This window comes from Sphingorhabdus sp. Alg239-R122 (assembly GCF_900537065.1).
In the GTDB taxonomy this organism is placed as follows: Bacteria; Pseudomonadota; Alphaproteobacteria; order Sphingomonadales; family Sphingomonadaceae; genus Alg239-R122.
Genome location: NZ_UNRC01000001.1, coordinates 113606 through 171276, shown reverse-complemented (window position 1 = coordinate 171276; position 57671 = coordinate 113606). Strand labels below are relative to the sequence as shown.

54 protein-coding genes and 2 tRNA genes (2 of these 56 running past the window's edge) are annotated in these 57671 nt (G+C 52.3%); 30 read left to right on the top strand and 26 right to left on the bottom strand.

Annotation, left to right across the window (positions count from 1 at the left end; genetic code table 11):
* The 3 genes from G6Q15_RS00855 to pgi all read right to left on the bottom strand — a co-directional run.
* On the bottom strand, positions 1 to 617 hold the 5' portion of the coding sequence (locus G6Q15_RS00855) for an aldehyde reductase (RefSeq protein ID WP_164114584.1). 400 nt of this gene lie to the left of the window's left edge; only the first 617 of its 1017 coding nucleotides appear in the window; it begins with the start codon at positions 615 to 617; the stop codon falls past the left edge of the window.
* Between the two features lie 70 nt (positions 618 to 687).
* Positions 688 to 2037 carry a glutathione-disulfide reductase gene (gene gorA, locus G6Q15_RS00850; protein WP_164114583.1) on the bottom strand — a complete coding sequence of 450 codons (1350 nt, stop codon included), beginning with the start codon at positions 2035 to 2037 and terminating at the stop codon, positions 688 to 690.
* Between the two features lie 30 nt (positions 2038 to 2067).
* Entirely contained in the window at positions 2068 to 3579 is a 1512-nt protein-coding gene (gene pgi / locus G6Q15_RS00845; RefSeq protein ID WP_164114581.1) for a glucose-6-phosphate isomerase, read from the bottom strand.
* Between the two features lie 176 nt (positions 3580 to 3755).
* On the opposite strand from pgi, the gene lepB reads away from it, so the two are divergent.
* From lepB to era, 3 genes are read left to right on the top strand one after another with little or no spacing between them, the layout of a single operon-like run.
* A complete protein-coding gene (gene lepB, locus G6Q15_RS00840) occupies positions 3756 to 4598 on the top strand; it encodes a signal peptidase I (RefSeq protein WP_275897578.1) in 843 nt (280 codons plus the stop codon).
* Positions 4553 to 5266, top strand: coding sequence for a ribonuclease III (gene rnc / locus G6Q15_RS00835; protein ID WP_164114579.1), 714 nt, complete (start codon positions 4553 to 4555; stop codon positions 5264 to 5266). Before lepB ends, rnc begins: the two co-directional genes overlap by 46 nt.
* On the top strand, positions 5263 to 6168 hold the full coding sequence (gene era, locus G6Q15_RS00830; protein ID WP_164114577.1) for a GTPase Era: 906 nt from the start codon (positions 5263 to 5265) through the stop codon (positions 6166 to 6168). Before rnc ends, era begins: the two co-directional genes overlap by 4 nt.
* Before the next feature lie 49 nt (positions 6169 to 6217).
* Here the strand turns inward: era and topA are convergent, their stop codons facing one another.
* The 3 genes from topA to plsY form a co-directional block, all read right to left on the bottom strand.
* Complete coding sequence (gene topA / locus G6Q15_RS00825; RefSeq protein WP_164114575.1) at positions 6218 to 8794, bottom strand: type I DNA topoisomerase; 2577 nt, start codon at positions 8792 to 8794, stop codon at positions 6218 to 6220.
* A gap of 166 nt (positions 8795 to 8960) precedes the next feature.
* On the bottom strand, positions 8961 to 10058 hold the full coding sequence (gene dprA, locus G6Q15_RS00820; RefSeq protein ID WP_164114573.1) for a DNA-processing protein DprA: 1098 nt from the start codon (positions 10056 to 10058) through the stop codon (positions 8961 to 8963).
* Positions 10059 to 10064: 6 nt separating this feature from the next.
* Entirely contained in the window at positions 10065 to 10655 is a 591-nt protein-coding gene (gene plsY, locus G6Q15_RS00815) for a glycerol-3-phosphate 1-O-acyltransferase PlsY (RefSeq protein ID WP_164114571.1), read from the bottom strand.
* Positions 10656 to 10782: 127 nt separating this feature from the next.
* Here plsY and murI point away from each other — a divergent pair, with 127 nt between their 5' ends.
* The 3 genes from murI (at position 10783) to G6Q15_RS00800 (ending at position 14089) form a co-directional block, all read left to right on the top strand.
* Positions 10783 to 11595 (top strand): glutamate racemase, encoded by an 813-nt coding sequence (gene murI / locus G6Q15_RS00810; RefSeq protein WP_164114568.1) that lies wholly within the window; start codon positions 10783 to 10785, stop codon positions 11593 to 11595.
* A 137-nt stretch (positions 11596 to 11732) separates the two neighbouring features.
* Positions 11733 to 12947, top strand: coding sequence for a 5-aminolevulinate synthase (gene hemA, locus G6Q15_RS00805; RefSeq protein ID WP_164114567.1), 1215 nt, complete (start codon positions 11733 to 11735; stop codon positions 12945 to 12947).
* Positions 12948 to 13084: 137 nt separating this feature from the next.
* A complete protein-coding gene (locus G6Q15_RS00800) occupies positions 13085 to 14089 on the top strand; it encodes a DUF2853 family protein (RefSeq protein WP_164114564.1) in 1005 nt (334 codons plus the stop codon).
* 120 nt (positions 14090 to 14209) lie between these two features.
* Here the strand turns inward: G6Q15_RS00800 and G6Q15_RS00795 are convergent, their stop codons facing one another.
* Entirely contained in the window at positions 14210 to 15190 is a 981-nt protein-coding gene (locus G6Q15_RS00795; RefSeq protein WP_164114562.1) for a threonine/serine dehydratase, read from the bottom strand.
* A gap of 53 nt (positions 15191 to 15243) precedes the next feature.
* Between G6Q15_RS00795 and G6Q15_RS00790 the strand changes: the two genes are divergently transcribed.
* From G6Q15_RS00790 to G6Q15_RS00765, 6 genes are all read left to right on the top strand, one after another.
* On the top strand, positions 15244 to 16452 hold the full coding sequence (locus tag G6Q15_RS00790) for a saccharopine dehydrogenase family protein (protein WP_164114560.1): 1209 nt from the start codon (positions 15244 to 15246) through the stop codon (positions 16450 to 16452).
* Between the two features lie 25 nt (positions 16453 to 16477).
* Positions 16478 to 17650, top strand: a complete 1173-nt coding sequence (locus G6Q15_RS00785; RefSeq protein ID WP_164114558.1) for a carboxynorspermidine decarboxylase — start codon at positions 16478 to 16480, stop codon at positions 17648 to 17650.
* A gap of 189 nt (positions 17651 to 17839) precedes the next feature.
* Complete coding sequence (locus tag G6Q15_RS00780; RefSeq protein WP_164114556.1) at positions 17840 to 19033, top strand: type III PLP-dependent enzyme; 1194 nt, start codon at positions 17840 to 17842, stop codon at positions 19031 to 19033.
* An 86-nt stretch (positions 19034 to 19119) separates the two neighbouring features.
* Complete coding sequence (locus G6Q15_RS00775; RefSeq protein ID WP_164114554.1) at positions 19120 to 19560, top strand: MAPEG family protein; 441 nt, start codon at positions 19120 to 19122, stop codon at positions 19558 to 19560.
* 1 nt (position 19561) lies between these two features.
* Positions 19562 to 19999: an MAPEG family protein gene (locus tag G6Q15_RS00770; protein WP_164114552.1), complete on the top strand. Its 438-nt coding sequence runs from the start codon at positions 19562 to 19564 to the stop codon at positions 19997 to 19999.
* A gap of 11 nt (positions 20000 to 20010) precedes the next feature.
* A complete protein-coding gene (locus G6Q15_RS00765; protein ID WP_164114550.1) occupies positions 20011 to 20955 on the top strand; it encodes a carbon-nitrogen hydrolase family protein in 945 nt (314 codons plus the stop codon).
* On the opposite strand, the gene G6Q15_RS00760 is transcribed toward G6Q15_RS00765, so the two are convergent.
* The 5 genes from G6Q15_RS00760 to G6Q15_RS00740 are packed head-to-tail and all read right to left on the bottom strand — an operon-like array spanning position 20952 to position 27196.
* The gene (locus tag G6Q15_RS00760) at positions 20952 to 22154 is read right to left on the bottom strand and encodes a class I SAM-dependent RNA methyltransferase (RefSeq protein WP_164114548.1); all 1203 of its coding nucleotides are present in this window, start codon (positions 22152 to 22154) and stop codon (positions 20952 to 20954) included. The genes G6Q15_RS00765 and G6Q15_RS00760 overlap by 4 nt on opposite strands.
* Before the next feature lie 14 nt (positions 22155 to 22168).
* The gene (gene ilvD, locus G6Q15_RS00755) at positions 22169 to 23890 is read right to left on the bottom strand and encodes a dihydroxy-acid dehydratase (RefSeq protein ID WP_164114547.1); all 1722 of its coding nucleotides are present in this window, start codon (positions 23888 to 23890) and stop codon (positions 22169 to 22171) included.
* A 48-nt stretch (positions 23891 to 23938) separates the two neighbouring features.
* Positions 23939 to 24682, bottom strand: coding sequence for an N-formylglutamate amidohydrolase (locus G6Q15_RS00750; RefSeq protein WP_164114545.1), 744 nt, complete (start codon positions 24680 to 24682; stop codon positions 23939 to 23941).
* Positions 24675 to 25529 carry a 4-(cytidine 5'-diphospho)-2-C-methyl-D-erythritol kinase gene (locus G6Q15_RS00745; protein ID WP_164114543.1) on the bottom strand — a complete coding sequence of 285 codons (855 nt, stop codon included), beginning with the start codon at positions 25527 to 25529 and terminating at the stop codon, positions 24675 to 24677. The genes G6Q15_RS00750 and G6Q15_RS00745 overlap by 8 nt, the downstream gene beginning before the upstream one ends.
* 14 nt (positions 25530 to 25543) lie before the next feature.
* Positions 25544 to 27196 carry an electron transfer flavoprotein-ubiquinone oxidoreductase gene (locus G6Q15_RS00740; protein WP_164114541.1) on the bottom strand — a complete coding sequence of 551 codons (1653 nt, stop codon included), beginning with the start codon at positions 27194 to 27196 and terminating at the stop codon, positions 25544 to 25546.
* Positions 27197 to 27331: 135 nt separating this feature from the next.
* On the opposite strand from G6Q15_RS00740, the gene G6Q15_RS00735 reads away from it, so the two are divergent.
* From G6Q15_RS00735 to G6Q15_RS00720, 4 genes are all read left to right on the top strand, one after another.
* On the top strand, positions 27332 to 28129 hold the full coding sequence (locus G6Q15_RS00735) for a uracil-DNA glycosylase family protein (RefSeq protein ID WP_164114539.1): 798 nt from the start codon (positions 27332 to 27334) through the stop codon (positions 28127 to 28129).
* Between the two features lie 131 nt (positions 28130 to 28260).
* The gene (locus tag G6Q15_RS00730) at positions 28261 to 29916 is read left to right on the top strand and encodes a lytic transglycosylase domain-containing protein (protein ID WP_240330682.1); all 1656 of its coding nucleotides are present in this window, start codon (positions 28261 to 28263) and stop codon (positions 29914 to 29916) included.
* The gene (moaB, locus tag G6Q15_RS00725) at positions 29906 to 30433 is read left to right on the top strand and encodes a molybdenum cofactor biosynthesis protein B (RefSeq protein ID WP_164114535.1); all 528 of its coding nucleotides are present in this window, start codon (positions 29906 to 29908) and stop codon (positions 30431 to 30433) included. The genes G6Q15_RS00730 and moaB overlap by 11 nt, the downstream gene beginning before the upstream one ends.
* A 71-nt stretch (positions 30434 to 30504) precedes the next feature.
* On the top strand, positions 30505 to 31599 hold the full coding sequence (locus tag G6Q15_RS00720) for a PA0069 family radical SAM protein (RefSeq protein WP_164114533.1): 1095 nt from the start codon (positions 30505 to 30507) through the stop codon (positions 31597 to 31599).
* A gap of 12 nt (positions 31600 to 31611) precedes the next feature.
* Here the strand turns inward: G6Q15_RS00720 and ettA are convergent, their stop codons facing one another.
* Positions 31612 to 33291: an energy-dependent translational throttle protein EttA gene (gene ettA, locus G6Q15_RS00715; RefSeq protein WP_164114531.1), complete on the bottom strand. Its 1680-nt coding sequence runs from the start codon at positions 33289 to 33291 to the stop codon at positions 31612 to 31614.
* A 137-nt stretch (positions 33292 to 33428) separates the two neighbouring features.
* On the opposite strand from ettA, the gene G6Q15_RS00710 reads away from it, so the two are divergent.
* Positions 33429 to 34796, top strand: a complete 1368-nt coding sequence (locus tag G6Q15_RS00710) for a M28 family peptidase (protein WP_164114530.1) — start codon at positions 33429 to 33431, stop codon at positions 34794 to 34796.
* A complete protein-coding gene (locus tag G6Q15_RS00705; RefSeq protein ID WP_164114528.1) occupies positions 34786 to 35034 on the top strand; it encodes a hypothetical protein in 249 nt (82 codons plus the stop codon). The genes G6Q15_RS00710 and G6Q15_RS00705 overlap by 11 nt, the downstream gene beginning before the upstream one ends.
* Positions 35035 to 35062: 28 nt before the next feature.
* Here the strand turns inward: G6Q15_RS00705 and G6Q15_RS00700 are convergent.
* The 3 genes from G6Q15_RS00700 to G6Q15_RS00690 form a co-directional block, all read right to left on the bottom strand.
* Positions 35063 to 35139, bottom strand: a tRNA-Pro gene (locus G6Q15_RS00700).
* Positions 35140 to 35233: 94 nt separating this feature from the next.
* Positions 35234 to 35310: transfer RNA gene (locus G6Q15_RS00695), tRNA-Ile, on the bottom strand.
* 155 nt (positions 35311 to 35465) lie between these two features.
* Positions 35466 to 37199, bottom strand: coding sequence for a histidine kinase dimerization/phospho-acceptor domain-containing protein (locus tag G6Q15_RS00690; RefSeq protein ID WP_164114526.1), 1734 nt, complete (start codon positions 37197 to 37199; stop codon positions 35466 to 35468).
* A 266-nt stretch (positions 37200 to 37465) separates the two neighbouring features.
* Between G6Q15_RS00690 and G6Q15_RS00685 the strand changes: the two genes are divergently transcribed.
* Positions 37466 to 37939: an Lrp/AsnC family transcriptional regulator gene (locus G6Q15_RS00685; RefSeq protein ID WP_164114524.1), complete on the top strand. Its 474-nt coding sequence runs from the start codon at positions 37466 to 37468 to the stop codon at positions 37937 to 37939.
* 53 nt (positions 37940 to 37992) lie between these two features.
* Here G6Q15_RS00685 and G6Q15_RS00680 read toward each other — a convergent pair whose 3' ends face one another.
* A complete protein-coding gene (locus G6Q15_RS00680; RefSeq protein ID WP_164114523.1) occupies positions 37993 to 39345 on the bottom strand; it encodes a hypothetical protein in 1353 nt (450 codons plus the stop codon).
* 244 nt (positions 39346 to 39589) lie between these two features.
* Between G6Q15_RS00680 and yaaA the strand changes: the two genes are divergently transcribed.
* Both yaaA and gyrA read left to right on the top strand, forming a co-directional pair.
* On the top strand, positions 39590 to 40348 hold the full coding sequence (gene yaaA / locus G6Q15_RS00675) for a peroxide stress protein YaaA (RefSeq protein ID WP_164114520.1): 759 nt from the start codon (positions 39590 to 39592) through the stop codon (positions 40346 to 40348).
* Between the two features lie 300 nt (positions 40349 to 40648).
* Entirely contained in the window at positions 40649 to 43366 is a 2718-nt protein-coding gene (gene gyrA, locus G6Q15_RS00670) for a DNA gyrase subunit A (protein ID WP_164114516.1), read from the top strand.
* 13 nt (positions 43367 to 43379) lie between these two features.
* Here gyrA and G6Q15_RS00665 read toward each other — a convergent pair whose 3' ends face one another.
* Positions 43380 to 44042, bottom strand: a complete 663-nt coding sequence (locus G6Q15_RS00665; RefSeq protein WP_164114514.1) for a lysoplasmalogenase family protein — start codon at positions 44040 to 44042, stop codon at positions 43380 to 43382.
* A 121-nt stretch (positions 44043 to 44163) separates the two neighbouring features.
* Here G6Q15_RS00665 and trmFO point away from each other — a divergent pair, with 121 nt between their 5' ends.
* Positions 44164 to 45504, top strand: a complete 1341-nt coding sequence (trmFO, locus tag G6Q15_RS00660) for a methylenetetrahydrofolate--tRNA-(uracil(54)-C(5))-methyltransferase (FADH(2)-oxidizing) TrmFO (RefSeq protein ID WP_164114511.1) — start codon at positions 44164 to 44166, stop codon at positions 45502 to 45504.
* Between the two features lie 23 nt (positions 45505 to 45527).
* Here trmFO and G6Q15_RS00655 read toward each other — a convergent pair whose 3' ends face one another.
* Together G6Q15_RS00655 and G6Q15_RS00650 are read right to left on the bottom strand one after the other, a co-directional pair.
* Complete coding sequence (locus tag G6Q15_RS00655; RefSeq protein ID WP_164114509.1) at positions 45528 to 45992, bottom strand: EF-hand domain-containing protein; 465 nt, start codon at positions 45990 to 45992, stop codon at positions 45528 to 45530.
* 29 nt (positions 45993 to 46021) lie between these two features.
* A complete protein-coding gene (locus G6Q15_RS00650; RefSeq protein WP_164114507.1) occupies positions 46022 to 46699 on the bottom strand; it encodes a squalene/phytoene synthase family protein in 678 nt (225 codons plus the stop codon).
* 142 nt (positions 46700 to 46841) lie between these two features.
* Between G6Q15_RS00650 and G6Q15_RS00645 the strand changes: the two genes are divergently transcribed.
* From G6Q15_RS00645 to G6Q15_RS00635, 3 genes are read left to right on the top strand one after another with little or no spacing between them, the layout of a single operon-like run.
* Positions 46842 to 48653 carry a TadE/TadG family type IV pilus assembly protein gene (locus tag G6Q15_RS00645; RefSeq protein WP_164114504.1) on the top strand — a complete coding sequence of 604 codons (1812 nt, stop codon included), beginning with the start codon at positions 46842 to 46844 and terminating at the stop codon, positions 48651 to 48653.
* Entirely contained in the window at positions 48650 to 49261 is a 612-nt protein-coding gene (locus G6Q15_RS00640; protein WP_164114502.1) for a TadE family protein, read from the top strand. The genes G6Q15_RS00645 and G6Q15_RS00640 overlap by 4 nt, the downstream gene beginning before the upstream one ends.
* A 23-nt stretch (positions 49262 to 49284) precedes the next feature.
* Complete coding sequence (locus tag G6Q15_RS00635; RefSeq protein WP_164114500.1) at positions 49285 to 49953, top strand: pilus assembly protein TadE; 669 nt, start codon at positions 49285 to 49287, stop codon at positions 49951 to 49953.
* 3 nt (positions 49954 to 49956) lie between these two features.
* On the opposite strand, the gene G6Q15_RS00630 is transcribed toward G6Q15_RS00635, so the two are convergent.
* The 4 genes from G6Q15_RS00630 to eno form a co-directional block, all read right to left on the bottom strand.
* Entirely contained in the window at positions 49957 to 51333 is a 1377-nt protein-coding gene (locus G6Q15_RS00630) for a pyruvate dehydrogenase complex E1 component subunit beta (RefSeq protein WP_164114499.1), read from the bottom strand.
* Entirely contained in the window at positions 51333 to 52436 is a 1104-nt protein-coding gene (gene pdhA / locus G6Q15_RS00625) for a pyruvate dehydrogenase (acetyl-transferring) E1 component subunit alpha (RefSeq protein WP_164114497.1), read from the bottom strand. Before pdhA ends, G6Q15_RS00630 begins: the two co-directional genes overlap by 1 nt.
* 117 nt (positions 52437 to 52553) lie before the next feature.
* Positions 52554 to 52865: a septum formation initiator family protein gene (locus tag G6Q15_RS00620; RefSeq protein WP_164114495.1), complete on the bottom strand. Its 312-nt coding sequence runs from the start codon at positions 52863 to 52865 to the stop codon at positions 52554 to 52556.
* A gap of 145 nt (positions 52866 to 53010) precedes the next feature.
* Positions 53011 to 54288 carry a phosphopyruvate hydratase gene (gene eno, locus G6Q15_RS00615; RefSeq protein ID WP_164114493.1) on the bottom strand — a complete coding sequence of 426 codons (1278 nt, stop codon included), beginning with the start codon at positions 54286 to 54288 and terminating at the stop codon, positions 53011 to 53013.
* Positions 54289 to 54517: 229 nt separating this feature from the next.
* Between eno and G6Q15_RS00610 the strand changes: the two genes are divergently transcribed.
* From G6Q15_RS00610 to G6Q15_RS00590, 5 genes are read left to right on the top strand one after another with little or no spacing between them, the layout of a single operon-like run.
* Positions 54518 to 55018 (top strand): hypothetical protein, encoded by a 501-nt coding sequence (locus G6Q15_RS00610; RefSeq protein WP_164114491.1) that lies wholly within the window; start codon positions 54518 to 54520, stop codon positions 55016 to 55018.
* Between the two features lie 11 nt (positions 55019 to 55029).
* Complete coding sequence (locus tag G6Q15_RS00605; RefSeq protein ID WP_164114489.1) at positions 55030 to 55476, top strand: phage holin family protein; 447 nt, start codon at positions 55030 to 55032, stop codon at positions 55474 to 55476.
* On the top strand, positions 55473 to 55760 hold the full coding sequence (locus tag G6Q15_RS00600) for a hypothetical protein (protein ID WP_164114487.1): 288 nt from the start codon (positions 55473 to 55475) through the stop codon (positions 55758 to 55760). The genes G6Q15_RS00605 and G6Q15_RS00600 overlap by 4 nt, the downstream gene beginning before the upstream one ends.
* 33 nt (positions 55761 to 55793) lie before the next feature.
* On the top strand, positions 55794 to 56105 hold the full coding sequence (locus tag G6Q15_RS00595) for a hypothetical protein (protein ID WP_164114483.1): 312 nt from the start codon (positions 55794 to 55796) through the stop codon (positions 56103 to 56105).
* Between the two features lie 57 nt (positions 56106 to 56162).
* Positions 56163 to 56405: a DUF4170 domain-containing protein gene (locus tag G6Q15_RS00590; RefSeq protein WP_164114482.1), complete on the top strand. Its 243-nt coding sequence runs from the start codon at positions 56163 to 56165 to the stop codon at positions 56403 to 56405.
* 83 nt (positions 56406 to 56488) lie between these two features.
* Here the strand turns inward: G6Q15_RS00590 and greA are convergent, their stop codons facing one another.
* The gene (gene greA / locus G6Q15_RS00585) at positions 56489 to 56965 is read right to left on the bottom strand and encodes a transcription elongation factor GreA (protein ID WP_164114480.1); all 477 of its coding nucleotides are present in this window, start codon (positions 56963 to 56965) and stop codon (positions 56489 to 56491) included.
* Positions 56966 to 57061: 96 nt separating this feature from the next.
* Positions 57062 to 57671: the final stretch of a carbamoyl-phosphate synthase large subunit gene (carB, locus tag G6Q15_RS00580; protein WP_164114477.1), read on the bottom strand. It continues 2726 nt past the right edge of the window; only the last 610 of its 3336 coding nucleotides appear in the window; its start codon lies beyond the right edge, outside the window — the gene reads right to left on this strand; the stop codon is at positions 57062 to 57064.

The window sequence follows — 57671 nt, the reverse complement described above, 5'->3', positions numbered from 1 at the left end:
TCGAGCAGTTTTTTAACAGCTTCGAGCGAAGTTGAAAAATCATCGCTCATCTGGGGACCAAGCACCATGCCGGGATTGATCGAGCAGTATTCCATGCTGCCCCCGTTCTCAGTCATCCATTTTCGCGCCTCGCGCTCGGCAATGGTTTTAGATTTCACATAGGGATAGGCATCAGGATGGTCGATATTGCTCCAGTGACTCTCGTCAAAATGGTGCGTTCCCCGGCCTACGCCGTACGCTACCGCCGCCATGGATGACGTCATCACCACCCGTTCTACGCCCGCATCTTTCGCATAACGCAGCGCCCGCAAAGCGCCATCGCGTGCGGGCACGATCAGATCATCTTCATGCTTCGGCGTTGCAGCGGGTAGCGGCGAAGCGACATGCGCTACATGAGTGCATGTCGCCATGGCATCTGCCCAGCCATCATCGGACATAAGATCAGCGGCAAAGACATGCAGCCGGCCATTGTCCACGTCCAATATTTCGCGCAGCTTTGCTTCTTTGGAAAGCGAACGGACGGTGGTGTTCACTTCCCATCCCTCCACTATCAGCTGCCGGATGATATAGCCTGCAATATAGCCGGTTCCGCCGGTAACTAAAACTTTGCGCGCCATATCGCCTCTCCCTGACATTGCCACGATATACTCAATAGCAAATTGCAACCAATGTCAAAATGACGAAAGCCTATTTCAAAAGCACAAGCTCTTCGGCCATGCTTGGATGGAGCGCTACTGTATCGTCAAATGCCTGCTTGGAAAGGCCTGCTTTCACGGCCACCGCAGCACCTTGAATAATTTCGGATGATTCCGGGCCAATCAGGTGCAATCCAATCACTTTCTCATCACTGCCCGCCGTGATCATCTTATACAATCCACGCTCCTCACGGCCGGACACAACGTTTTTCATGGGCCGAAAATCACTACGGTAAATTTTGATATCATCACCATATTTTGCAGACGCTTCTGCTTCAGTCAAACCAACCGATGCAATAGGCGGGCTCGCAAATACAGCAGACGGAATGGCGTCATAATCAACAATGCGTGGGTTGTTATCAAATACCGTATCAGCAAACGCATGCCCTTCACGGATTGCAACCGGTGTTAGCTGAACCCGGTTTGTCACATCGCCAACGGCGTATATGCTAGGGACAGAGCTTTGGTTATATTCATCAACTATAACCGCGCCTGACTTATCCAGCTTTACACCGACTTCTTCGAGGCCAAGCCCCGCGCTATTCGGTGCGCGTCCCGTGGCAACGAGTATCGTGTCATAATCAGCGTTTGTTCCATCATTAAAACCAACATGCAGACTGCCATCCGCCTGTTTTTCGATTTTTTGCAGAGAAGCTTTGAAATGGAAATTAATTCCCTTTTCTTTGCTCAGTTCTACTAGCCGCGCGACAATTTCCTGATCATAACTGCGCAGCAGCACATCGGAGCGATTCAGGATTGTCACATCGCTGCCAAATGCGTGGAAGATACCCGCAAACTCATTGGCGATATAACCGCCGCCAACAACCAGAAGCCGCCCAGGCACTTGCTCAAGATGGAATATTTCATTCGATGTCAGTGCGTGCTCCGCGCCTTCGCATTGCGCAGGTACAGGCCAGCCACCTGTTGCGATCAATATCTTGCCTGCGGTAACCACCTGCCCGCTCGCCAATTTCACTTCATTTGGCCCCGCGACCGTGGCGCGTTCCTCAAACAGTTTCACGTTATGGCTGGACAGCGTGTTGCCATATAGCCCTTCAAGCCGGTCAATATCGGTTTGGACAATATCACGCAGGCGCTGCCACACAAATTTGGGATCATTCACATCCCAGCCAAAACGCGCGGCTTCATGCAGGTCTTCCGCAAAATGCGCTCCATATACGAGCATCTTTTTTGGTACACAGCCACGGATGACACAGGTGCCGCCAACACGGTATTCTTCCGCCAGAGCGACTTTTGCGCCGTGCGAAGCAGCTATACGTGATGCACGCACACCGCCCGAACCTGCGCCAATGACAAATAGGTCATAATCATATTCACTCATAATATAGCTGCTCCTGTTGCGGCCCGGCGCCTATAGCGCGGACAGTTCAATCAACTTTTGTGTGGATGGGTCAAATTCCATTTCGCCTCCACCATTCATCGCTTTTGCAATTTCCTTGCCTAGCTCCACACCAAACTGGTCAAACGGGTTAATTCCCAAAATCACCGCATTCACAAATGTGCGATGCTCGTAAAAAGCAATCAGTGCGCCCAGGCTGGACGGTGTTATATCATCCAGCAATATGGTCGTGGAAGGCCTGTCACCAGTATAGCTGCGCGCTGGGTCGTCTGCACTACGGCCTGTCATAAGCGCGGCACCCTGAGCAAAACAGTTGGTAAGCAGATTTTGATGATGGGCTGGATCAAGATCGTGGCCAGGTGTTTTCGATACGATAAATTCAACCGGCAGCACATGTGTTCCCTGATGCAAAAGCTGGAACACCGCATGCTGCGCGTCGGTGCCTACCCCGCCCCACGTAATCGGCGCGGTCGGATATCCAAGCGGCACACCGTCGCGCGTCACCGATTTACCGTTACTTTCCATTTCCAGTTGCTGCAAATAGCTGGGGAGCAACCTAAGCCGCTCATCATAGGCAAAAACAGCGCGAGTCTGTGCACTTGCAATCTGTGCATAGTAAAGATCCGCAAACGCCGCCATAACGGGTGCATTGCGAGTAAAGTCCGCTTCCAGGAAATGCTTGTCCATAGCCGCAGCCCCGCGCAGGAAAGCATCAAACTCATTCCATCCCAGCGCAATCGCCACAGGAAAACCGATCGAGGACCATATCGAATAGCGCCCGCCCACTGTATCGGAAAATGGCAGGACACGTGACTGGTCAATGCCCCATTCCACGGCCTTATCGGGTGAAGCGGTCAGCGCCACCACACGGCCATAGGGATCGTCCACACCTTCCTGCTCCAGCCATTGCACCGCACTATTCGCATTCAACATGGTTTCGGTGGTTGTAAAAGTTTTGGACGCAATCGCGATCAGTGTCGTTGCGGGGTCCAGCCTTGCAAAGGCTTCCTCCAGCGCGGCACCGTCAACATTGGATACAACCTCAACATGACATAGCGGTTCTTCGCGGCCCAATGCGTCAATGACTAGATCAGGCCCAAGTGCCGATCCGCCAATTCCAATATGCAGCACATGCTTTATCTCGCCAAATGCGCCGCCGTGGATTGCTTCAACCAGTGCGCGCATACGGTCCTGCAAATGCTGCGCCAGTGAAACACTGTCATCATCACCATTGCCACGCTGCGCGGTATGTTCAGCGGCGCGACCTTCGCTCGTATTTATTTCATCCCCAGCAAATAGCGCCGCACGCATATCGCCTAGAGCGCGGGCATCGGCAAGCTCCAGAAATAAATCCAGTTTCGCATGATCAAGGTGTGTTTTCGACAGGTCAAAATATATCTCGCCGCCCGGCATATCGGCAAGGATGCTGAAATCTTTCAGACGGTCGGCCTGCGTGAACAGCTGTTCAATCCGGACTTCCTCCGGCCCGGCAAAGCGGCCCCAATCTGCTGGCATATTACTCATCTCAATCCCCTGTTCGTAACCCGCGCGGTAAAAGTTACTGCTGCGGGCGATGAAAATACGTGGCAATCGGCGCCCACCCTATTATAGGCTAATTACAAATGATAGCGGCTACGCCATAATCAAGAGGCGCTGGGTTCGCGGAGTGTGAATAAACCGGTTGGATTAAAGCAGATAATATGAGCGAACACGACAAAATGGCGAACGAGACGCAAGGCACCGGCACCAAAAACAAAGCTGATGCTGCGTCAGAATGGGCTGACTTTGGCAAGTTTCTTGTCAAACTGGTAATTTTCATGATCATATTGCGTAGCTTCATTGTGTCGCCATTCAATATTCCATCAGAATCGATGCAGCCGCGCCTCGTCAACGGCGATTACCTATTGGTGGCCAAATGGCCTTATGGCTATTCAAAATACAGCCTGCCGTTCAGCATCCCACTCATACCGGGCCGGATATTCGAGAGTGAACCTGAAGCTGGTGATGTCGTGGTTTTCAAGGCACCGCCTACAAATTCGGATGACTATATCAAGCGTGTCATTGGCCTGCCCGGAGACACGGTGCAGATGCAGGAAGGTCAGCTTATACTGAATGGTACGCCAGTTCCCAAGGAACGGGTTGGGGATTTCATTATCGCCGTATCCCCCAACACGGCATGCCGTGACATTCGTTTTGCAGACAGGAATGAAGAAGGCGAAGCTATCTGTCGCTACCCGCAATATCGCGAAACTTTGCCGAACGGGAAAAGCTATAACGTGCTCGATCTTGGATCAAACCCCGCCGACAATACACCGCCTGTGATTGTTCCCGAAGGTCATATGTTCCTGATGGGTGACAATCGCGACAACAGTCTCGACAGCCGTTTTCCCGCTACCCCGGGCGGCGGCATCGGTATCGTCCCCCAGGCTAATCTGGTCGGACGTGCGCAGGTATCTGTCTTTTCGGTTGATGGCTCGGCTAGCCTGAACCCTATCACATGGTTCACCGCACCGCGCTGGGAACGGATTGGAGAAGGGTTTTGAGCCAACCTGACACAAAAAGCTTTCTGGACTCACTTTTTCCGGCGCCCCGCAGCCAGGAAGAACTGTATATCGAAGCTCTGACCCATGGCAGCACAGCCAAAGCAAAAGATTATCAGCGGCTGGAATTCCTAGGCGACCGTATCCTTGGTCTTGTCGTCGCAGAATGGCTGTACATCCGCTTTGCAGGTGAGCCCGAAGGTCGCCTCTCAAGCCGGCTCAATCAGCTTGTATCGGGAGTCACCTGTGCTGACATCGCCCGCAAACTGGATATTTCTCCGCATATTCGCTTGGGCAAACAGGCACGTGATGATGGTGGTGCAGACAGCAGTAATATTCTGGGTGATGTCATGGAATCACTGATCGGAGCTTATTATCTGGATGCTGGCTTCGAAGCCGCACGCGATTTTATCCATGCAAACTGGGCTGCCAAAATGGACAGCGTGACAGAAGCGCCCAAACACCCCAAATCCGCGCTGCAGGAATGGGCCGCCAAAAACAACCGCAAGACACCCGAATACGAACTGGTGGAACGCAGCGGACCACATCATGCGCTGGAATTTACGGTGCGTGTTTCGGTGCGTAACGTCGGCGAAGTTCAGGCAACGGCAAATAGCAAGCAGGCTGCGGAAAAACTGGCAGCCCGAAAATTCATGGAAGAATATACATGAGCGAAGAGAAAGCCAAAAGCTGCGGCCTGGTCGCCGTTATCGGCGCGCCCAATGCGGGTAAATCGACATTGGTGAACGCATTGGTCGGGCAAAAGGTGGCGATTACCAGCGCCAAGGCACAGACCACGCGCGCGCGCCTTATGGGCATTGCCATTCGTGACGAGGCACAGCTTCTGCTGGTCGACACACCGGGCATATTCTCTCCCGAGCGCAAGCTGGACCGCGCGATGGTCAGTGCCGCCTGGGGCAGCAGCGAAGGTGCGGATATTATTGCACTTGTGGTCGATGCCAAGGCGAAGATGAGCAAAAAAACCGACCAGATTGTAGAAGCGCTCGTAAACCGTGAAGGCCGCAAGATACTCGTGCTCAACAAGGTAGATATTGCCGCCAAAGACAAATTGCTTATCCAGACGCAGAAGCTCACCGAAAAACTGGTGTTTGAGGAAGTGTTTTTTGTGAGTTCCACTACTGGCGACGGTGTGCCTGAACTGAAAGACTGGCTCGCTGACAATATGCCTGAGGGCCCCTGGCATTTCCCTGAAGATGAAGTCAGCGATGCCAGTGAGCGCATGTTGGCTACGGAAATCACACGTGAGCAGCTTTACCGGCAACTCCACAACGAATTGCCCTATGCCAGCGCCGTGGTTCCTGAAAGATATACCGAACGCAAAGACGGTTCAGTTGAAATTCGTCAGCAGATACTGGTCGCCCGCCCCACCCAGCGCGCAATCGTACTGGGTAAAGGTGGTTCGCGAATCAAGGAAATCGGTGCCGCCGCCCGAGAAGAATTATCACAGATCCTGGGTCGCAAAGTGCACCTCTTCCTTCACGTCAAAGTCAGCGAGAAATGGGATGAAGACAAGGAAGTCTACGAGACCATTGGCCTTGACTGGGCGGGGTAACCTTTAAATTCCTTTGCCGTATTAATGCGAAAGCAGGAACACCAAAATATCAGCTCGTTTTTGCGGAAGCCTTCTTTTTGGCAGGCGCCTTTTTCTTGGTGGGCACTTTCTTTTTAGCCGCAGTTTTTTTCTTCGCTGGCGCCTTGCGCTTTTTCTTCTTTGCCGGCCCTTTGGCCGCACGTTCGTCGATTAGGCGAACAGCCTCATCCAGCGTGATCTCATCCTTGTCCATCGTCTTGGGAATAGTCGCATTGACATTGCCATCGGTGACATAGGGGCCATAGCGGCCATCCATGACTTTCACATCGGCTTCATTGCCCGGGTGCTTGCCCAGTACTTTCAGCGGTTCCTGACGCCCGCGTCCTCTGCCCGGTTTTTTCTGCGCCGCTTCAGCCAGCTTCACAACTGCTGCATTCATGCCTGTTTCAAACACTTCCATGGTGTTTTCAAGCTTTGCATATTTGCCATCATGCACAAGATACGGGCCGTAACGGCCGATGGATGCCTTGATTTCATTGCCCGTTTCAGGATGCTCACCAATGGTGCGCGGCAGTGAAAGCAGTTTGAGCGCCCAATCAAGGTCAATATCAGCGGCATTCATGTCTTTTGGAATCGAGCCGCGCTTGGCTTCCTTGCCCTCGCCGCGCTGCACATAAGGACCGAAGCGTCCATTGAGACGATTGATTTTCTCCCCTGTTACTGGATCCTCGCCCAGTTCCACAGGTCCTGTATCGCCATCATCCTTGGCACCGCCTTGCGCGAATTTACGGGTATATTTGCATTCAGGGTAGTTGGAACAGGCAACAAATGCGCCAAAACGGCCGCCGCGCAGCGCAAGCTTGCCCTCATTACAACGCGGACACAGGCGCGGATCGCTGCCATCTTCATTTTCGGGGAACAGATAAGGTTCAAGGAAAATATCCAGTTCCGCCGTGATATCTGATGGTTTCTGTTCCATCACCTCTTCGGTTTTGGGTTTGAAATCCTTCCAGAACGCAGCAAGAAATTCCTGCCATTGTGCACGGCCGCCGGATACATCATCCAGCTCGTCTTCCAGCTCCGCCGTAAAGTCATATTCAACGTAACGGGTAAAGAAACGTTCCAGAAAACCTGTAAGAAGTCGCCCGCTTTCCTCTGCAAAAAATCGATTTTTTTCGACACGGATATAGGCACGATCTTTCAATACCTGCAATGTGGATGCATATGTTGATGGACGTCCGATGCCCAGTTCTTCAAGCTTCTTGACCAGACTAGCCTCGGAATAGCGCGGCGGTGGCTGTGTGAAATGCTGCTCGGCCTCAACCGATTTTTTGGCGGAACTGTCACCTTTGGACATGGGTGGCAGCATGCCATCCTCGTCCTTGTCTTTTTTGCGGTCGTCATTGCCTTCTTTATAAAGTGCCATGAAGCCAGGGAATTTGACGACCTGTCCGGTAGTGCGTAAGCCGGTCTGGCCCGTACCATCCAGAAATTCGACCGTTGTACGCTCAAGCCGCGCCGTCGCCATCTGGCTTGCCAACGCGCGTTTGAAAATCAGGTCATATAGCCGGGCATGGTCGCCCGACCCTGCCTTGTCCCGCGTAAAGCTGGTCGGGCGGATCGCTTCGTGCGCTTCCTGTGCGTTTTTAGCTTTGCTAGCATAATGCCGTGGTTTTTCAGGTAGATAGTCGCCTGAATAGCGGTCTGAAACCGCTTTGCGTGCAGCGGAAATAGCGCTACCGTCCATCTGTACGCCATCTGTACGCATATAGGTAATCGCACCATCTTCGTAGAGCTGCTGCGCAATACGCATGGTATGGCTGGCTGCAAAGCCGAGCTTGCGCGCGGCCTCCTGTTGCAGTGTAGACGTCGTAAATGGCGGTGGCGGGTTGCGCTTGAGCGGTTTGGTTTCAACACTTTCGACAGTGAATTGGCCATTTTCAACAGCGGCCTTGGCGGCTTCTGCCGAACCTGCATTACCCAGCGTCATTTTGCCCAGTTTTTCGCCTTTGAAGCGGACCAGTCGCGCAACAAAATCTTGTCCGGCCTGCTCCATATTGGCAATAACCGACCAATATTCTTCAGGTCTGAACGCCTCAATCTCGCGCTCACGTTCAACCAATATTCGCAGCGCAACGGATTGGACACGCCCGGCTGACTTTGCGCCGGGCAACTTGCGCCACAATACTGGCGACAGGGTAAAACCGACCAGGTAATCAAGCGCACGGCGCGCACGATAGGCATCAATCAGGTCTTCATCCAACCCGCGCGGATTGGCCATCGCTTCTGTGACAGCCGCCTTGGTGATGGCATTGAACGTCACCCGGTCAACTTTTTCGGGTAGCGCCTTGCGCTTCTTGAGCACTTCCAGGACATGCCAGCTAATCGCTTCTCCCTCGCGGTCAGGGTCAGTCGCGAGAATCAAGCGGTCGGCTTTTTTGGCGTTGTCGGTAATAGCTTTCAGCTGCTTGGTCTTGTCACCATAATTCTGCCAGCTCATTTCGAAACCATCGTCCGGTTTGACCGAACCGTCTTTTGGCGGCAAGTCGCGAATATGACCATAAGAGGCCAGAACACGGAAATCCCCGCCCAGGTATTTTTCGATTGTTTTCGCTTTGGCCGGTGATTCGACAATGACTAACTGCATGTTCTTTATGGTTCCGATCTAATTTAATGGTCGGTTACTGGCGCGGTTTTTGCCGCATATCATCCTCTATTAGGTGTGGCGACCTATCCTCTTTCGTCAAGAGGGTCCAGTATAAAGGTGCGATTTTACGTGTGGGAATGGCTCAGACGCAGGTACAAATACCAAATCAGGGCTTAAGCGAAACCCTGGCGCCCGCATGCCGGTCCAGTCGCCCGGCAAGCTCCAGCTCGAGCAATATGGTCGCAACCTCGGCGGCTGGCATTCCCGATTGCCTGACAAGTTCATCCGTGCCAATGGCTGTCATATTGAGCAGGTTTTCCACCGTGCGGCGCGATGTATCGCTTAGTTCCATGTCAGTTTGCACAAGCTGTAATTCATATGGCCTTGGGTCTTCACGAACCAGACGTTCATCAATCGAGCCAATCTGCTCCAGCACATTTTCGGCAGACTGTATCAATGTCGCACCATTGCGGATCAACGTGTTGCAGCCGCGCGCACGCGGGTCGAGTGGAGAGCCGGGTATCGCCATAACGTCGCGGCCTGCTTCTCCCGCCAGCCTTGCAGTAATAAGCGACCCTGAACGCGGTGCCGCCTCCACCACCAGGGTCCCGGCTGATAGTCCGGCGATGATACGGTTGCGAAACGGGAAATGCCGTGCCAACGGTTCGGTGCCGGGCGGCTGTTCGGCAATAACAAGCGCACCATTTGCCATGGTTTCCTGAAGTTCCGCATTTTCGGGTGGATAGGCAATATCAATGCCGCTGGCGATGACGCCAATGCTGCCCGGTCCCGCGCCCATATGCGCCGCTGTATCGATGCCGCGCGCCAGACCTGACACAATCACGCAGCCTTGCTGGGCCAGATCATGTGCAATCTTGCGGGCAAATTTGCATGCCGCCGCCGATGCATTGCGCGCACCGACTATAGCCACTGATTGCCGATTTAAAAGCGCAATGTTACCGCGATAGGTGAATATAGGCGGCGCATTTTCCATGTGCCCCAACAGGGTGGGATATTCCGCATCATCATGGAAAAGATAAGCCGCATCTGCACGGTCAGCTGCATCCATTTCCTTTTTCACACTATCCGTATTTGCAAGGCGCGGCGTGCGTCCTCCGCCTCTTTGCGCCAGACCAGGTAGCGCACCAATCGCTTCCACAGCATTGCCAAAACGGGCGAGCAGCTGAAAATATGTGACAGGCCCGATATTACCGGACCTGAGTAACCTTATGCGTGCAAATTTTTCCTGCTCAGAAATAGGCATAAGGATTTAGCTCTTGCCGATTTTGGGTTCTTCGCCCGACGCAAGCCGCGCGATATTGCCGCGGTGCTTTGCAATGACCAAAAGCGCCATGATAACAAACACGGGCACCAATGTCCCGGCACCCAGCAGCCAGGCAGCAAATGGCGTCGATACCGATGCCAATATGCCGCTGAGCGATGAATAGCGAAATGCAAACGCCGCAACGAGCCAGACCAGTGCAAAAACCAGCCCGACCATCCAGTTGAGCGCCAGTGAAATTCCAAGCAACGTTGCCACGCCCTTGCCCCCGCTGAATTTCAGCCAAACCGGGTACAGATGTCCCAGGAACGCAGCCAGTCCCGCATATTTGCCCATACCGGGGAATAACGCCTCTGCTATCAGCACAGCTGCGGCTCCCTTGCCGATGTCCAGCAACAATGTCGCCGCTGCCAACCCCTTGCTACCCGTACGCAGAACATTGGTTGCGCCGATATTGCCTGAACCGATACTGCGCAGGTCCCCTGCTCCGGTCAGGCGGGTCAAAACCAGGCCAAAGGGTATCGAGCCCAGTAGGTAGCCAAGTAGTCCCATTAGTGCCGGATTTGTCCACTCACCCATATTCTAACGTCCTCGGCTTGCCAGTTGGTTCACCCGTCACTGCTAGCGCGTCCAGCGAAGCGCCACAAGGTGACAATGGCCACATGCCCGCTTGATTGATCCGTTTCGGATGCTATGCGTGAACCCCATGGATAGCAAAACCCCGGATATAGATGCGCCGATCCTGTTTTTTGACTCTGGTGTCGGCGGACTATCGGTGCTCGCTGAAGCACAAAAACACCTACCTAAAGCGCCGGTCATATATGTTTCCGACAGCGCAGCCTTTCCCTATGGCACAAAATCTGAAAAAGAAATTGCCACCCGTGTGCCGGTTTTGCTTGGGAAGCTGGCTGAGCGCTTTCATCCGCGCCTTATCACCATTGCCTGTAACACGGCCTCCACCATAGCGCTGGACAGTGTGCGTCAAGTGCTCGACATTCCCATAGTCGGAACAGTTCCCGCGGTTAAACCCGCCGCTGAAATGACCAAAACAGGTGTCATAGGCCTGCTTGGTACAGAAGCCACCGTGCGGCAGCCCTATATTGATGTGCTGGCCCAAAAATTTGCAAAAGACGCGGTGCTGCTCCGCCATGGCTCCGCTGAACTTGCACCCGCTGCTGAAGCCATGATGCGCGGCGAGCAAGTTGATGCACAAATATATGCGCGCGCCATGCATGGATTGCTAGAGCAACCGCGCGGAGATGAAATCGATATCGTCATCCTGGGCTGCACCCATTTCCCACTAATTGAAAAACAGCTTGCGGATCATGCCACCACCTCCGTGCAGTTCGTGCATGGCGGTGCAGGCATTGCGCGGCGCATTGCTTATCTGACACACGGCCAGAAATGGCCGGAAAATGCGCTTGGCGGACACTTTGTAACGACAGGTGATTTAGCCGGAGTAAAGCCTTATGAAAAAGCGCTGGCGCACTATGGACTTGCGCAATTTTCCGCCCTTTGAACCGGTTCGGGCAAAACACGCAACCGGCAAATCGCTTATTGCAAGCCGTTCGCGCTGGAAATCCGTGATATTTTTGCTAAAGGGCTATGTAAGCCCGCGCTAGACGCAACGTTACATAAGTTACCGGGATAGATATTTTGAATTACGACCAGATTTTTGATTCTGCCATAGAGCGGCTGCATGCCGAGGGGCGTTACCGGGTATTTATCGACATCCTGCGCAACAAAGGGTCCTACCCCAATGCCCGTTGTTTTGGCGGACATAATGGACCAAAGCCGATCACTGTATGGTGCTCCAATGACTATCTGGCCATGGGGCAGCACGAAGATGTGATTGACGCGATGGAAGAGGCTCTGCACAATGTGGGCGCCGGTTCAGGCGGTACGCGCAATATTGGCGGCAACACGCATTATCATGTTGAACTGGAAAGCCAGCTCGCCGACTTGCATGGCAAAGACGGCGCATTGCTGTTCACTTCAGGTTATGTATCGAATGATGCGACACTGTCCACACTGGCAAAACTGTTGCCCGGCTGCATAATATTTTCTGATGAGCTCAACCATGCCTCCATGATCGCGGGTATCCGCAATTCGGGCTGCGAAAAACGTGTATTTCGCCACAATGATGTTGCACACTTGGAAGAATTACTTGCCGCAGAAGACATTGATACGCCAAAGCTTATCGCATTTGAAAGCGTCTATTCGATGGATGGCGATGTTGCGCCCTTACACGAGATTTGCGACCTGGCCGACAAATATAATGCGCTCACCTATCTTGACGAAGTACATGCCGTGGGCATGTATGGTCCGCGCGGCGGCGGCATTTCCGAACGTGATGGTGCGGCGGACCGCATCACCATTATCGAAGGCACGCTGGGCAAAGCATTTGGCGTAATGGGCGGATATATTACCGCCGACCGCAAAATCGTGGATGTCATCCGTTCCTATGCCCCCGGCTTTATTTTCACGACCAGCCTGTCACCGGCGCTGGTGGCTGGCGCACTGGCCAGCGTGAAACACCTTAAAAACTGCAACAAGGAACGTGAAGCACAACAGGCCGCGGCAGCGATGCTGAAAAAAATGCTGACCGATGCCGACCTGCCCGTTATGCCGTCCACAACGCATATTGTGCCGCTGATGGTCGGCGATCCGGTCAAAGCCAAAAAAGTCAGCGATATATTGCTGCAGGAATATGGCGTCTATGTGCAACCAATCAATTATCCAACCGTCCCACGCGGCACGGAACGCCTGCGCTTCACACCAGGACCCGCGCATACGGAAGACATGATGCGCGACCTTACCAAAGCACTTTTGGAAATCTGGGGCCGCATGGAACTGCGCCTCGCAGCCTGACCCATGCCTTCAAAACATTTCTGAGACAATATATATCAGGCCGTAAACAATAGTAACATACCACCAGCTTTTATTGACGAACGACCTATAAACGGTAAACCTCACACCATCTTACAATAATGGAGAGGAAGGCCGAAATGGCAGAAAATTGGACAGTAAATGTCAAGAAATATGCACCAGATGCTATTGATAGCGTAATTGATGCAATTGTTAAACATTGCGGGATTGCATTACAGAACCGTGATTCATCACTTGTGTCATTCAGTGACACAAAAGAAACAGACAGGGTTCGCGAGAGTTTTCTCAAAAAGAAACTCGGATTGACCCATCCGGATACCGAACTTGATGCCGCTATCGCGGCAGTCGGTGAACGGATGAGTGATGACACAACCAAAAACCGGGTTACGGTATATTATCTGCTTACCGAGCTATTTGGTAAATTGGATATATTTGGCGGAACTGCGGGTTCTTATTCAGCAGCAGGTTTGGCAGGTGCAACCGCAGCTGGCGCAGCAGCTGCAGGAATGGCAAGTAGCGCTACAGCTGCAGATACAGACAGTTCGGCAACATATGCTGAAGCAGAGCCAGTGCATGCAACTTCCGAATATCATCATGAGGAAGAAGAATCTGGCGGCCTGGGCTGGCTGCTCTGGCTGTTATTGGCCGCTGCCTTGGCTGGCCTGCTTTACTGGCTTTTCACACGTGACAATAATGATGCGGTGCAGGGTGCAGACGACAATGTCCCGGCAGAATCAATGCCGGCTACTGCGCCTGGATCAACAGTCATCCCTGAAGGCGCTGGTGTGGTATCTGAGCTACGTGACGAAAAACCTGCAGTCATCGTCTATTTCGATACCGGAAAAGCTGAGGTTGCGCCTGAATTTGCGGACGAAGTTGCCGCAATGAAAGCGTATGTTGATGCAAACGCGGATGCAGAGCTCGCGGTATCAGGTTATAACGATCCTACAGGCAATGCAGAGTTGAATGCAGAATTGTCCAAGAGCCGGGCACAGGCTGTTCAGGCTGCTCTGGTTACAGCAGGCGTTCCCGAAGGTTCAATTGATCTGGTAAAGCCTGTTGATACAACTGATGAAGACACGGATATGGCTCAGGCCCGCCGTGTTGAAGTGACGGTAAAATAAAACTAGAAACTTTTAGCTTCTAAAGAATGCGGCGGGCTTGAATAAGTCCGTCGTTTTTTTACGTAAAACATGAGTATATTTCAGCGGAAAAATCAGTCATATCTACATATAAAATAGAGATCAGCTTGCGATGATCCGCGCGAACAGGGCCGGATCAACATTTCCGCCAGATAGTGTAACAACAGCATTGCCGGTAATATCCACCTTGCCCGCGAGCACTGCAGCCAACGCCACTGCACCGCCCGGCTCGACAACCAGTTGCAGCTTGCTGAATGCAACACGCATTGCATGTTCGACTTCGGCTTCTGTGACATGGAAACCTCTTGCATTACGCTTGGACAGAATATCAAACGTCAGCGGCGATACGCGCAGGGTTTGCAGTGCATCGCATATTGTGAATGGCGGATTCGGTGCAACGGGTACAATTTCACCGGCCATAAGCGAATGCGCCATATCGTCCCAGCCTTCCGGTTCAACCACGACAATATCCGCCTGTGGATTGGCAAGCGCGCAACCGCTGGCCAATCCGCCGCCGCCACAACAGGCAATAATCTGGTCAGGCTCCTCCCCCGTCAGTGCCAGCATTTGTGCGCGCAGTTCCATACCCGCACTGCCCTGTCCTTCAATAATCCAGGGGTCATCAAAGCTGGACACGATGGTTGCACCTGTATCGGCGGCAATATCTGCCGCGATCTGTTCGCGCGACCCGTTCAGCCGGTCATAGGTGATAATCTTCGCGTCCATATCTGCCGTTGCCTGCATTTTGGCGGCCGGTGCATCCTCGGGCATAATAATGACCGCAGCGATGCCAAGACGCCGCGCAGCCCAGGCCACACCCTGTGCATGATTGCCACTGGAAAATGCCACTACACCTTTGGCACGCTGCTGCTCATCCATATCCGTGAGTCGGTGCCACCCGCCGCGTATCTTGAATGCTCCAATGGGCTGCAGACATTCCGCCTTGCACCAGATGGCATGCCCATCTACCTCAAGCGGCAATAAAGGCGTAGCGGGTAATATAGCCGCGATCTTCTCTGCCGCGCGCGCCGCACCTTCGACGCTTGGCTTGCGCGCGGGATTCAAAAGGGATTGTTCTGTCATAGGCACTGGCTATATGGCAGATAGAACAAAACGTCACCTGTCAGGAGAAAGTGATGAGCAGAATTTTGGTAATTGGCGCAGGCGGCGTTGGGTCGGTTGCGGTGCACAAGATGGCGATGAACAATGATATTTTCTCACATATTACGCTTGCAAGCCGGACCAAGTCCAAATGCGATACTATTGCCGTCTCTGTGAAAGAACGCACTGGCGTGGATATTGATACATTTGCGATTGATGCAGATGATATAGATGCCACAGTCGCGCTTATCGAACAGGTCAAACCCGCGCTCGTGTGCAATCTGGCGCTCCCCTACCAGGACCTCAACATCATGGAGGCCTGCCTCAAAACCGGCGTGCACTATATGGACACCGCCAATTACGAACCGCGCGATGAGGCGAAGTTCGAATATCACTGGCAATGGGCATATCAGGATAAGTTCGAAGAAGCGGGCCTAATGGCGCTACTCGGCTCCGGTTTTGATCCAGGCGTCACGTCCGTTTTCGCCAGTTACCTGAAAAAACATTATCTGGACCGGATCGACACACTCGATATTCTCGACTGTAATGGCGGCGACCATGGCCAGCATTTTGCCACCAATTTCAACCCTGAAATCAATATCCGCGAAGTGACTGCACCCGCACGCCGCTGGGAAAATGGCGCATGGGTGGAAACGCCCGCGCTGACCGAAAAACAGACATTTGATTTTGAGCAGGTCGGTGAGAAGAATATGTACCTCATGTATCATGAGGAAATTGAATCACTTAAGACCCATTATCCCGAAATCCAGCGTATCCGTTTCTGGATGACCTTCGGCGACGCGTATCTCACCCACCTCGAAGTGCTGCAGAATGTCGGCATGACGCGGATTGATCCGGTGATGTACGAAGGCAGGGAAATCATCCCGCTACAATTCCTGAAGGCCGTATTGCCTGAGCCCGCGAGCCTGGGAGAAACCACCAAGGGCAAAACCAACATCGGTGACATCGCCACCGGCCTTGCGAAGGATGGCAGTACAAAGACATTCTATATCAATAATATCTGCGATCATGAAGAAGCGTACGCGGAGACTGGCAATCAGGCAGTGAGTTACACTACCGGCGTTCCCGCCATGATAGGTGCCGCAATGATCCTGACCGGCACATGGGAAGGCAACGGCGTGTTCAATATGGAACAGTTCGATCCCGACCCGTTTATGGACATGCTCAACGAGCACGGATTGCCGTGGCAAGTGAAGGAACTGGGCGGGCCGTTGGCTTTCTGATCCATCATTGCGAGGTAACTATATTATGCAAACACAGGCAGGCGATCCGGGGGCATTTTCAGGCTTTGACCTGAATCGTGTCCCGACGCCTGCATTTGTCGTTGACGAGGTCGCAATCCGGCGCAATCTGGAAATACTGACGGATATCAAGGCCCGCAGCGGGGTAAAGATACTTGCCGCACTCAAGGCATTTTCGATGTGGTCACTGGCGCCTTTGGTCAGCGAGCATCTGGATGGGTGCTGCACATCAGGCCTGTGGGAATCGCGGCTCGCAGCAGAGAAATATAGCGGCGAGGTCGAAACCTATTCTCCTGCATATAAAGCGGAGGATATGGACGAGATATTTGCGCTGTCTGACCATGTGGTTTTCAACAGCCCGAGCCAGATTGCCCGGTTTTCGGACGTGGCGGAGAAAGCGCGTACTGCCGGTCATAACTTCGATATCGGTCTGCGTATCAATCCCGAAGTTCCATTGGGTGAGGTTGAGAAATATGATCCGTGCCAGGCGCATAGCCGGCTCGGCTTTCCGGTAAGCCAGCTAAAACCCGAACATCTGCAAGGCGTATCAGGTCTCCACTTCCACACATTGTGCGAACAGGATTTTGTGCCTCTCAAGAAAACATGGGACCGGCTCTATCCGCAGATCAAAGATATGCTCCCCGACCTCAAATGGATTAACCTCGGCGGCGGACATCATATCACCCGTGATGACTACCAGCGCGACGAACTGGTCAATTTTCTAGCGCAGATTCACGAAGATACAGGACTCGAAATCTATCTTGAGCCCGGCGAAGCAATTGCTTTGGATGCGGGGATATTGGTGGGCGAGATACTTGACGTGATGGATAATGGCATGAAAGTCGGTATTACCGATATTTCCGCCACCTGCCATATGCCTGATGTAATCGAAGCACCCTACCGCCCCACTATGCTGGGCGAAAAAGATCAAGGCGCGCAGATCCGGCTTGGCGGACCATCATGCCTCGCGGGTGATATTATCGGTGATTACGTACTTCCCGTGCCCATGAAAGCGGGGCAGCGCATCGCATTTCTGGATCAGGCGCATTATTCGATGGTGAAAACCAATACGTTTAATGGCGTCCCCCTGCCCTCAATATGGTTGTGGAACAGCGAAACCGATGCACTACGCAGTATCCTGCAGTTTGACTGGAGCGAGTTCAGGGACAGGTTAAGCTAGCCAGCCACTGGAAAAAAGCAGTTTCATCACTATATTATAGATGAAAACAACAAAGCTTCGCGTCACGATACAAATTTATGCTTTACAGCGCGAACGCCCGAAATTATATCCGCGCTTCGCTGCCCCAAGGGGACTTCCAACCGCAAGGCAGCATTTTGCTATAGACGAACGTTTAGGGGGTCCCTTGAGTTGCACATATATCCTGACGCACAGGCCGTAGTCGGGGCGCATCGCCCCACCGAACCGGTAATTCTCAACAGACCCCATGCCGCAGCCCGTGCGGCCCGCTATTTCGTGGATAATTTCCCCGGAAAATCACTCTATGCTGTCAAGGCCAACCCTTCACCTGAATTGCTTCAAATCCTGTGGGATTCGAGCATCACACATTATGACGTAGCTTCAATTGCCGAAGTGCGGCTGGTAGCACGCACTTTGCCAAATGCCGTGCTGTGCTTCATGCACCCCGTCAAAACTGCAGAAGCAATTCATGAAGCCTATTTTACCCATGGCGTACGCATATTCTCACTCGACAGCCTGGATGAACTGCTCAAGATCCGTGAAGCCACGCATGATGCAGATGATTTAACGCTGTGTGTACGCTTGCGCGTATCGTCTGAATTTGCCGAACTGAGCCTTGCCGCAAAATTTGGCGCTGACCTGAACGAGATGCAGGAGTTACTCATGCAGTCACGGCAGGTGGCCGATACGATGGGCATCTGTTTCCATGTTGGCAGCCAGGCCATGTCGCCACATGCCTATGTGCAGGCACTGGAAAAAGTTCGCGCTGCAATTGTCGATGCGTCGGTTACTGTTGATATCGTCGATATTGGGGGCGGTTTTCCGTCGGTTTACCCAGGCATGAAACCTCCTGCCCTGACTGATTATTTCGAGATTATCGACCGTACCTATGAAAGCTTGCCGATCAGCTATTCAGCCGAGCTGTGGTGCGAACCGGGGCGCGCGCTGTGCGCCGAATATAGCTCGCTTATCGTGCGCGTGGAACGCCGCCGCGGCAATGAGCTTTATATCAATGATGGCGCCTATGGCGCATTATTTGATGCCGCGCATATTGGCTGGCGCTTCCCCGTGCAAAGCATGAACGACCTGCGCCAAGGCGACGTTGAACCATTCAGCTTTTACGGCCCTACATGCGATGACATGGACTATATGGCTGGTCCCTTTGAATTGCCTGCCGATATAGCCGCAGGTGACTATATCGAGATCGGCATGATCGGCGCCTATGGCGCGGCAATGAAGACTGCTTTCAACGGTTTTGGCGACGCAACGAGTTTTGATGTTGCCGATGAACCGATGGCCAGCCTGTATACTGGAGTCGTGCACCGCGACAGATCACAGGGCAATGTGATCTCGATCGGCAGCTAGATTCCTGATACTGTAAATAAGTTGCATTTGACAATCGGTTTTACATGACGCAGTCTCCTGTCCATAACCATATGGGAGGAATCGCTATGAATACCGCGTTATTACTACCCGCAGCTGTTCTCGTACTCTGGTCGCTACTGATGTTATTCTGGATGGCTGGAACACGCCTGCCAGCGCTTAAGAAGATGGGTGTTGACCTTGGTTCCGCCCCTCCAGGTGGGCGCGGACAGGAAATTGACCCGACATTGCCCCCGCAGGTGGCATGGAAGTCGCACAATTACACGCACCTGATGGAACAGCCGACCATATTTTATGCAACAGTCATCATACTTACTATCGCCGGAGCAACCTCGGTGCTGATGGAAGGGCTGGCATGGGGCTATGTCATATTGCGCATTATCCACAGCGTATGGCAGGCGACAGTGAACAAGATAAATATTCGGTTCCTGCTATTCGTCGCCGCTACCTTGTGCCTTCTGGTGCTCGCATTCAGCGCGGTGATAGCGACAATGGACAAGGCGACGTGATATGAATAGCCCTATTTTTCAACCGGTAGCCGTTCTTTTTCTTTGGACCATGATAATGTGGGTGTGGATGTACGCTACCCGTATTCCGGCTATGCAAAAATCAAAAGACCTTGACCTTGGTAATATGCGTGGCGGCGTTGGCGCTGACCTCGACAAGATACTTGAGCCTAAAGTTCAATGGATAGCGCATAATTACAATCACCTGCTCGAACTGCCCACATTATTCTATCCGGCCTGCATACTGCTGGGCATCATGGGTATGGGCGACGGCTGGAACCTGTATCTGGCATGGGCATTTGTCATCCTGCGTATCATTCATAGCTTGGTTCAAGCCACAACAAATATCATCAAGATACGGTTTGCATTGTTTGTGTTGTCAAGTTTATGCCTATGGGCATTGGTGATCCATATATTCATGCACGTATTTTTCCATCACTAGAAACGACAGATATGAAAACTGCTATTGTCCAGGCCGCTCCTGTACCTTTGGATATCACGGAGGGGCTGAAACGCCTGCTCCTTTTGTTGCAGGATGCCATTGATACGGGTGCAGAGCTTATCGCCTTTGGTGAGACATTTCTGGGCGGTTATCCGTTGTGGCTGGACGAAGCGTCCGATGCGGCCAAATGGGATCACCCAGGTACAAAAGCATTGCATGCGATACTGCTGGAACAGGCCGTTCGGGAGAGAGATTCCAGATTTGAACCACTACAGGCGCTAGTCGACAAAGCAGGCGTTATGGTGTCCGTGGGTGCACATGAACGACGACGCAACAGCCTGTATAATAACCAGATACTATTCCGGTCCGGTTTGCCACCCCTGCCGCACCGCAAACTTGTCCCAACGCATGGTGAACGGCTCATCTGGAACCGGGGCGACGGCTCTACGCTGGATATTCATGACGGTCCACAAGGTAAAATCGGTAACCTGGTCTGCTGGGAACACTGGATGCCGCTTGCGCGCGCGGCCATGCATAATCAGGGAGAAATGATACATGTTGCCGCATGGCCAACTGTGCGCGAAAGCTATTCAATCGCCTCACGCCATTATGCTTTTGAAGGGCGTTGTTTTGTGCTGGCAGCGGGGACAGTGCAACACCGTGATGATTTGCTGGAAAGTATTGATCGATTGGGTAATAATGCACAGGCCCGCACGCTTGTTCAGCAAATGGATAATGCACAGCTACAATTCGGTGGTAGTCAGATCATCGCGCCCGATGCCGAAATACTGGCACAGGCGGGGGATGGCACAGAAATCATCACCGCTGAACTGGATATGTCGATGATAGGCCAAGGCCTAGCCTCATTGGATACAGACGGGCATTATTCACGCGCCGATGTGTTTGAACTCCGCGTTGATCGCAGCGCAAAAGACGGTGTTGTCTGGAAGAATTAACTTTCCACCTTCTCAAATAGACTGACCAACTCCACATGTGTAGACCAGCGGAATTGTCCGACTGGCCATATCTTGCGGATACGGTAGCCGGCCTGACATAGCTTTTTGGCATCACGCGCCCAGCTCACCGGATTGCAGCTGATATAACAGATTTTGGGAACAGTGGATAAAGCCAGCTCTCCCACCTGCTCCTTTGCACCTGAACGCGGCGGGTCAAGCAATACGGCTTCAAACCGGTTCAATTCCTCTGCCATCAGCGGTTTGCGATACAGATCACGGTGATCGGCAAATATCGGTAATTGCCGCATATTGGCAGCCATTTTTAGCGCCATCAGCGCATCACGTGACGCTTCGCCCGCATATATTTTACGGCCACCAGTCAAATGCAGTGCAAAAGTACCAATACCACAAAACAGGTCGGCAATAACCTTGCTTCCGTGCAACGCCTCTTTTGCTGCAGCAACAAGCGCATCCTCGCCTTCGCGGGTTGGTTGCAGGAACGCACCCGCTGGAAAACCTACCGCATGACCGCTAAAGCTCATGGTCGCAGGTTCCGGCTCCCAGATGGCTTCCGGTCCATAGCCCTGATCCATACTCAACCTTGCAAGGCCATTTTCTCTGGCAAAGTCCAAAAGTGCCTGTGTCTGCTCCAGTCCGTCAAAGTTAAGGTTTTTGATATGAATGTCCGCGCCCTGATCAACCAGCGTCATATCCACCACACAGCTCAGTGATTTACCGGGCCACCCGTCCAGCAGCTGCCTGAGAGGTGCAACGAGCGCGAACAGTTCTGGTCGCATGACTTCGCATTGCTGCATGTCGATCACACGGTGACTGCCACCTGTATGAAAACCGATATGCAGTTTCCGTCCCATACGGATGGCGCGCAGCCCCACGCGGCGGCGGCTTTGCGGCGGGCTGAGCACCGCTGCCGCAATTTCATCCGCCTGCAATCCCTGGGAATCAATCGAATTGGCCACACGGTCACGGACAAATTCGGCGTAGCTCACATCATCAAGCTGTTGCAGGTTACACCCACCGCACAGTTCAAAATGCTGACAAGGTGGCATCACATGATGCGCGCCCCAGGCAAGACCACCATCCTCCTGCAGCACATCCCCCGGGGCAGACATAGGCACGTGCTTTCCGCTTTCGGTGATGCCGTCACCCCGCGCAGCTATACGGACAATTTCCTCACCCATATAAAGATTCCGAGTTAGATATCTGCATAAACATGCTTTTCTGCTTTAGCACCGGGGTGCGTAACGGCGCCTTCATGTGCTGCCCCCACATTCTGCGCATAACGCCACAGCGCACCGGAAGCATAATCATTCTCTTGTGGTTTCCATGTTTCACGGCGCTTTTCCAGCTCGTCTTCACTAACCTGCAAATCAATGGTGCCAGCCTCAGCATCAATCGTAATTACATCGCCATCATGCACCAGGGCGATAGGTCCACCAGCGGCCGCTTCCGGTCCGACATGTCCGATGCAAAAACCGCGTGTCGCCCCTGAAAAACGCCCATCGGTAATAAGCGCGACTTTCTCGCCCATGCCCTGCCCGTATAGCGCGGCTGTTGTCGACAGCATTTCGCGCATACCGGGCCCGCCTTTGGGGCCTTCATTGCGGATTACAATCACACTGCCTTCATTGATTTCACGTTTTTCTACGGCGGCAAAAGCATCTTCTTCGCATTCAAAAACCTGTGCAGGGCCTGTAAATTGCAACCGGTCCATTCCTGCTACTTTCACTATTGCCCCATCCGGCGCCAATGTGCCGCGAAGCCCCACAACACCACCAGTTGGCGTGATTGGCGTCTTGACGTCATAGATAACTTTCTGATCTGGATTCCATGTGATTTCGTCGATATTCTCACCCAGCGTCTTGCCAGTGACAGTCATGCAATCTCTATGCAGCAAACCACCATCCATCATCGTTTTCATCAGCATATAGACACCGCCCGCCTCATGCATGTCCTTCGCCACATACTTGCCGCCGGGTTTCAGGTCGGCAATATAGGGCGTGGTCTTGAAAATCTCGGCGACATCAAACAGGTCAAAGTCGATACCCGCTTCGCCCGCCATGGCGGGAAGGTGCAGCGCTGCATTGGTGGAACCGCCCGTGGCTGCCACGACCCGCGCAGCATTTTCAAACGCTTCGCGCGTACATATGTCACGCGGACGCAAGTTTGTCTCAAGCAAAGCCATAACCTGCTCGCCCGCCGCTTTCGCAATTTCTTCACGTGATCTATACGGTGCGGGTGCCATATTACTGTTTGGTAATGATAATCCGATTGCTTCACCTACACAGGCCATGGTGTTAGCGGTGAATTGCCCGCCGCATGCACCGTGACCGGGACACGCCACTTTTTCGAGCGCAATCAACTCCTGAAGCGGGCAATTACCCGCTGCATGCTGCCCCACTTTTTCAAACACATCAACCACAGTGACATCCTCACCCTGATAGGTGCCAGGAAGGATTGAACCACCGTAAACAAAGATCGAAGGCACATTGAGCCGGAGCATCGCCATCATCATGCCCGGCAGGCTTTTGTCACACCCCGCGAAACCCACCAGTGCATCATAACAATGGCCGCGCACACTCAGTTCTACCGAATCTGCAATGACTTCACGGCTAACCAGCGAGCTTTTCATTCCCTGATGCCCCATGGCGATACCATCGGTCACCGTAATAGTGTTGAAACGGCGCGGCATACCGCCGCCCGTCTCGACACCCTGTCGGCAGATATCAGCCTGCGCATTGAGCGTAGTATTACATGGCGCACTGTCATTGCCCGCAGACGCCACCGCCACAAATGGCCGCGCAATATCGTCTTCATCCAGACCCATGGCATAATAATAGCTACGGTGCGGTGCACGTTCCGGGCCGACAGAAACATGGCGGCTTGGCAATTTGGACTTATCAAATTTACGGTTCATTGCGTTTTCTCTTGTTGAAAGCCTAGTCGCGCCTTTAATGGCATGTCGTTATGCAGATGCAAGCTTTTGTGTAATTTCCTGACATATTGGCCCAATAATTTGAGCGAAACTGTCCCGCCCTGAAATATCCATGATCAGATCCTGCCTCATTTCAAGACCAATATAGGGAATATGATTGATATCCCCGTGCCGTTCCAGCGAACTGTTATATATCTTGCCCGAATAAGGAAGTTGGTCACCGGTCTTGTGCCCTGTGGCAGAAAATAACGGCACAGCCAGCTTTCCGGCACGTTCATCCTCGTTATACATGACACCGAAGTGCCATGGACGCGGCTTTGCCCCATCACTTTCCAACACGGGTGTAAAGCTGTGCAAAAATAACAAAAACGTGGGCTTGGTGCGCGCGATGTACTCGCTCAGCGCATCATGATAGCTATCATGAAAGCGTCTCAATCGCCGTTCGCGCGCTTCGTTGTCCAAGGCATTACCCGGAATATCTATCCCGTCGCTTTGCAGAGGAATAGCGGCCATGTCATTGCGGTGACGGTTGAGGTCGACCACGAGCCGTGATGTTGTCGCCAGAAACAGTGAAAAACCAAATATTTCATGCAGGTACTGCGCAACTTCTGCGCTGCCAAGGTCGACGGCGACATGTGTCTTCAGCAACGCAGGCGATACATCCAATTCCGCATCACTTGGCACATGATTTGAGGCATGGTCACCAATGACAAGAATTTTTGCATTGTCACCATGGCCTGCAACGTGTCTCCATGTAGAACTTACATCACCCATGTGCAGCATCCCGCAACCTGCCGGTCATGGTCCAGTAACCGGGGCTTTGCTTGCGGATATCCTGTGCCGCATCATGCATATTATCGGCGCTGTCAAACAGGGCAAAACAGGTCGCGCCAGAACCGGACATCCGCGCCAGCAACGGCGACCACGATTCAAGCATTTGCAGGATACCAGCTATTTCTGGTACGATTTTAAGTGCCGAAACCTGCATGTCATTACGTCCGGCCAGCGCTGCAGTAAGAATATCTGCGTCCTGTAGCCCTCCAAGATCAATACCGTCCCACCCCTGGAAAACCGGACCTGTTGCAACAGCAATACCTGGATTGACGAGCAGACAATGAAGGTCCGCCAGGCCCGCATCCTGCGTGAAAACAATCTGTTCACCTATGCCGCTGCCAATACATGTACGGCTATAAATGCATGCAGCAATATCAGCTCCCAAAGGTGCGCCGATATCCACCAATTCATTTTCCGTCAGGTCCAAGGCCCATAACCGGTTCAACAGACGCAGCGCCGCAGCCGCATCGGCAGACCCGCCGCCTATTCCCGAAGCAATGGGTAGTTTTTTGTCCAGTACAAACTTCGCGCCTGCATCAACGCCCGTATGATCACGAAGGGCCGTGGCCGCCTGTAATACAAGATTTCCGTCTATTTCCAGATTGCCCGAAAAAGGTCCGGTGATATCAAGCATCAGTGTATTTGCTGCCTCTGCCGTCAATACATCACCATCGTCCAAAAATGCAAAAATGGTCTCAAGCTCGTGATAGCCATCATCTCGTCGTGCACGGACATGCAATGCGAGATTGATTTTCGCATAGGCGGTTTCGGATAGGCGTTTAGCCATTTCTGCCTGACAATCTACATGTTCGGATAGTTTGGACCGCCGCCGCCTTCGGGCACGACCCAGTTGATATTTTGCGCCGGATCCTTGATATCGCAGGTCTTGCAATGCACGCAGTTTTGCGCATTGATCTGGAACTTTGGATTGCCGCCTTCATCCTCGACAAACTCATATACGCCCGCGGGGCAATAACGCTGCGATGGGCCGTCAAATACCGGCAGATTTTGTTCCACCGGAATATTCGGGTCCTTCAGCTGCAAATGCACCGGTTGATCTTCGGCATGGTTCGTATTCGACAGGAACACAGACGACAGGCGATCAAATGAAATGATACCATCGGGCTTCGGATATTCGATTTTCACGCATTGATCTTCACGCCACAGCTTGGTGTGATCCGCCTTATGCCCCATGGTATAAGGCAAGCCGATACGAAGTTGCCGCATCCACATGTCTGCGCCTGCAAAGACCGTACCCCATGTGCCGCCAAACTTGTCGACCAGCGGTTCGGCATTTTTGACCTTCTTAAGCTCAGTCGCAATCCAGCTGTCATTCAGGCTTTCCTGATAATCATTGAGTTCATCACTGCCCCGCTCCGCCTGAACGGCTGTATAGGCACTTTCGGCCGCCAGCATGCCTGATTTCATGGCGGTATGCGTACCTTTGATGCGCGGCACATTCACAAAACCGGCACTACAACCGATCAATGCACCGCCGGGGAATGCGAGTTTCGGTACGGACTGCCACCCGCCCTCGTTAATCACGCGTGCGCCATAGGCTACACGCTTGCCGCCTTCGAGTATTGCGCGAATATCCGGGTGCGTTTTCCAACGCTGAAATTCCTGGAACGGCGACATGTGCGGATTTTTATATGACAGCGCCACCACAAAACCGAGCGATACCTGTCCGTTTGCCTGATGATAAAGGAACCCCCCGCCCCATGCGTCATCAAGCGGCCAGCCCTGTGTATGAATGACACGGCCCGGCTCATGCTGGTCCACCGGAATATCCCACAGCTCTTTCATGCCAAGGCCATATGTCTGTGGTTCACAATCTGCCTCCAGATCAAACTGGCCTTTCAGGATTTTGGTAAGGTGGCCGCGCGCGCCTTCGGCAAAAAATGTGTATTTGGCGTGGAGCTCAAGGCCGGGTTCATACTCACCCTTTTTGCTGCCATCCTCGGCAATACCCATATCGCCGGTAGCTACACCCTTGACCGAACCATCATCATTATAAAGGATTTCAGCGGCGGCAAAACCAGGGAAAATTTCCACACCGAGCTCTTCGGCCTGCTCACCCAGCCAGCGGCACATATTGCCCAGCGAACCTGTATATGTGCCTTTATTGTGCATATAGGGCGGCGTCATGATGTGCGGCATGCCAAACTTCCGCCCCTCAGTCAGCATCCAGTGATGGTTTTCGGTAACCGGTGTTTCAGCCATCGGACAGCCCTTGTCGCGCCAATCCGGCATTAGTTCATCAAGTGCAATCGGATCAACCACGGCACCTGACAGGATGTGCGCACCGATTTCCGAGCCTTTTTCAAGAATGCAAACATCAATCTCCCGGTCCTCAGCCGCTGCCAGCTGCTTCAGCCGGATTGCTGCCGAAAGGCCTGCTGGCCCGCCGCCCACAATCACCACGTCATATGGCATTGATTCACGTTCACTCATAATACCGCCCTTATCTTCTCTTTGGCCCTTATCAGTCTTTGCCAATTCGCAAAAACATCCCTATTCATTACGGTTTGATAGCCAATTGAAAGCGGATGACCAACCCTCTATGTGCAATTTAATAGGCAATGCAGCATGAGTGAAATGTCGAGCGGTACGGTCCGCGAAGAACTCGATAGCCTGCTCGGATGGTGGGAACTCGCGGGTGTTGATCTCGATTACTCTACGGAAGCCGAGGGTTGGCTCGACAAAGAAGACGTCAAGGAGGCAGTGCGGACTGCGGCTGCCGGGCATGATAATATGCAAAGCGCAGCGGTTACAAAAACCGCCACCGTACAGCAGAAACAAGGCAAAATTGAATCCCAAAAGGTCAATTTGCCTGTGCCGCCTGATGCCTATCCTGAATTTACGCGTTTCTGGATGGAGAATCCGCAGCTATCCCTGCCCAGCGGCACTGGCACACGTATCGCGCCGCATGGGCCGCTAAAACCCAGGTTGATGATTATATCGGACATGCCCGACAGAGACGATCTACAAACCTTGTTTTCGGGAGTATCCGGAAAGCTGTTGGGCAGGATATTGACCACAGCGGGAATCGCGCAGACAGATGTTTATCACGCATCACTGTTGCCGGAACATTCACTCGAGAACCGGCTAGATGCCTCTATATTACAGGCTTATCGAAGCATATTGAACAAGCATATCGCCCTGGTCGCGCCGCAAGCTGTCATATTACTCGGCAATATGCCCAATTCGGCGCTCACCGGCAACGACTTGCCGAAAAATCGACTCAATTTACAATTTATCAATCATGAAACGGGGAATATCCCTGCGGCAAGCAGTTTTCACCCGCGCACATTGATGCAGCGGCCCGGTTTAAAGGCAAAGGCATGGCAGGACTGGCAATGGCTAATCGAAAGCGTAAAGCAGTGAACCGTTTCAGATGGCCGGTAGTGGCAGCATGTATAACCCTGCTCCCTGTTATATCTGCCCCGTCCGCTCATGCCGGTAAAAGCACCGATTATTTTAAAGCTCGGGCAAGTGCCAAAAATGTTCCGGAACACTTGAACCGCAACGATGAAAACTATTACAGGCAGATATTCTCTGCGATCAAAAGCAAGCAATGGAATGTGGTCACGTCATTGCTGGCCCAGCGTCAGTCAGGTCCGCTGCATGACATCGTCAAAGCCGAGTTCTACCTTGCTGCCAATTCGCCCAAAGTTGAACTCGGACCGCTACTGGCGCTGCTCAATGATGCTCCGCATATCCCGCAGGCCGCGCAGCTGGGACGCCTTGCTACACGGCGCGGCGCAACCACCCTGCCCCGCTCTCCGCAATATCGCCGCCTCTCGAGCTTTAGCGGTGTTTCACGGCGCGGCAAACCTCGTGCAGTTGCCGACAATTCCATGCCAACTGATACGGCAGCGGCAATATATGATCGCATCAAGAATGACGATCCGCGCGGTGCTCAATCGCTGCTAAACGGTGTCGAGGGAAGGCTGAGCGCAGAAGCGCGAACCGAATGGCAACAGCGTGTCGCCTGGTCCTATTATATCGAAAATAACGACAATATGGCGCTGCAGATGGCCATGCGTGCCATACAAGGCCGCGGTGCATGGGTGTCCGAAGCGCACTGGGTGGCGGGGCTTGCCGCATGGCGGCTGAATGACTGTGTTCGCGCCGCACAATCTTTCCAGCAGACAGCATCAACCGCTAGCAACCCAGAAATGCGTGCTGCGGGGTATTACTGGGCCGCACGCGCGAATATGAAATGCCGCGCACCAGAAAATGTCCAGCAGAATATGCGTCACGCCGCCAGTTATGGCGAAACACTCTATGGTTTGCTTGCGCGTGAACGCCTTGGCCTGAAAGCTGATACCAGACGCAAGCCTGCGGATTTCAGCAAGGATGACTGGCGGGCGCTTCGCAATAACGCAAATGTCAAGCTAGCCATTGGTCTGGCCGAAATTGGCGAAACGACATTGGCCGATGAAGTGTTGCGACATCAGGCACGTATCGGCAATGCCAGTGAGCATGAATCGCTGCTACGGCTCGCCCGTGACCTCAGTCTCCCTACTGCACAGATATTCATGGCGCATAATGGGCCATCGGGCGCACGGCCAGACAGCTTTGCACGTTTCCCCAGTCCGAAATGGGCACCTGTTAAAGGATGGCGTGTTGATCCTGCGCTGGTTTATGCGCACACGCTGCAGGAGTCGGGCTTTCGCGCCAATGCGCGCAGCAGCGCCGATGCCCGCGGGTTGATGCAGGTCCGCCCGGGCACAGCAAGCGATGTTGCGCGTTCACGCGGAGAACGTTTCAACGTATCCGATCTTTACCGTCCGGAAATAAACCTGGAATATGGGCAGACTTATCTGGAGCAGCTTAAAAGGATGCCGCAGACACAGGGCCTGCTGCCCAAGATTATTGCAGCCTATAATGCGGGACCAACACCCGTAGCGCGCTGGAACAGAGAAGTGCGCGACAATGGTGATCCCTTGCTGTTCATCGAATCCATTCCCTATTCCGAAACGCGCGCTTATGTTGGCATCATTCTGCGCAATTACTGGATGTATGAGGATCAGGCCGGCGTTACCTCATCCAGTGCGCACGGATTGACACAGGGATTATGGCCAAGTTTTCCGGACCGCAATGGAAGCCGTAATATTCGGCTCACCCATGATGACCGAGTAACGGGAGTGCAAAATAGTGGCGATTGATGAAACCCGTACCTTTATACCCATTCATATCGCGGTTCTGACCATTTCAGATACACGCACACGAGCAGACGACACATCTGGAGACATATTGACCAAGCGGGTACAAGACGCCGGGCATGAACTGGCCGCGCGCGCGATTGAGCGTGACGACCGGGACCGCATCATTGCCCGCCTGCATAACTGGATTGATGATCCTGACATTGATGTCGTGATAACAACAGGCGGTACCGGCCTCACGGGCCGTGATATTACCCCTGAGGCGCTGGATCAGGTTAAGGATAAGGATATCCCTGGCTTTGGTGAATTGTTCCGACTACTCAGCTATGAAAAAATCGGTACATCGACCATCCAGTCGCGCGCCTGTGCAGTGCTCGCACGCGGAACGTATATCTTCGCCCTGCCTGGCTCCAACGGTGCGGTTAAGGACGGTTGGGACGATATCTTGCACTCACAGCTTGATAGCCGTCACGGCCCCTGTAATTTCGTCGAGTTGATACCGCGACTACAGGAAAAATAGCTTCTACCTGCATTGTCATTTGTTCTTATTTTGTTCTATATTGCTCCACCTAAGAAAGGTGGAAAGTGTAAATGGCGGCAAAAGACAAAGAAGAGCATGTATTAAAAGGCCGCGGTGCCACACGAAATGCCACGCCGCAGCGCTTCAATCTGCATGACCGCGAAACCGATGGTGACTGGCGCGACATGGCCGAAAGCATTGACGGTCCGCCCGCAAAATTGCGCACCAGCGTAACAGAAGAATCTCCCAAAAAAATAATTACATTCAATAGGTCACCCGACATTCCTTTTGACCGTTCGATCAATGCCTATCGCGGATGTGAACATGGCTGTGTCTACTGCTTTGCGCGCCCTACCCATGCCTATCATGACCTATCGCCTGGACTGGATTTCGAGACAAAGCTGTTTGCCAAGCCGGATGCGGCAAAGCTTTTGCGCTTGGAACTCGCCAAGACCAATTACAAGGTACAGCCGATTGCGATTGGCACCAACACCGATCCATACCAGCCAATCGAGCGCAGATACCGGATCACGCGCGGAATATTGGAAGTCATGCTGGAAACACGCCATCCGATCGGCATCACCACCAAGTCAGACAGGGTATGTGACGATATTGATTTGCTCAAAGCGCTTGCTGACATGAAGTTAACGGCGGTCGCCATTTCTGTCACATCGCTCGACTCGCACATGGCCCGGATACTCGAACCACGAGCCCCTGCCCCATATAAACGACTTGCTGCTGTCAGGATGCTGAGTAATGCAGGCGTTCCGGTGCATGTGAACATCGCACCTGTCATTCCGGCTATTACCGATCATGAGATCGAAGCTATCACCCAGACCGCCGCCGAACATGGTGCGCTCAGCATTTCCACCATTCCCGTACGCCTGCCACATGAAGTCGCGCCGCTGTTTATCGCCTGGCTGGAAGCGCATTTTCCGGACCGCAAGGGCAAGGTGATGCATATCATTCAGTCAATCCGTGGTGGACACAACAACGACCCCAATTTCTTTGACCGGTTCAGAGGAAAAGGGCCATGGGCTGAATTGCTGCGCACACGCACCGTAATAGCCCGTAAGCGCTATGGACTGACAGGTCCTAAATTTGGACTCAGACGCGACCTGTTCATTCCGCCTGAACGTGACGGGCAAATGCGGTTCATGCTATAAAAGGCTGAGCGGTTACCGCGTCAGCTTCTTATAGCTCACCCGTGTCGGCCGGTCCGCTGCATCGCCCAGACGGCGGCGTTTGTCCTCTTCATAACTCTCAAAGTTACCCTCAAACCATTCGACGTGGCTATCTCCTTCAAAGGCCAGGATGTGCGTTGCCAGGCGGTCAAGGAAGAAGCGGTCATGCGAAATCACCACGGCACAACCGGCAAAGCTTTCAAGCGCATCTTCAAGCGCACGGAGCGTTTCAACGTCAAGATCGTTGGTTGGTTCGTCGAGCAGCAGCACATTGCCGCCTTCTTTCAGCATTTTCGCCAGATGCACACGGTTACGTTCACCACCTGATAGCTGACCGACTTTCTTCTGTTGATCCACGCCTTTGAAATTGAAAGCACCAACATAAGCGCGGGTCTGTACTTCATTCTTGCCGAGCGTGAACACATCCAAACCGTCTGAAATCTCTTCCCAGACGTTCTTTTTGGCGTCCAGATCATCACGGCTTTGGTCAACATAGCCAAGCTTAACTGTATCGCCGAGTTCAAGCTTCCCGGAATCGGGTTCTTCCTGTCCGGTAATCATCCGGAAAAGCGTAGTTTTACCCGCGCCGTTCGGACCGATTACGCCGACAATACCGCCCGGAGGCAATGTGAATGACAAGTCTTCAAACAACAATTTGTCGCCATAAGCTTTACTGACATTACTAACTTCAAGCACTTTGGAGCCCAAGCGCGCGGGTGTCTGAATAAGGATTTGCGCTTTACCGACAACACGGTTTTCCTGCGACTCAACCAACTGGTCAAACGATTTGATACGCGCTTTGGACTTGGTCTGGCGGCCCTTGGGCGACTGCCGCATCCATTTAAGCTCCTGCTCAATGGCTTTCTGGCGGCCTTTATCCTCACGCTCTTCCTGCGCCATCCGCTTTGCCTTGGCATCTAGCCAGTGCGAGTAATTACCTTCAAACGGAATGCCTTTGCCCCTATCGATTTCCAGAACCCAACTCACGACATTATCAAGGAAGTAGCGATCGTGGGTCACCAGAATGACATTGCCGGGATATTCGATCAGGTGGTTTTCCAGCCATGCGACCGATTCGGCGTCCAAGTGGTTGGTCGGTTCGTCGAGCAGCAAAATTTCAGGTTTATCGAGCAACAGACGGCAAAGCGCCACGCGGCGTTTTTCACCGCCCGACAAGTCTTTAACCGATGAATTGCCCGGCGGGCAGCGCAGTGCTTCCATCGCTATTTCCAGCTGATTATCGAGTGTCCAGCCATCTACCGCGTCAATTTTCTCCTGAAGCGTGCCCATTTCTTCCATCAATGCGTCAAAATCGGCATCTTCAGGCGGATCGGCCATCAGTGTGCTGATTTCATTGAAGCGGTCGACAAGATCAGCAATCGGACGGATGCCGTCCATCACGTTTTCCTTGACGGTCTTGCTTTCATCCAGATCCGGCTCCTGCGCCAGATAGCCGACACGAATGCCCTCACCTGCCCAAGCCTCGCCCTGAAATTCGGTATCCATACCGGCCATGATTTTCATCAGAGTTGATTTACCCGCACCATTCTTACCGATAATGGCGATTTTCGTGCCGGGCAGAAACTGTAGGTGGATATTGTCGAGCACGGGTTTTTGCGCGCCCGGGAAAGTCTTGGTCAGACCTTTCATTACAAAGCTATACTGTACGGCCATTATGTCGTCCTGTTCTCTACGTCTGCATCATATGTGATGCGCGGTATTGTCATTGAATTTGTCACGTCTCTAGCCATGCTGGCGCGCGCTCGCAAGACAGGATTGCAAATCTGTTATCTGCGGCTAGAGTGAGCGCCATGAAACATATCATCCTTCCCCTGCTCGCCCTTTCCATTTCCATCCCGGCCATGGCGCAGAGCGCACATGACCCAGCCACCCTTCGTGACAAGGCGTTGAATGACAAAGTCGCCTGGGACATTACCGAGGGACTCACCACCGAAATCGGTCCCCGACAAGCAGGAACCGAAGCAGAAGCCCGTGCACGAACCTGGTCTTTAGCCAAACTGAATGCGCTTGGTTTCAAAAATGCCCGTATTGAGGAATATCAGATGCCGACATGGGTGCGCGGCGAAGAAACTGCAGAAATTGTCAGCCCTTATCCGCAAAAGGTTATTTTGACAGCGCTCGGCAACAGCGCCAGCACAGGTCCGGACGGAATGGAAGCTAAAGTTGTCTATTTCCCTACACTCGCCGACTTACAAGCTGCACCAACGGGGAGCCTTGACGGCAAAATCGCCTTTGTCAGCCACGCCATGCACCGCACACAGGATGGTTCAAGCTATGGCGCTTTTGGTCCAACCCGCTGGGTTGGACCGAATGTCGCATCGGTAAAGGGCGCAGCCGCCATAGTCATTCGGTCGGTGGGAACTGATTCTCACCGCAATCCGCACACCGGCAATATGCGTTTTCAGGAAGGCGTCAGGCCAATTCCGGCGGCTGCACTTTCCATTCCGGATGCCGAAAATATGGTGCGTATGTTTGAACGCGGCCAAAAAGTACGCATGAAACTGAAACTCACGCCGCGCAATATTGGTCAGCAAACATCGGGCAATGTTATTGCCGAAGTGCCGGGCCGCAACCCGGATTTGCCCATGATTCTGGTCTCCTGCCATCTGGACAGCTGGGACCTCGGCACTGGTGCATTTGACGATGCAGCCGGGTGCGGGATCGTAACTGCGGCAGCCAAGCATGTTATGGATGCCGGACAGCCGAAACGCACCATCCGCATCTTCTGGGCTGGCGCAGAAGAAGTCGGCCTATGGGGTGGCAGGGATTACGCCGCAAAGCACAAGGATGAAAAGCATGCCATCGCAATGGAATCGGATTTTGGCGCAGACAGGGTCTGGCGTGTCGAATATAACCTGCCCGAAAGCGCAGGCGATGAGACTGGCAAGATAACAGCGGCGCTGGCCCCGTTGGGAATTGGCTTAGGCCGCGCGCCCGCCACAGGTGGTGCGGATATTGGTCCACTCATAGCCGCTGGAGGCGTTTCCGTGATTGACCTGCAGCAAGACGGCACCCGTTATTTCGATCTGCACCACACACCTGACGATACACTCGACAAAGTGGACAAAGAGCAGTTGAAACAAAATGTAGCCGCATGGACAACCGTACTATCAATCATTGCGAATAGCGAAACGGACTTTACACCAGATGCCAAATAACCGCTTTGCCAAGGACTTATTCGCCAGCGTTGTTTTCTGCGCCACCCTTGCGGCTTGCAGTAGTGATGAGTTTTCCGCTGATCCAGATGTGGCGGCGCAGCAAGTCGACGAAAAGGTCGATGCAGAAGCAAAAACACTCGAAGAAGCCGCTGATGAAGCCATGAAAATCAAACAGGCTGAGATCGATAATGACACCGACACGATAATAACCGATATGAATGGCGGCACCGAGCAGTAATAGTCTAAATATCTGGATAAAGGGAAAATGGTCGGGGAGACAGGATTTGAACCTGCGACCCCCTGTACCCAAAACAGGTGCGCTACCAGGCTGCGCCACTCCCCGACGCCCGCCTCCCCTAATGGCACTTGGCCGAGAAGGCAAAACAAATTTGCACTTTTTTTCATATGCCGGTGCAAACCGGCTGAAATGGGTACATTGGTGGGCCCGGAGGGACTCGAACCCCCGACCTAGCCGTTATGAGCGGCCAGCTCTAACCAACTGAGCTACAGGCCCCGCCAAAGTGCAAATGCCCTTGCAAAAGAACATCAGACGCGCCGATAGCCGAATCTTGCATGTCTTGGCAAGACATGCCGTGCGCATCGCCTTATTTATTTTATTGTCCTGGCCACTTGCTAGAAATTGCAGATCGAACACCGCATGCTTAGCGTCTATTTCAATACCGCGTTATCGGCCTTAGCCTGATTGTGTTGAAGTGATGGAAGCGTCACAAAGATACGGCCATTTTTCAATACCAGCTTGCCCTCGACCTGTTCCGCCAGCCTCCGCACGAGGCGCAGTGAAAAACCTATTCCCAAGAGCGAAATCGGTACTTCCGTCACGTCGATATCGTCACTGAACAATTCTGTTTCGGAAAGCTCCGCCAAAGCAGCTGGCAGTTTGATCCGCATCCTTGACATATGCCCGTCATCCGAAGGTGTGAATTTGGCGCTCAACCCTTCACCATCCTGCGTAAATCCGCATAATGTAGTTATGAGCCGCAATATTATACGGTCGGCCATAACCGGGGCCACTGCAAAGCCTTCAAAGTCTCGGGCAAAATTCATTTTCAGCGACTCTGCGTTATCTTGCTGCTCCAAACGCTCATTAATTCGCGCTGTCAGCCAGGCCACCGAACAATAACCACTTTCTATTTCCAACGCTTGCCTGTCGAGTTTGAGAGCAACGTCAAGATCATCAAAACCCGAAAGCATAAACTGGGCATCTTTTTTGATTTCGCTCGCCAGCGACCGGTATTCATATGCCGCGGGACCAAATAGCTGCTGCTCGATAATTTCGGAAAACCCCATTATCGCATTAAGCGGTGTGCGCAGTTCATGGATAAGCTGCCGCATGGAATCTCCGCGCTGCTGTGCCTGCTCTGGTCCCGCCTGTTCGTGGACGCAGGGGCGGCGAATCTCTCCGCGAAACCCACGAAAGCGGCCAGTTTTCTTGTCGAAATGAGGCTTTGCATCCATCCGCCAGCTACCGTTCAATGCTGGAATATCGCAAATCTGCAATCTGCCGGATTCTATGGGCATGCGTTGACGAAATGCCGCTGCGGCATAGCCATCTGGACCAGAAACCCCTTGCCGCGCAGGATAGGCAATATTTGTTCCGCAAAATGCATTGCCCTGACCGCTGTTGGCCCATACCACTTTACCGCTGTCATCCGTTTCAAAACCGACTTTATCAAGCACCTCTGCGGTTTTGAGCTTACTCTTTGAATCAGCTGCAAAGCTTTCAGATTCTTTTACATTTTCACCACGCGCTTTGCGCAATGCCTCAATGCGCGCAACGATTTTTCCAATTTCACGCTCTGCAACAGCCTTTTTTGATGCGTGAGCGGTATCTTTATTTTCAGAAGAGATACCATCCATGCCTGCTATTTCCTTAGCAGATGAACCACTTTGCTCGTCAGTTAAAGGCTCCTTATCAATCAGCAAGGCTTCTTCGTTGGAAACGGGTGACGGTAAAACCATATCGCCTGCACTATAGCTCGCCAAAGCAGCTACAGCCTTGGAACCAAGATCCTGCCGGGTGCGCAAGAAACCACGCGCACGAACCGAAAGGTTGGGAATAAGAGCCACCCATGTCTCATCACTAAGCCGCGCTGCAGCAATAGCTGCGCTTGCAACCGAAGGTGAGTCAGCAGCAAGATATTGAACAAGGGATAGATTTTTCAATCTTCCTTGAAGGCTGTTAACAACCTCTACGCGTTCGGCTTCGGGAACCGCTTGGCGCAAAGCATGAACGCGTTCCAGTCCTGTTATTATCTGCTCCGGCGATATACCTTTTGATTGTTGTGACAACAGGTCGACCAGTTGGATGTACTGCACTCGTGCGGCATCATCCTCCGGGATGGAGCCTTCCAGAACAGTATCTAGTCGGTCATCAAAAAACATGATTCTTCACGCCTGCGCCATTAATAATACGTATCTTCAGTTAGATATAAAACTGTAATCGCCGTAACAGTTTAGCGATCAATGCTGCACTAATCACGGCATAACACGATACCGTGAATCTCAAAGTGTTGATTTTGCAACGTTGCATTGTGGGACAATTGCGTTACAAGATAATATAATTATAGTGCGTTACCAACTGGCCTCAGGAAATTACGACTTATCCGTATATATGGACATTTGGACAGACTTAAACTTGGAAAATTAGTATGACAGTTACCAATCTCGACGAAATAGACCGTAAGCTTCTGGCCGAACTACAGGCAGAAGGGCGAATTACAAATGTCGAGCTTGCGGATCGTGTTGGCTTGACTGCTCCTCCATGTTTGCGCCGCGTAAGGGCGCTGGAAGACGCGGGTATTATCAAGTCTTACCATGCCAATGTCGAACCCAATATGCTGGGCTATGCGATAACAGTTTTTGCCATGGTAAGCCTGAAAAGCCAGGCAGAAGATGACTTGAAGCTGTTTGAAGACCATATCAAGGAACTGCCTGAAGTACGCGAATGTCACATGCTGAACGGGGAAATAGATTTTATCCTGAAAATTGTGTCACGCGACCTGCAAACGTTTCAGGAGTTTTTAACTTCCAAACTGACGCCTGCCCCCAACGTGGCCAGTGTGAAAACATCTCTCACCATCAGAACGGCCAAGCATCAACCCGGTGTACCTATAGATACATGAAAAGGGCGCCACATTCGCGGCGCCCCTCATCTAGCTCAAAATCAAGTTGCTGATTAACCGGCAGGTGCAGGCTGCGCCTGCGCCGTTGCAGCAGTATCATTCTGGTTGACCCAGAGCAGCCACAAGTCAGCAAGAGGTTTGCGCACGCCCGATACCATGCTGAATTTCTCACGCGCAGCAGCGTAGTCGCCTTTATCGGACAAAGCGATACCAAGACGCGTCAAGGCACGGTCACGATCAATATCGCCTTTTGTCATAGCAAGCTCATACATTGCGACGGCTTTGTCGAGTTGGCCATAGCCCAGATATGCATCACCTGTAGCAAGCGCGATACGGCCATGCGACGCTGACCGAGCTGCCCGTTCTGATGACCCCAGGCTTGCACGGTCCTGACTTACAGCACCGCGTGAAGTTGAAAGGACCGACGAAAAGTACTGATCGGACGAGTTAACCAGACCGGCAGACGTACCTTCTGCCAAAACGGTTGATACTTCACCTGGCAGGCGCTGCGCACCAGCGTTATCCGTATATTCCGCATAATCCGCGCTAGTGCGCATGGACTTGGTACGGCGCATCAGGCGCATCAGGTCCAGATTATCCTGATTTTCATACCTTGCCTGCCGCCTTAGCTGAGACAGGGCCAGATACCAGCTTTCGACACCTTGTTCCGCCTTTACGTAGTTTTTGAGCCAGGAAGCAGCATCTGGTGAATTGGTTACAATAGCGATATTTGCGCCGCGCTTGTATAACGCTTTTCTATTAAATCCTTGCTTGCCTTCGGCCAGTCGCAGTGCACGTTCAAGGTATTTAAGCCCCTCTTGTGCTTCAGGAACATTTGCGGCGTTGATTGATGAACCACCCGATTTCTCGATAGCCGATCCGAATTTTGCTTCAGCATAATGATAGTACATGCCATAATTTTCGTAGCCCGCCGCCGCAGCAGCAGCAAGATACTGTTTGGCAGCTTCATAATCCTTGTCATTGGTCAAGGTAAGCCTACCCAATGTGGCATTGTAAAGCCCAATATCTTCTTGCGGTGTACGCCCGCTATCCAAAGAAAGCTTCAACGCCCTCTTTTGATATTCCTCATTATTCGTCTTAACCGCCAGGTTCAAATATAGCTGCCCCGTCAAATATTTCTCATCCGGTTTTGTTGCAGCAGATTCAAGTGCTTGAAGTGCGCTGACTGCAGCCGCATTGTCCTCACCTTCCAACGCAGCCTGTGCCGCGCCAAAGGCCGTGCGATAGGCGTCAGTCAGGTCATATTTAGGGGTTTCTGCGCCTTTCTTTTTCTTCTTTTTCTTTTGGACTGCATGCGCAGCGTCCGTAGGCAAGGCAAATGACATCGTAGTGGCGACACCCGCCATCAATGCCAAAGCCAGCGAAAAATGTGAGTTGCGACGCATAATATAATCTCCCGAAAAAATAATCGCTTTGCGCGACTTAATAATATTGAATATGTATCTTAAACCCTGTTGTTTCAAGGCTGAAATGATCAGCTTACATATGTGCTTACCTGCGCTATATATACGAAATCGACTGAATGATGCTTGAACGGTTTGATACTCCACTGAAGCCCCGGCAACATAGATAGTATCGTGGCCATATAGGGTTGGCAACGCACAGCGCTTTCGTTTATCACCCTTTCGCATGATAACACTTATTTCTCCGGCAAAGTCACTCGATTATAACACAGCCGTGCCGATAGCGCAGAGCACACAGCCGCGCTTTCCCGATAAAACTGGTAAGCTTGTGTCGGCCGCGTCCAACCTGAGCAAGAAACGGTTAAAAGATATAATGCCCGTTTCCGACAATCTCATCGAACTCAATTATGGGCGTTACAAAGATTTTCACAACCAACCTGAACGACAGGCAATTTATGCTTTTTCAGGCGATGTCTACACTGGTTTTGAAGCGCGCACACTTGATGAGGCTGCGATAGATTATGCTCAGGATCATCTTCGGATTTTGTCCGGACTATACGGTTTGCTGCGACCACTTGACAATATCCGGCCCTACCGTCTGGAAATGGGCACCCGCTGGGCGCCGCGCTATAAATCGCTTGTTGATTTCTGGGGTGACGCCATTGCCCAGCAGCTTTCCCATGACCTGGCTGAACAGAATAGCAATATCATATTGAATCTCGCCTCACAGGAATATTTTGCCAGCGTCACCAAGGGAGTAAAGAAGCTGGATGCGGAAATTGTCAATGTCGATTTTCGCCAGGATGGCCCCGATGGACCGCGTTTCATTAGTTTTGCTGCCAAAAAAGCCCGCGGCATGATGGCCCGCTTTGTGTGCGAACACAGGCTGGATGATATCGAATCCGTGAAATCATTTGATAGTGACGGATATGCATATGATGCCTCCGGCAGCGACCAGAACACCCTTCGCTTTATCCGCGCATAACAGACGCCGCCGATATCGCACCCGGCAAATCTTTCCAGAATAATACCAAATTCCTCCCCTGGCAGTTCACACAAAGCCCGCCCGTTCCAGTGGCTGGACGTAACAGACGACCTGAAACCGGTTGATAGTGGCAAGATTTTTGCCTGGGATGGCGAAGAAATACAGCCCTGAAAAAACTCTCCGCCACTCCTTGCCAAAAACCTGTTGAAAAAAGCGCATTATACCCTTGTGAAGCTGGCATTCGTTACGCCGCTACCCTAAGGTTATCCTTCATTATTCAATAGCTGAAGAGACCTTTTTGTGAGCGAAGAAAACACCGTCACGCCGCCATCCGACATTGAACGGATTGATATCGTCGACGAGATGAAAACCAGCTATCTCGACTATGCCATGTCGGTCATAGTCAGCCGTGCGTTGCCCGATGTCCGTGATGGTCTGAAACCCGTGCACCGCCGCATCCTTTACGCTTCACAAGAAGGCGGCTTTGTCGCGGGCCGCCCTTATCGTAAATCCGCGAAAATTGTCGGTGATGTGATGGGCAACTATCACCCGCACGGTGACAGTGCGATTTATGATGCCCTGGCACGCATGACGCAGGACTGGTCAATGCGTGTGCCGCTGATTGACGGTCAGGGTAATTTCGGTTCGATGGACCCGGATCCGCCTGCTTCCATGCGGTATACCGAGGCGCGGCTTGCCAAGGTTGCGAACAGCATATTGAACGACCTGGACAAGGACACGGTCAATTTTACGCCAAATTATGACGGATCACGTGAAGAACCCCAGGTTCTGCCTGCACGCTTCCCTAATCTGCTGGTCAACGGCGCCGGCGGCATTGCGGTCGGCATGGCCACCAATATCCCTCCACATAACCTGGGTGAAGTCATTAACGGTTGCCTCGCCTTTATCGATAATGGCGCCATTACCATTGACGAACTGATGGAAATCATCCCCGGACCGGACTTTCCGACTGCACCGTTGATATTGGGGCAAGCAGGTGCGAAATCGGCTTATCATGAGGGCAAAGGCTCCATCATGATGCGCGCGCGGCATGAAATAGAGGAAGGGCGCAGCGATAAACAGGCTATTGTCCTCACCTCCATCCCGTTCCAGGTCGGCAAAAACGGACTGGTCGAAAAAATTGCCGAAGCCGCAAAAGACAAGCGGATCGAAGGTGTTGCGGATATTCGCGATGAATCGAGCCGGCTGGGTGTACGCGTTGTCATTGACCTGAAACGCGATGCCACACCCGAGGTCGTGCTGAATCAGCTCTGGCGCCATACCCCCGCGCAGTCGAGCTTTCCTGCCAATATGCTTGCCATTCGTGGCGGGCGCCCGGAAGTGCTCAACCTGCGTGACATTATCGAGGCATTTGTCAAATTCCGCGAAGAAGTCATCACGCGGCGGACCAAGTTTGAGCTTAACAAAGCGCGTGATCGCGCGCACATTTTACTCGGCCTTGTCATTGCGGTCACCAATATGGACGAAGTCGTCCGTATCATCCGCGGTTCATCCAGTCCGGCGGATGCCAAGGAGGCATTGCTCGCGCGCGAATGGCCGGTCAAGGAAATTGCCGGTTATATCAAGCTTGTTGAAGCTATAGAGACTGAAGTCGAAGGCGACACTTACAAATTGTCCGAAGCACAGGTCAAAGCCATTCTGGACCTGCGCCTACACCGGTTGACCGCACTTGGCCGCGATGAAATTGGTGATGAATTAAAAGAACTTGCGAGCCGTATCGAAGGATATCTCGAGATATTGGCAGATCGTGTTAAGCTATATGAAGTGATACGCGAAGAGCTGATCGCGGTGCGCGATGAATTCGCAACACCGCGCCTGTCGGAAATTGCCCCGGCATGGGACGGTCTTGAAGATGAAGACCTGATGGAACGTGAGGATATGGTCGTCACGGTCACGCATAGCGGTTACATCAAACGTACCGCGCTTGATACATTTCGTGCCCAAAATCGCGGCGGAAAAGGCCGCGCAGGCATGGCGACAAAAGAGGAAGATGTTGTCATCGAAATGTTTGTCACATCGACACATACACCGGTGCTTTTCTTTTCCAATACCGGACGTGTTTACCGGCTCAAAGTATGGAAACTTCCCGAAGGCGCGCCTCAGACTCGTGGCCGCCCGATGATCAATTTGCTGCCTCTGACAGAAGATGAAGCTATTACAAACGTGCTGCCCCTTCCCGAAGATGAAGCGGAGTGGGCAGATCTGAATATTATTTTTGCAACAGCCCAGGGCATGGTGCGCCGCAACAGCATGGATGCGTTCACCAATGTGCCAAGCAATGGCAAGATAGCGATGGGTTTCGTTGAAAATAGCGGCGACCGCCTGATTGGCGTTAAACTGCTGACTGAAGATGATGATGTACTCCTCGCCAGTCGCAACGGAAAAGCCATTCGTTTTGCCGCCAGCGACGCCCGCGAAACCAAAAGCCGGAGCGGTATCGGTGTACGCGGCATGAAACTGAAAGGTGATGACGAGGTTATTTCGCTGTCTGTTCTTGGCAGCACTGGCACAAGCGTCGAAGAGCGCGAAAATTACTTGCGCTTTGCACCGTGGAAAGCCGATAAGGAAGGTAGCCCTGAACTCACCGCAGAGCGCTTTGCCGAATTGGAAGAACGCGAACAGTATATCCTGACAATCTGTGCCAATGGTTACGGCAAAATGTCTTCCGCTTACGAATATCGCCGTATCGGCCGCGGCGGACAGGGTGTGACCAATATTGACAATATAAAACGCAATGGGCCGGTCGTGGCCAGTTTCCCGGCAACAAAAGCGGACCAGCTCATGCTGGTTACCGATCAAGCCAAAATGATCCGTACGCCGCTTGACAGCCTGCGCGTTATAGGCCGTGGTTCAGCCGGTGTACGCATTTTCGATGTTGCAAAGGGCGAACATGTTGTCGGCGCCGCGAAAATTGACGAGAGCGAAGACGAGGATGAAATCCTTGATGCCGATAGCCCTGATACTGCCAACCCCGGTGCCGGTGAAGAGGAGGAGTAGGGGTATCACCCGCCTAACGGTGCGGAATATCTTTACGTAAAGTCTGGATAACCCCTGTGCAGATCAGGAACTGGCCGAAATAATATAACGGCCAGATCAGCAGCCATGGAATGATGGACTCCGCCAAAGCCCCTTCCCGTGCGAAGATTAGTAAATCTGATACCACAAACATCAGTGCTCCCGCGCCCACACGGTAACGTGAAAAGCTGCTTGTCCACGCCATCGCCGCCATTGCGGCCAGAAAGAAGGCATAAATTGCTATTCCCACCGCCAGACTGCGGTCACCGGGCAACAACCATGCAATAAAAACGGTGAAAGGGATTAACAGCATCGCAAATGTTTTCTGACTAAGCGACAGGCTTTCACGCCGGTTTCGCAGATAGAGCCAGATCGCGACAATATGCCCGCCTATAAAAGCGATCGCGCCCCAGATCAGGTCTATTTCAATCAGCATGTCCCCCAGTGATCCAAATGCCATGACAGCAGCAAGCAGTTTGGCGTCAAAAGACGGGTGACGGCGCAGCGCATATAACGCCAGAAAGGCAACACCTGCCCCTTTCCAGAGCATCTGATACAGCCCTGGCACAGTGCTATCGCGAATGAAAAAGTAACTGATACCGAATATCAGGCTGAGCAACAGATAAGGCCGTGACTCTACAAATGCGCGTTTGACCATGTTCCTGTCTCCCCTGCTCGCACAGTTCATAGCATTGGCGACATCGCAAATGCATTATATTATTTTATCTGGCCCGTGGTTTCTGTATGAGCCGGAACCTGATGATTGAACGGAGCCAGACATGACCCATGACGTGCATATAATCGGCGGCGGCCTTGCCGGATCAGAGGCTGCATGGCAGCTGGCTGAAGCTGGCGTCAAAGTGCACCTATCGGAAATGCGTGGATCGGGTGAAATGACACCTGCACACCAGACCGATGGACTGGCAGAGCTCGTATGTTCGAATAGTTTCCGCAGCGACGATGCGGATCGCAATGCCGTAGGGCTCCTGCATGCCGAAATGCGTGCACTCGGCTCCATCATCATGGACAAAGCCGAAACCGCAAAAGTACCTGCAGGATCTGCGCTGGCCGTGGACCGGGATATCTTTTCAGGCAATGTTACGCGCCAACTGGAACAACATCCTAATATAGAGATTGTCCGCGAACGCGTTGACACTCTGCCGGATAGCGGGCTTACCATCGTGGCAACCGGTCCGCTTACCGCGATGGCGCTTGCCGAAAGCATTGGCGCTGCAACCGGCGATGAAGCACTTGCCTTTTTCGACGCCATTGCACCGATTGTTCATCATGACAGCATTGATATGGACATATGCTGGAAAGCAAGCCGCTGGGATAAAGGCAGCGCCGATGGTGACGGCAAGGATTATATCAACTGCCCTATGAACGAAGAGCAGTATAAAGCATTTCATCAAGGATTACTCGACAGCGAAAAGACCGAGTTCAAGGATTGGGAAAAGGACACGCCCTATTTTGAGGGGTGCATGCCAATTGAAGTAATGGCGTCACGCGGCCTTGATACACTGCGTTATGGCCCAATGAAACCGGTTGGCCTTGATAATCCGCGTACGGGTCGTTGGCCGCACGCCGTCGTCCAGCTGCGTCAGGACAATAAAATCGGTACGCTCTGGAACATGGTCGGTTTCCAGACCAAGATGAAGCATGGCGCGCAAGTTGAACTGCTTCGCACCATTCCCGGCCTGGAAAAAGCGGAATTTGCGCGGCTTGGTGGATTGCATCGCAACACGTTTATCAACTCACCAGAACTTCTTGACCGCCAGTTGCGTCTTAAAAAAGCGCCGCATATCCACTTTGCCGGACAGATTACGGGCTGTGAAGGCTATGTGGAAAGTGCTGCCGTCGGGCTTATGGCAGGTCGTATGGTTGCCGCGGAACTGCGCGGTGAAACCTTACCTCTGCCGCCGCAAACAACCGCTTTGGGCGCGCTGCTGGCTCATATCACCGGCGATGCGGACGCCAGCCACTATCAGCCCATGAATATCAATTTCGGCCTGTTCGCCCCCCTGCAGGAAAAAGTGCATAAGAAACAGCGCAAAGAAGCAATGACGTCACGCGCCCGTACGGATTTGCAGCAGTGGATTGAAAGCCATAAGGCCGCGTAGCACTACACAGCTACGAACCCACGCTAACACTTGCAAGCCGGTTTCTTCCGCCGTTTCTGTTTGGTGGTTGCAAATTCCGCCGCATTCAGTTCGCCATTGCCGTTGCGGTCCGCTTTTTCAAACCGTCTTGATGTTGATACAGCCCATTCTTCAAATGTCAGCAGGTTATTGCCATCCACATCCAGCTTTTTGAAATCCTTGGTCCGGCTGCTCAGCATTTCCGTCCGGGTAATGCGCTTGTCGAAATTGCGGTCATAGCGCGCAAAACGGCGTTGCTCGCGGGTCAGTTCCGTGGCTTTCGGCGGTGTAGGACCCTTCAGGCCGGATACATCAGCCTCGGGTAATTCAGGCTCCGCGGGCGGCGCATCAATCGGTTCCGGCGGAGGCGCGGGAATCTCGACCTGCGTATCGGCCTGTCCGATCCAGAAAAACCAGCCCGCCGTGATTAGCATGATAGCCCCAAGGCCGCCCGCCAATATCCGTGTCATAACCATTCCCCTTCAGGAATATGGTTATATCACAAGCCAGTGACACCGTGCCAGATTATTTGTGCGGCCGTTGCTGGCCGCATGATTGGTTCATCCACACTGCCTTTCCGGAGATCCCTGTCAGCCAGTTTTTTCAGTATCGACAAAGGCCGCAAGCTGCGTGGTAATTTCAGTCCAGCATTCGCGGCCTGTTCGGTTTGCAGTCTGTCCATCAATCCTCTGCGCATACCGTCATCAATCGAATGACGAGCCAGGTCCCATAATGCCCAAAAGCTCCCGACCTGGCTGATTTGCTCAACGCAAGCTTCATTCACAATATGCCTGTTCAGAACACTGAATATCGTCCCGCCGCGCTGCGCAGCGTAATCGCCAAGTTGCTCGTGCGTAAGTTCTTCATTTACGAGCAATAGTTCCCATGCATTGATGACTGGAACGAGCGCATCAAGGTCAAGCCCCTGTTTCTCCATGCCGGACAAAGCTCCAAGCACAGGGTCACCTTGTGGTCTGTCAGTCGCTGGTTTGCCTATGGCGTCACGCCACCATGCAAGACGCATTTGTCCCAGCATTACCTCATTCGTGCCACGCAGAATCGCGGCACAGCGATTATCCAATGCGAAAATGGCACCATAGACAGCGCGGTGTTTTGCCGGCGCATATGCGAACAACAACCTCTGCAGCGGTGTTAACTCTGTTTCGGGCACGTGCATGCCATAGCCTTCGGGGAAATTCCGGGCGCTATCAAGGTAAAGATCACATTAACCATCAAGTTTCGAAATCCGTTTACCAATTTTCCCTAGAACCGCCCCCTATGCATGTGAAAACTGCAATTTAACAGGGACCAGCCAAGCGATGACACATTCAAAAACGGAAGATGAAATCCGCTATAGGGGTGCGCTGACGACATTGCTGCACGACAGGCGCGGTAATGTGCTGCCCATGGTGGCGGCTGGCCTGCTTCCATTGGCTGCCATGATAGGCGGCGGTGTCGACACGAGCCGCGGTTATATGACCAAGACAAAGCTACAACAGGCCTGTGATGCCGGTGCACTGGCGGGGCGTAAAACCCTGGACGATCCCGACCGCGCAAGCCAGGCCGATGCAGTGGCAGGTAACTTTTTTCGTGCCAACTTTCCATCCGATTATATGAGCACGACAGATAGCCAGATCACGCGCATCGCCGAGGATGACGGCAGTTTCAGTGACACCGAGTATAAAGCGCGGGCAACCGTAACTTTACCAACCGCCATCATGCATATGTTCGGAGTTGATGAACTACAGCTCAGTGCGACCTGCGGCGCAATTTATGAGGTATCGAACAGTGACATCACCATGGTGCTCGATGTCACGGGGTCGATGGCATGGAATTCCGACGGTAGCCAGAAATCCGGAGTATCTACGGCGGACCAGCGGATCACATCACTGAAAAATGCCATGAAAAATTTCTATGATACTGTCGATATTGCGGCGCAAAACAGCAATGCCCGCATCCGTTATGCATTTGTGCCCTATGTCCAGACTGTGAATGTGGGCCGACTGCTTGACCAGAGCTGGATTGCTGATTCACATAACTACCAATCAGCCCTGCGTGAAACCATTACCATTCCCGAAGAGACTGTAGAACATTACAGGAGCGATTATTACGTTTATACGAATGACTGCAGCGCATATTCTGGCGTGTGGCACGGAAAACGTATCTATGGCCGTTACGAAGCGAGTTCCGGTGATTGTGTATGGGACGATATTCACGCAGAGTATGACACAACACAGACAACATATTCCCAGCGATCACTTGATACCTCCGTGTACAAGACATTCGCAGGTGTCGCAGATCCTACAAACCGTACATCGAGTACATATACATGGGCAGGGTGTATTGAAGAACGGGAAACTTCTCCCGGCGCCTCATGGTCGTATAATGCTATCAACAACCGCATAACATCCGATTCCGGAGCCACGCCCTGGGATCTCAACATCGACGACCTTCCGAACGGAACTGATGCGAGTAAATGGAAGCCTTATTGGCCTGACATCACATTCTATCGCAATTTGAACACAACCAGTTCAACATCAGCTTCATATCCGCAGGACAACTGCCCCGCAGCGGCACAGAAGCTGGCTGTCATGACCGAGACACAGTTTGATAATTATGCCGATGGCCTTTCTACCGGCGGCGGCACATATCATGACGTAGGTTTGCTCTGGGGGGCTCGGCTGAGTTCGCCTGATGGAATCTTTTCCAGCAATGTGCGCGCAACGCCACCAAATAACGGATATGTGTCCCGTCACTTTATATTTATGACGGACGGCCTGAACGATAACGGCAACAGCTTGTATGGAATGTATGGTATTGAACGCCACGACGGACGTGTGACCGGTATGTCAACTTCAACAAGTTCATCAGGAATTGAAACTGCTCAGGAAGCTCGATCAGAATCACGCTTTCTCGCCATATGCGAAGCTGTGAAGGCAAAAGGCATACGACTTTGGGTGATTGCTTTTGGCGTCGGCACCGCTGGTGACGCAAATGGCAATGGCATTCCAGATACACTGGATACATGTGCCAGCGCAGATAGTGCATTTGCATCATCCAGTGCAGCAGAACTTAACCAGAACTTTGATGATATTGCCGAAAATGTTGCGGCATTGAGGCTTGCAAGATGATCAGTTTACATAAAAAGAAAGCACTGCACAGCGACAAAAGAGGTGCAACAGTAGTCGAATTCGGAATTGTGGCCCCCACATTTCTAATGCTGCTCATCGGTTCGTTCGACCTGGGACATACTGTGTATATGCAAAGCGTGCTGAAAGGCGCAGTACTTGAATCCGCCAGGCTTTCAACACTGGAAAGCGCGACATCAACCCTGACATCAATTGACAGGCTGGTGGAAAACCGTGTCGCGACAATCACGCCAAGTGCCACTGTTAGCTTTGAGCGTAAAAGTTATTTCGAATTTACCGATATTGATCGCCCTGAAGCATTTGAAGACGAAGCAGATATCAATGGTGTCAAAAATGGCGTGTATGATCCGGGCGAATGCTTTTCTGATGAAAATGGGAATGGCCAATGGGACAGCGATGTCGGCAAGGAGGGCATTGGCGGCCCCAATGACATTGTTCTGTACACCGTAACCGCAGAATATCAGAGCCTCTTTCCGCTTTACAGCATGATCGGAATTGACGGCAAAAAGACCGTCGTGGCTGAAACAGTTTTACGCAACCAGCCATATGGTGAGGAAGGTTCTGCAACTGTAACAAGGCTTTGCACATGATACAGAAGGGCACAATTCATATCATGAAAAATAAGGTGACCATGAAACTCAAGTCGATATGGCAGGATAAATCCGGCCTGGCCCTTATCGAATTTGCCTATTCGCTGCCAATATTTCTTGGCCTGGGCATGTATGGCTCTGAAGTCGCATATCTGACTTTGCAGAAAACAGCGCTTGCGCAAACAACAGTTTCAGTTGCCGACAACGCTTCGCGTATGGGCGCAACGCTGAACGACGATGTCAGCAAGACGATTTTCGAAACAGATGTCGCACAGCTTATCGCCGGTGCGGAGATTCAGGCCGGTTCACTAGGCCTTCTGGAAAATGGACGCATTATCATTTCCAGTCTGGAGCAGGATGCAGACGGTAACCAGCAAATTGCCTGGCAACGCTGCAAAGGTGCGAAAAATGTTGCGTCCAAATATGGGGCTGAAGGCAAGAACGGAACCGCAGACTCTTCTTTTATCGGGATGGGAAATACGGGCAATGAAATACAGGCGACTTCCCGCGATGCCGTGATGTTCGTCGAAGTGACTTATACGCACAAACCTATTTTTGGCGATATGTTCCTTGAAGATTTCACAATTTACGAAGAAGCCGCTTTTAACGTGCGCGATTCCCGCGACCTTGACGCCGGTCTGGTTGCCGATGGTACACCAAAGTCCGATTGCAACGTTTTCAGCGCGGTATAGCTCCTATTTATAGCAGACTTTCTTCGCTGCTTCGATGATTTGCGGTGTGCTTAGCAAAGCGTCTTTTTCCAGATTGGCTGCATAAGGCAGAGGTACATCTTCATCTGTCACACGCAGTACCGGCGCATCCAGATCATCAAAGCCCTGCTCCATCGCTATTGCAATAATTTCCGAGGCAATTGAACAGGTTGGCCAACCTTCTTCCGCCACAACCATCCGGTTTGTTTTTTTGAGGCTGGCAAGCACTGTTTCCGTATCCAGCGGCCGCAGGGTGCGCAAATCAATTACCTCAGCGTCAATCCCCTCACCCGCCAATGCGTCAGCGGCTTCCAGTGCCAGACCCACGCCTATAGAATAGCTGACAATCGTCACATCACTACCTTCACGCATGATACGTGCCTTGCCGATCGGCAGCACATAATCATCCAGGTCAGGAATATCGAAGCTGCGGCCATAAAGTAGCTCGTTTTCAAGGAAAACTACAGGATCTTCGGTACGGATCGCTGCTTTCATAAGCCCTTTGGCGTCCGCTGCGTCATAAGGCGCAATAACGATCAAGCCCGGTACGGAAGCATACCATGGTCCATAATTCTGGCTATGCTGTGCCCCCACACGGGACGCCGCCCCATTGGGGCCGCGAAACACAATCGGGCAACGCATCTGGCCGCCGGACATATAGTTGGTTTTCGCAGCGCTGTTGATAATGTGATCAATCGCCTGCATCGCAAAGTTGAATGTCATGAACTCTATAATGGGCCTGAGGCCGCCCATTGCGGCACCTGCGCCAACGCCAGCGAAACCATATTCTGTAATCGGCGTGTCAATAACGCGCTTGGGGCCGAATTCATCGAGTAGCCCTTGCGTAACTTTATATGCGCCCTGATATTCGGCGACCTCTTCACCCATCACAAACACGCGCTCATCACGGCGCATTTCTTCGGCCATGCCATCACGCAATGCCTCACGCACGGTAATACCCACCATTTCGGTACCTTCCGGTACTGCGGGATCGCTTGCGCGAGAGACAGGCGGCGGCGGTGAAGCAACCGACACGGGTTCGGTTGGTGCCTGTTCAATCTCGGAAGGTGCTGGACTTGGAGCCGGCGCAGTTGCACTTTCCGTATCTCCGTCGCCTTCATCCTCACCGGCCAACATGGCGATGACCGTGCCCACTTTGACTTCATCTGTACCTTCTGGAACCAGGATTTGGGTAATCTCACCTTCATCCACAGCTTCAAATTCCATCGTCGCCTTGTCAGTTTCGATTTCGGCAAGAATGTCACCCGACGATACAGTATCGCCTTGCTTGACCAGCCATTTGGCCAATGTGCCCTCTTCCATGGTGGGCGAAAGGGCAGGCATTTTCAGTTCAATCGCCATCAGTAAGTCTCCACCAGTACATCAGTATACAGCTCTGGTGCATCAGGCTCCGGTGAACTTTCCGCAAAATCAGCAGCTTCAGAAACGATCTTGCGAATTTTCTTATCTGCCGCTTTCAACTCATCCTCACCCATACCCATTTTGATAAGTTCATTTTTCGCTTGCTCAATCGCGTCGGATTTTTCGCGCATGGACTGCACTTCTTCACGGCTGCGATATTTTGCGGGGTCCGACATGGAGTGCCCGCGATAACGATATGTCTTGAGTTCCATCAAAATAGGCCCTTTACCCGAACGTACCCACTTCAATGCCATTTCAGCGGCGCCGCGCACTTCAAGCAAGTCCATCCCGTTCACCTGAATGCCAGGGATGCGGAAACTTTCGCCGCGGCGGTATAGCTGATCCTCGGCAGAAGACCGGTTCACACTGGTCCCCATTGCATATTGATTATTCTCGATGACAAAAACCATCGGCAGCTTCCACAGCTCTGCCATGTTAAAGCTTTCGTAGACCTGCCCCTGATTGGCCGCGCCATCGCCGAAATAGGCCATGCAAACACCGCCATCCTCCCGGTATTTATGCGCGAAACCAAGGCCTGTACCTAACGAGACCTGCGCGCCCACAATGCCGTGCCCGCCATAAAATTTATGCTCGACGGAAAACATATGCATCGAGCCACCCTTGCCTTTGGAAATACCGGCAGCACGCCCAGTAAGCTCAGCCATAATTGCTTTAGGGTCAATACCGTATGCAAGCATATGTCCATGGTCACGGTAACCGGTAATCACGCTGTCTTTGTCTTCATCCAGCGCAGATTGCAGACCAACCGCAACCGCTTCCTGCCCGATATAAAGATGGCAAAAACCGCCAATCAAACCTAATCCGTAAAGCTGCCCCGCCTTTTCTTCGAACCTGCGGATAAGCAGCATCTGCTCATAAAGTTCCAGCAGCTCTGCCTTATTTGCCTTGTACCGCTTAAAGGCAGGTAATTTGGGCACACGTGAAGATGATGTCGCCACTGCTTTCTTGCGAGGCGCACTCGTCTTTTTACGTGTTGATGTGGATTTTTTGGAGCTGGATTTGGGGGCTGATGCTTTGGCCAATGGGCGTCCCTTTCATGCCATCTTGATGAATGTCACTTATGCAGCAAAGCATAAGATACCGCAACGTCAATTCGCAATATTATATATACTGGAATTTCCCGTTTCACGGGGGGCGGGCTATTTCAATGGAACGACAATTTCATCCGGATGAACTACGTTCAGTTCCTTGCGCAACAATTCACCGGCAAGGTCGGGATCAACGCCTTCAGGGCTGAGCAGATCAACACGGTTTCGCAGCGCATCCCGTTGCTCTTCCAATACAGCAAGCTCCGCGTTCCGTTGCTCCAGGCGCTGTTGATAATCACTCCAGGCAAGAACGCCTGTCGGGCCCATAACAGCATAAGCGCCAATCGCAAGCAGCACCAAAAGCGCAAGGCCAGCGCCTGCCGACCCCTTCAATGCTTCCAAACGTTTTCGCTTACCTGCCATAATTTGCTGTTGAATCAGAATTTTCTTCACTTGGCAAGAGGTAGTATTGCATTTTTATGTAACTGTACGTCCAAGTGATTCTTTTATCGGTCAGATTTATCTGGAACTATCTGACAACACCTGTCTGGCAGGCCGCGCAAACCACTTATTTCGCGAATATATTTCGTCCCGCGTACTGGGCACTATTGCCCAACTCTTCCTCAATACGGATCAGCTGGTTATATTTTGCGAGCCGGTCCGAACGTGCCAGACTACCTGTCTTGATCTGACCGCAATTCGTGGCCACAGCAAGGTCGGCAATAGTGGCATCTTCGGTCTCACCGGATCTGTGCGACATAACGGCGGTATAGTTTTTCCGGTGTGCCATGCTCACAGCCTCCAGCGTTTCCGTCAGCGTACCGATCTGGTTCACTTTGACCAACAGGCTATTGGCAAGGTTCTTCTCAAAACCCATGGCAAGCCGTTTCGGGTTAGTGACAAACAGGTCGTCGCCGACAAGCTGCACTTTGTCTCCCACTGCCGTTGTAATCGCGGCCCAGCCTTCAAAATCATCTTCCGACATACCGTCTTCGATTGAACGAATGGGATATTGGCATGTCAGGTCCGCAAGATAGTCAGACATCTGTACGGGTGTGAGCGATTTGCCCTCCCCGACCATCTCATATTTGCCATCCTTGAAAAATTCCGTCGCGGCGCAGTCAAGTGCCAGCACGACTTCATCGCCAACCTTGAACCCTGCTTTTTCAATCGATTCCATGATGAAATCGAGCGCTGCCGTGGTCGACGACAGATCGGGTGCAAAACCGCCTTCATCGCCAACAGCTGTCGCAAGCCCCTTGTCCGACAGGCCTTTTTTAAGAGTGTGAAATATTTCCGACCCCCAGCGAACGGCCTCTGCTATGCTGTCCGCTCCAACGGGCATGACCATAAATTCCTGAAAATCAATCGGATTATCAGCATGCTCACCGCCATTTATGATATTCATCATCGGCACAGGCAGCAAATGTGCGCCCACACCGCCGATATAACTGTATAGCGGCATGCCCCGCGCATCGGCCGCTGCCTTGGCCAGTGCCATGGAAACACCCAATATGGCATTCGCGCCAAGCCGTTCTTTATTCTCCGTACCATCCAGCTCAATCATAACCTCGTCAATATCGCGCTGATCTTCGGCATCGAGGCCCACAATGGCTTCGAATATTTCATCATTTACGGCGGCAACCGCCTTTTGAACGCCTTTGCCTTTATAACGTTTTTTATCTCCATCACGCAGTTCAACGGCTTCATACGCACCGGTCGATGCTCCGGAAGGTACGGCTGCACGGCCAAAGCTGCCATCTTCAAGCAGGACATCCACTTCAACGGTCGGGTTTCCCCGACTGTCGAGAATTTCACGGGCGAGCAGGTCCATAATGGCAGTCATTTGGCTATATCCTTATACTTGAACGAGGCAGGAATTTGGGGAAGATTTTCATGTCACGCCCGCTCTATAAGGACGCGCCATTATTGGCAATATGGGAATATAAACTTTCCCCTATGCGTTTTAGTGAACCAAATCACTTGAAATGCCCTGTAAAAACGCCAAATTAGGGGCAAGGCATAGGGAATAACCGGGCCGGACTATCTTATCCGGCTTTTCAGGAGGAAGATTCATGGCAGACACCAAGAAAACAACAACAAGCAAGAAGGCAGCAAAAAAACCTGCCGCAAAAAAGAAAGCTTCAACAGCGAAAAAGACCACCGCAAAGAAAACATCTGCAAAAGCTGTTGCGAAAACGAGTACGGCAAAGCCGCAGAATGAATTTGCAACGCAGGCACGTGAAAAAGCGGATTTCGCAAAAGAAAAAGCGGGCGATTATGCAAATGACGCCAAAGCGCGCACCGGCGAAGCGGTCCGTAACCTTGGACAGGTCATTGCTGACACTGCGGATGTAATTGATGAAAACCTGGGCAGCAAATATGGTGATTATGCGCGTTCAGCTGGACAGAAGTTCAACGAATTCGGTGACAAGATCGAAGAGAAGGACTTAAGCGAACTGGGTGATGAAACCCGCGAGTTTGTACGCAAAAGCCCTGCCGTGGCAATCGGTATTGCCGCTGTGGCCGGCTTTGTGCTGACCCGCATGTTCAAATCCGGTTCAAACAAGAGCTAAAGCACCTTTTGATGAGCGAAAGCGAAGATAGGCCGGACCTGCCAATCGTCAGCGATAGTGCTGACGCAGATATTCCGGTTGCCGATAGTGATACAGCCGAAAGCACTGGTTCACACCAGAGCCTTTCGGCTGAATTGCGCGGCCTGATTGATGATTTGCAGACAACAGTGGAAAGCGAGCTCGAATTTCACCGCACGCGCATTTCCTATACCATCAACCAGAGCAAACATATCTCCGCGCTTATGGTCGGTGTTGGTATATTTGGCAGCGTAGCTGTCATGGCATTGGTGCTTGGCCTGCTGCTTGCGCTTATTCCTCTGGTCGGTAATTGGATAGCTATCGCTATTGTCACACTGACCTGTATCCTGCTCGCGCTTTTGTGTTTTGGTTTTGCAGCCTGGAAGGCACGGCGGCTGCAAAACCTGTATCGCGGGGAAGATGAGGATAAACAGTCATGAAGCCCGGCATCAAAGACATTCATGAAAAACAGGCAAGAAAGAAGCTTGCCCATGTCCAGTTAAAAGCATCCGCCGCGCATGCAAAACAACGCTTTGCGCCCGGTAATCTGGTCATGGAAGGCAAGGAAAAAGCCGAACAGGTCACTGATGTGATTGTTGATGAAAGCATCGATCTTGCAAAAAAACATAAATGGCCGCTGGCTGGTGTTGCAGCTGCAATAGGTCTGTTGCTGGCGCGTAAGCCGATACAGGATGCCGTCAGCAAGATCCGCAAGGCCGAATAGTCTGTAACAAAATGCTATAACGGGGACGTGTGAGTGAGCAGCAGATTGGAACAAGCGGGTAAAGCGTATCGTACCGCATTAAGCGAAACCAGGGCGCAGTCTCTGCAACTGGCCGGCACCGCCAAAAAACACTCGACAAAAGCTTTGCAGCATGCAGCTGACAGCGTGGATGATAGTCCAATACGCTATGTGGCGCTGGGCGCGTTTATCGGTGCTATGGCAGGCGCATTGCTTCCCAAATCAAGGAGCGAAGAAGTTCTTGCCGAGGAAACTGGCCGCTTTTTCAGTGATGCCGTGCAAAAAATTGCCGACGGGGCCATAGACGCGCTCGCTCCGAAAGACTAAGGGAGCGGCAAGCCGTAGCAGCGGCATTATTCAAGAATTGATGATGGGGTATTTATCATGAGCAAATTACACCTGGTCCTTGGCGGCCGCGTTTCCGATCCGCGCGGGCTGGATTTCACCGAATTCGATAAAATGGATCTTGTCGGTGTTTACCCAAGTTACGAAGAAGCGGAAAATGCCTGGCGCGGCAATGCCCAGCGCACCGTTGATGATGCGGAAATGAAATATGTGATTGTCCATCTCCACAAACTGCTTGAGCCGAAGCTGGAAGATACAGCAGAAGAAGGCGATAGCGCGTAATTCAAACGCAAAGATTACTAAAATGAAAAAAGGCGTCGCTTCGGTCGAAACGGCGCCTTTTTCATATGTAATCGAAATGGAATTTAGATAAATTCGATTTTTTCGACAAGATAATATTTGTCGCCCGACGGTACTGTCAGTTCAACTTCATCATCTGCTTTTTTACCAATCAGCGCACGGCCCAGCGGGCTGTTATAGCTAATCATGCCTTGCTTGGCATCTGCTTCGGCCTGGCCAACCAGCTGATATTTTACCGGTTTGTCATCATCATCAAGCAGGGTCACCGTCGCGCCAAACACGATTTTATCGCCTGACAGTTCGGACGGATCAATTATCTGCGCGCGGCTCAGTTTGTCCTCAAGATCACTGATCGTTGCTTCAACCTGCCCCTGCCGCTCTTTGGCCGCATGATATTCTGCATTTTCTGACAGATCGCCATGTGCGCGGGCTTCTTCGATCGCGTCCACGATTTTCGGGCGCTCGGCTTTCAGTTCGCGCAGTTCTTCACTTAGCTTTTCATAGCCCACTTGTAGCATGGGCATTTTTTCAACACTTGCCATTATGGCTTTCCTTTTCAAAACTCATAGCCTGAACCGGCAAAAAGCTGGCTTACGGGCCGTTTTGAACGGTCCGCCAGTAAGCACAGATTGTCGGGATCAGGCGTTGGAAGAACTATAATAGTCCTGAAGCGGCTTAACTTCAAGACTTTGCTTTGTCAGGGCCTCAATCGCCTTGCCAACCGCCACACTGGCGGGAGCCGTGGTGAAATACGGCACCTTGCCATGCAACGCCGAAGCGCGGATGGATTGCGAGTCCTTGTGACTCTGCCAGCCTTCAGTCGTGTTGAAAATCAGCGCGATATCACCATCCTTGATTTTATCGACGATATGCGGGCGCCCCTGCGCAACCTTATTGACATAAGTGACGTCAACACCTGCATCACTGAGATATTCAGCTGTGCCGCCTGTTGCCACGATGTCAAAACCCAGTCCGATAAGCTGTTTCACCGCGGGCAGGATAACCGGCTTGTCGCTGTCTTTTACCGAAACAAAAACCGTTCCTGATGTCGGAAGAACCATATTGCTCGCAATCTGCGCTTTGGCAAAAGCGATCGGGAAACTTACATCAATCCCCATGACTTCCCCGGTCGATTTCATCTCTGGGGAAAGAACTGGATCGATCCCGGGGAAACGATTGAATGGAAAAACTGCTTCTTTTACAGCTATATAGTCTATATCTCTATCAATTGATGGCAGGTTGGAAAGT

Bases quoted from the DNA above. Each gene is read 5' to 3' on its own strand.
- gorA (WP_164114583.1), bottom strand. From the start codon at position 2,037: ATGAGTGAATATGATTATGACCTATTTGTCATTGGCGCAGGTTCGGGC.
- pgi (WP_164114581.1), bottom strand. From the start codon at position 3,579: ATGAGTAATATGCCAGCAGATTGGGGCCGCTTTGCCGGGCCGGAGGAA.
- lepB (WP_275897578.1), top strand. From the start codon at position 3,756: ATGAGCGAACACGACAAAATGGCGAACGAGACGCAAGGCACCGGCACC.
- rnc (WP_164114579.1), top strand. From the start codon at position 4,553: ATGGTTCACCGCACCGCGCTGGGAACGGATTGGAGAAGGGTTTTGAGC.
- era (WP_164114577.1), top strand. From the start codon at position 5,263: ATGAGCGAAGAGAAAGCCAAAAGCTGCGGCCTGGTCGCCGTTATCGGC.
- topA (WP_164114575.1), bottom strand. From the start codon at position 8,794: ATGCAGTTAGTCATTGTCGAATCACCGGCCAAAGCGAAAACAATCGAA.
- dprA (WP_164114573.1), bottom strand. From the start codon at position 10,058: ATGCCTATTTCTGAGCAGGAAAAATTTGCACGCATAAGGTTACTCAGG.
- plsY (WP_164114571.1), bottom strand. From the start codon at position 10,655: ATGGGTGAGTGGACAAATCCGGCACTAATGGGACTACTTGGCTACCTA.
- murI (WP_164114568.1), top strand. From the start codon at position 10,783: ATGGATAGCAAAACCCCGGATATAGATGCGCCGATCCTGTTTTTTGAC.
- G6Q15_RS00800 (WP_164114564.1), top strand. From the start codon at position 13,085: ATGGCAGAAAATTGGACAGTAAATGTCAAGAAATATGCACCAGATGCT.
- G6Q15_RS00795 (WP_164114562.1), bottom strand. From the start codon at position 15,190: ATGACAGAACAATCCCTTTTGAATCCCGCGCGCAAGCCAAGCGTCGAA.
- G6Q15_RS00790 (WP_164114560.1), top strand. From the start codon at position 15,244: ATGAGCAGAATTTTGGTAATTGGCGCAGGCGGCGTTGGGTCGGTTGCG.
- G6Q15_RS00785 (WP_164114558.1), top strand. From the start codon at position 16,478: ATGCAAACACAGGCAGGCGATCCGGGGGCATTTTCAGGCTTTGACCTG.
- G6Q15_RS00775 (WP_164114554.1), top strand. From the start codon at position 19,120: ATGAATACCGCGTTATTACTACCCGCAGCTGTTCTCGTACTCTGGTCG.
- G6Q15_RS00770 (WP_164114552.1), top strand. From the start codon at position 19,562: ATGAATAGCCCTATTTTTCAACCGGTAGCCGTTCTTTTTCTTTGGACC.
- G6Q15_RS00765 (WP_164114550.1), top strand. From the start codon at position 20,011: ATGAAAACTGCTATTGTCCAGGCCGCTCCTGTACCTTTGGATATCACG.
- G6Q15_RS00760 (WP_164114548.1), bottom strand. From the start codon at position 22,154: ATGGGTGAGGAAATTGTCCGTATAGCTGCGCGGGGTGACGGCATCACC.
- ilvD (WP_164114547.1), bottom strand. From the start codon at position 23,890: ATGAACCGTAAATTTGATAAGTCCAAATTGCCAAGCCGCCATGTTTCT.
- G6Q15_RS00750 (WP_164114545.1), bottom strand. From the start codon at position 24,682: ATGGGTGATGTAAGTTCTACATGGAGACACGTTGCAGGCCATGGTGAC.
- G6Q15_RS00745 (WP_164114543.1), bottom strand. From the start codon at position 25,529: ATGGCTAAACGCCTATCCGAAACCGCCTATGCGAAAATCAATCTCGCA.
- G6Q15_RS00740 (WP_164114541.1), bottom strand. From the start codon at position 27,196: ATGAGTGAACGTGAATCAATGCCATATGACGTGGTGATTGTGGGCGGC.
- G6Q15_RS00735 (WP_164114539.1), top strand. From the start codon at position 27,332: ATGAGTGAAATGTCGAGCGGTACGGTCCGCGAAGAACTCGATAGCCTG.
- G6Q15_RS00720 (WP_164114533.1), top strand. From the start codon at position 30,505: ATGGCGGCAAAAGACAAAGAAGAGCATGTATTAAAAGGCCGCGGTGCC.
- ettA (WP_164114531.1), bottom strand. From the start codon at position 33,291: ATGGCCGTACAGTATAGCTTTGTAATGAAAGGTCTGACCAAGACTTTC.
- G6Q15_RS00710 (WP_164114530.1), top strand. From the start codon at position 33,429: ATGAAACATATCATCCTTCCCCTGCTCGCCCTTTCCATTTCCATCCCG.
- G6Q15_RS00705 (WP_164114528.1), top strand. From the start codon at position 34,786: ATGCCAAATAACCGCTTTGCCAAGGACTTATTCGCCAGCGTTGTTTTC.
- G6Q15_RS00690 (WP_164114526.1), bottom strand. From the start codon at position 37,199: ATGTTTTTTGATGACCGACTAGATACTGTTCTGGAAGGCTCCATCCCG.
- G6Q15_RS00685 (WP_164114524.1), top strand. From the start codon at position 37,466: ATGACAGTTACCAATCTCGACGAAATAGACCGTAAGCTTCTGGCCGAA.
- G6Q15_RS00680 (WP_164114523.1), bottom strand. From the start codon at position 39,345: ATGCGTCGCAACTCACATTTTTCGCTGGCTTTGGCATTGATGGCGGGT.
- yaaA (WP_164114520.1), top strand. From the start codon at position 39,590: ATGATAACACTTATTTCTCCGGCAAAGTCACTCGATTATAACACAGCC.
- G6Q15_RS00665 (WP_164114514.1), bottom strand. From the start codon at position 44,042: ATGGTCAAACGCGCATTTGTAGAGTCACGGCCTTATCTGTTGCTCAGC.
- trmFO (WP_164114511.1), top strand. From the start codon at position 44,164: ATGACCCATGACGTGCATATAATCGGCGGCGGCCTTGCCGGATCAGAG.
- G6Q15_RS00655 (WP_164114509.1), bottom strand. From the start codon at position 45,992: ATGACACGGATATTGGCGGGCGGCCTTGGGGCTATCATGCTAATCACG.
- G6Q15_RS00650 (WP_164114507.1), bottom strand. From the start codon at position 46,699: ATGCACGTGCCCGAAACAGAGTTAACACCGCTGCAGAGGTTGTTGTTC.
- G6Q15_RS00645 (WP_164114504.1), top strand. From the start codon at position 46,842: ATGACACATTCAAAAACGGAAGATGAAATCCGCTATAGGGGTGCGCTG.
- G6Q15_RS00640 (WP_164114502.1), top strand. From the start codon at position 48,650: ATGATCAGTTTACATAAAAAGAAAGCACTGCACAGCGACAAAAGAGGT.
- G6Q15_RS00635 (WP_164114500.1), top strand. From the start codon at position 49,285: ATGAAAAATAAGGTGACCATGAAACTCAAGTCGATATGGCAGGATAAA.
- G6Q15_RS00630 (WP_164114499.1), bottom strand. From the start codon at position 51,333: ATGGCGATTGAACTGAAAATGCCTGCCCTTTCGCCCACCATGGAAGAG.
- G6Q15_RS00620 (WP_164114495.1), bottom strand. From the start codon at position 52,865: ATGGCAGGTAAGCGAAAACGTTTGGAAGCATTGAAGGGGTCGGCAGGC.
- eno (WP_164114493.1), bottom strand. From the start codon at position 54,288: ATGACTGCCATTATGGACCTGCTCGCCCGTGAAATTCTCGACAGTCGG.
- G6Q15_RS00610 (WP_164114491.1), top strand. From the start codon at position 54,518: ATGGCAGACACCAAGAAAACAACAACAAGCAAGAAGGCAGCAAAAAAA.
- G6Q15_RS00605 (WP_164114489.1), top strand. From the start codon at position 55,030: ATGAGCGAAAGCGAAGATAGGCCGGACCTGCCAATCGTCAGCGATAGT.
- G6Q15_RS00600 (WP_164114487.1), top strand. From the start codon at position 55,473: ATGAAGCCCGGCATCAAAGACATTCATGAAAAACAGGCAAGAAAGAAG.
- G6Q15_RS00590 (WP_164114482.1), top strand. From the start codon at position 56,163: ATGAGCAAATTACACCTGGTCCTTGGCGGCCGCGTTTCCGATCCGCGC.
- greA (WP_164114480.1), bottom strand. From the start codon at position 56,965: ATGGCAAGTGTTGAAAAAATGCCCATGCTACAAGTGGGCTATGAAAAG.